The 50,337-nt window shown below is 59.6% G+C and carries 41 protein-coding genes and 1 pseudogene; 13 read left to right on the top strand and 29 right to left on the bottom strand.

What is annotated here, in order from left to right; genetic code table 11:
• Positions 1 to 80 precede the first annotated feature (80 nt).
• Entirely contained in the window at positions 81 to 884 is an 804-nt protein-coding gene (locus AC1RQB_RS22380) for a SirB1 family protein (protein ID WP_008070509.1), read from the bottom strand.
• Positions 885 to 1,067: 183 nt separating this feature from the next.
• On the opposite strand from AC1RQB_RS22380, the gene AC1RQB_RS22375 reads away from it, so the two are divergent.
• The 4 genes from AC1RQB_RS22375 (at position 1,068) to AC1RQB_RS22360 (ending at position 5,411) form a co-directional block, all read left to right on the top strand.
• Positions 1,068 to 2,087 carry a Glu/Leu/Phe/Val dehydrogenase family protein gene (locus AC1RQB_RS22375; protein ID WP_063341516.1) on the top strand — a complete coding sequence of 340 codons (1,020 nt, stop codon included), beginning with the start codon at positions 1,068 to 1,070 and terminating at the stop codon, positions 2,085 to 2,087.
• Positions 2,088 to 2,196: 109 nt separating this feature from the next.
• Positions 2,197 to 3,291 carry a pyruvate dehydrogenase (acetyl-transferring) E1 component subunit alpha gene (gene pdhA / locus AC1RQB_RS22370; protein WP_207267229.1) on the top strand — a complete coding sequence of 365 codons (1,095 nt, stop codon included), beginning with the start codon at positions 2,197 to 2,199 and terminating at the stop codon, positions 3,289 to 3,291.
• Entirely contained in the window at positions 3,284 to 4,273 is a 990-nt protein-coding gene (locus AC1RQB_RS22365) for an alpha-ketoacid dehydrogenase subunit beta (RefSeq protein ID WP_063341515.1), read from the top strand. The genes pdhA and AC1RQB_RS22365 overlap by 8 nt, the downstream gene beginning before the upstream one ends.
• Positions 4,274 to 4,301: 28 nt before the next feature.
• Positions 4,302 to 5,411, top strand: a complete 1,110-nt coding sequence (locus AC1RQB_RS22360) for a dihydrolipoamide acetyltransferase family protein (protein ID WP_063341514.1) — start codon at positions 4,302 to 4,304, stop codon at positions 5,409 to 5,411.
• 177 nt (positions 5,412 to 5,588) lie between these two features.
• Here AC1RQB_RS22360 and AC1RQB_RS22355 read toward each other — a convergent pair.
• Positions 5,589 to 5,843 (bottom strand): annotated as a pseudogene (locus AC1RQB_RS22355) (YebG family protein); the annotation flags it as partial.
• A gap of 359 nt (positions 5,844 to 6,202) precedes the next feature.
• On the opposite strand from AC1RQB_RS22355, the gene AC1RQB_RS22350 reads away from it, so the two are divergent.
• Positions 6,203 to 6,703, top strand: a complete 501-nt coding sequence (locus AC1RQB_RS22350) for a phosphate-starvation-inducible protein PsiE (protein WP_007903272.1) — start codon at positions 6,203 to 6,205, stop codon at positions 6,701 to 6,703.
• Here the strand turns inward: AC1RQB_RS22350 and AC1RQB_RS22345 are convergent.
• The 3 genes from AC1RQB_RS22345 to AC1RQB_RS22335 all read right to left on the bottom strand — a co-directional run bounded on the left by AC1RQB_RS22345 (position 6,700) and on the right by AC1RQB_RS22335 (position 9,991).
• On the bottom strand, positions 6,700 to 7,014 hold the full coding sequence (locus AC1RQB_RS22345) for a DUF3509 domain-containing protein (protein ID WP_008070494.1): 315 nt from the start codon (positions 7,012 to 7,014) through the stop codon (positions 6,700 to 6,702). The genes AC1RQB_RS22350 and AC1RQB_RS22345 overlap by 4 nt on opposite strands.
• A gap of 235 nt (positions 7,015 to 7,249) precedes the next feature.
• The gene (locus AC1RQB_RS22340) at positions 7,250 to 8,551 is read right to left on the bottom strand and encodes a serine/threonine transporter (RefSeq protein ID WP_063341513.1); all 1,302 of its coding nucleotides are present in this window, start codon (positions 8,549 to 8,551) and stop codon (positions 7,250 to 7,252) included.
• A 63-nt stretch (positions 8,552 to 8,614) separates the two neighbouring features.
• Positions 8,615 to 9,991 carry an L-serine ammonia-lyase gene (locus AC1RQB_RS22335; RefSeq protein ID WP_063341512.1) on the bottom strand — a complete coding sequence of 459 codons (1,377 nt, stop codon included), beginning with the start codon at positions 9,989 to 9,991 and terminating at the stop codon, positions 8,615 to 8,617.
• A gap of 135 nt (positions 9,992 to 10,126) precedes the next feature.
• On the opposite strand from AC1RQB_RS22335, the gene AC1RQB_RS22330 reads away from it, so the two are divergent.
• Both AC1RQB_RS22330 and AC1RQB_RS22325 read left to right on the top strand, forming a co-directional pair.
• The gene (locus AC1RQB_RS22330; RefSeq protein ID WP_008070487.1) at positions 10,127 to 11,074 is read left to right on the top strand and encodes a LysR substrate-binding domain-containing protein; all 948 of its coding nucleotides are present in this window, start codon (positions 10,127 to 10,129) and stop codon (positions 11,072 to 11,074) included.
• A 216-nt stretch (positions 11,075 to 11,290) separates the two neighbouring features.
• Positions 11,291 to 11,698, top strand: a complete 408-nt coding sequence (locus AC1RQB_RS22325; protein WP_008070486.1) for an HPF/RaiA family ribosome-associated protein — start codon at positions 11,291 to 11,293, stop codon at positions 11,696 to 11,698.
• A gap of 143 nt (positions 11,699 to 11,841) precedes the next feature.
• Here the strand turns inward: AC1RQB_RS22325 and fecA are convergent, their stop codons facing one another.
• The 4 genes from fecA to AC1RQB_RS22305 all read right to left on the bottom strand — a co-directional run bounded on the left by fecA (position 11,842) and on the right by AC1RQB_RS22305 (position 16,840).
• Complete coding sequence (gene fecA, locus AC1RQB_RS22320) at positions 11,842 to 14,175, bottom strand: TonB-dependent Fe(3+) dicitrate receptor FecA (RefSeq protein ID WP_063341511.1); 2,334 nt, start codon at positions 14,173 to 14,175, stop codon at positions 11,842 to 11,844.
• 196 nt (positions 14,176 to 14,371) lie between these two features.
• On the bottom strand, positions 14,372 to 15,310 hold the full coding sequence (locus tag AC1RQB_RS22315; RefSeq protein WP_063341510.1) for a FecR domain-containing protein: 939 nt from the start codon (positions 15,308 to 15,310) through the stop codon (positions 14,372 to 14,374).
• Entirely contained in the window at positions 15,307 to 15,795 is a 489-nt protein-coding gene (locus AC1RQB_RS22310; RefSeq protein ID WP_063341509.1) for a sigma-70 family RNA polymerase sigma factor, read from the bottom strand. Before AC1RQB_RS22310 ends, AC1RQB_RS22315 begins: the two co-directional genes overlap by 4 nt.
• Before the next feature lie 169 nt (positions 15,796 to 15,964).
• Complete coding sequence (locus AC1RQB_RS22305) at positions 15,965 to 16,840, bottom strand: helix-turn-helix transcriptional regulator (RefSeq protein ID WP_063341508.1); 876 nt, start codon at positions 16,838 to 16,840, stop codon at positions 15,965 to 15,967.
• A gap of 283 nt (positions 16,841 to 17,123) precedes the next feature.
• Between AC1RQB_RS22305 and AC1RQB_RS22300 the strand changes: the two genes are divergently transcribed.
• Positions 17,124 to 18,026, top strand: coding sequence for a DMT family transporter (locus AC1RQB_RS22300; RefSeq protein ID WP_063341507.1), 903 nt, complete (start codon positions 17,124 to 17,126; stop codon positions 18,024 to 18,026).
• A 21-nt stretch (positions 18,027 to 18,047) separates the two neighbouring features.
• Here the strand turns inward: AC1RQB_RS22300 and AC1RQB_RS22295 are convergent, their stop codons facing one another.
• From AC1RQB_RS22295 to AC1RQB_RS22280, 4 genes are all read right to left on the bottom strand, one after another.
• Complete coding sequence (locus AC1RQB_RS22295; RefSeq protein ID WP_063341506.1) at positions 18,048 to 18,557, bottom strand: DUF2165 family protein; 510 nt, start codon at positions 18,555 to 18,557, stop codon at positions 18,048 to 18,050.
• A 192-nt stretch (positions 18,558 to 18,749) separates the two neighbouring features.
• Positions 18,750 to 19,724, bottom strand: a complete 975-nt coding sequence (locus tag AC1RQB_RS22290) for a 2-hydroxyacid dehydrogenase (RefSeq protein WP_063341505.1) — start codon at positions 19,722 to 19,724, stop codon at positions 18,750 to 18,752.
• 239 nt (positions 19,725 to 19,963) lie between these two features.
• On the bottom strand, positions 19,964 to 20,212 hold the full coding sequence (locus AC1RQB_RS22285; protein ID WP_492570883.1) for a DUF6124 family protein: 249 nt from the start codon (positions 20,210 to 20,212) through the stop codon (positions 19,964 to 19,966).
• A gap of 332 nt (positions 20,213 to 20,544) precedes the next feature.
• Complete coding sequence (locus AC1RQB_RS22280) at positions 20,545 to 21,513, bottom strand: LysR family transcriptional regulator (protein WP_008070477.1); 969 nt, start codon at positions 21,511 to 21,513, stop codon at positions 20,545 to 20,547.
• A 286-nt stretch (positions 21,514 to 21,799) separates the two neighbouring features.
• On the opposite strand from AC1RQB_RS22280, the gene AC1RQB_RS22275 reads away from it, so the two are divergent.
• The 4 genes from AC1RQB_RS22275 to AC1RQB_RS22260 all read left to right on the top strand — a co-directional run bounded on the left by AC1RQB_RS22275 (position 21,800) and on the right by AC1RQB_RS22260 (position 26,723).
• Positions 21,800 to 23,299 carry an efflux transporter outer membrane subunit gene (locus AC1RQB_RS22275; RefSeq protein WP_063341504.1) on the top strand — a complete coding sequence of 500 codons (1,500 nt, stop codon included), beginning with the start codon at positions 21,800 to 21,802 and terminating at the stop codon, positions 23,297 to 23,299.
• A gap of 140 nt (positions 23,300 to 23,439) precedes the next feature.
• Positions 23,440 to 25,644 carry an FUSC family protein gene (locus AC1RQB_RS22270; protein ID WP_063343892.1) on the top strand — a complete coding sequence of 735 codons (2,205 nt, stop codon included), beginning with the start codon at positions 23,440 to 23,442 and terminating at the stop codon, positions 25,642 to 25,644.
• Positions 25,634 to 25,834 carry a DUF1656 domain-containing protein gene (locus tag AC1RQB_RS22265; RefSeq protein WP_007896379.1) on the top strand — a complete coding sequence of 67 codons (201 nt, stop codon included), beginning with the start codon at positions 25,634 to 25,636 and terminating at the stop codon, positions 25,832 to 25,834. The genes AC1RQB_RS22270 and AC1RQB_RS22265 overlap by 11 nt, the downstream gene beginning before the upstream one ends.
• A 25-nt stretch (positions 25,835 to 25,859) precedes the next feature.
• Positions 25,860 to 26,723 (top strand): efflux RND transporter periplasmic adaptor subunit, encoded by an 864-nt coding sequence (locus AC1RQB_RS22260; protein ID WP_063341503.1) that lies wholly within the window; start codon positions 25,860 to 25,862, stop codon positions 26,721 to 26,723.
• A gap of 151 nt (positions 26,724 to 26,874) precedes the next feature.
• On the opposite strand, the gene AC1RQB_RS22255 is transcribed toward AC1RQB_RS22260, so the two are convergent.
• The 3 genes from AC1RQB_RS22255 to AC1RQB_RS22245 all read right to left on the bottom strand — a co-directional run bounded on the left by AC1RQB_RS22255 (position 26,875) and on the right by AC1RQB_RS22245 (position 28,753).
• Positions 26,875 to 27,273, bottom strand: a complete 399-nt coding sequence (locus tag AC1RQB_RS22255) for a DUF4440 domain-containing protein (protein WP_008070471.1) — start codon at positions 27,271 to 27,273, stop codon at positions 26,875 to 26,877.
• A 160-nt stretch (positions 27,274 to 27,433) separates the two neighbouring features.
• Positions 27,434 to 28,258 carry an SDR family oxidoreductase gene (locus AC1RQB_RS22250; RefSeq protein WP_063341502.1) on the bottom strand — a complete coding sequence of 275 codons (825 nt, stop codon included), beginning with the start codon at positions 28,256 to 28,258 and terminating at the stop codon, positions 27,434 to 27,436.
• A 30-nt stretch (positions 28,259 to 28,288) separates the two neighbouring features.
• Positions 28,289 to 28,753, bottom strand: a complete 465-nt coding sequence (locus AC1RQB_RS22245) for a hypothetical protein (protein WP_008070465.1) — start codon at positions 28,751 to 28,753, stop codon at positions 28,289 to 28,291.
• Positions 28,754 to 28,943: 190 nt separating this feature from the next.
• On the opposite strand from AC1RQB_RS22245, the gene AC1RQB_RS22240 reads away from it, so the two are divergent.
• Positions 28,944 to 31,766: an RHS repeat-associated core domain-containing protein gene (locus AC1RQB_RS22240; protein WP_241824460.1), complete on the top strand. Its 2,823-nt coding sequence runs from the start codon at positions 28,944 to 28,946 to the stop codon at positions 31,764 to 31,766.
• Between the two features lie 93 nt (positions 31,767 to 31,859).
• Here AC1RQB_RS22240 and AC1RQB_RS22235 read toward each other — a convergent pair whose 3' ends face one another.
• The 13 genes from AC1RQB_RS22235 to yaaA all read right to left on the bottom strand — a co-directional run bounded on the left by AC1RQB_RS22235 (position 31,860) and on the right by yaaA (position 50,169).
• Positions 31,860 to 33,311, bottom strand: a complete 1,452-nt coding sequence (locus AC1RQB_RS22235) for a mannose-1-phosphate guanylyltransferase/mannose-6-phosphate isomerase (protein WP_008070455.1) — start codon at positions 33,309 to 33,311, stop codon at positions 31,860 to 31,862.
• A 209-nt stretch (positions 33,312 to 33,520) separates the two neighbouring features.
• Complete coding sequence (locus tag AC1RQB_RS22230; protein ID WP_008070454.1) at positions 33,521 to 34,186, bottom strand: alginate O-acetyltransferase AlgF; 666 nt, start codon at positions 34,184 to 34,186, stop codon at positions 33,521 to 33,523.
• Positions 34,187 to 34,201: 15 nt separating this feature from the next.
• Entirely contained in the window at positions 34,202 to 35,377 is a 1,176-nt protein-coding gene (locus tag AC1RQB_RS22225; protein WP_008070452.1) for an alginate O-acetyltransferase, read from the bottom strand.
• Positions 35,378 to 35,388: 11 nt separating this feature from the next.
• Positions 35,389 to 36,954, bottom strand: a complete 1,566-nt coding sequence (locus AC1RQB_RS22220) for an MBOAT family O-acyltransferase (RefSeq protein ID WP_008070451.1) — start codon at positions 36,952 to 36,954, stop codon at positions 35,389 to 35,391.
• Between the two features lie 191 nt (positions 36,955 to 37,145).
• Positions 37,146 to 38,279 carry a mannuronate-specific alginate lyase gene (locus AC1RQB_RS22215; protein ID WP_198537198.1) on the bottom strand — a complete coding sequence of 378 codons (1,134 nt, stop codon included), beginning with the start codon at positions 38,277 to 38,279 and terminating at the stop codon, positions 37,146 to 37,148.
• 11 nt (positions 38,280 to 38,290) lie between these two features.
• Positions 38,291 to 39,751: an alginate O-acetyltransferase gene (locus tag AC1RQB_RS22210; RefSeq protein WP_063341501.1), complete on the bottom strand. Its 1,461-nt coding sequence runs from the start codon at positions 39,749 to 39,751 to the stop codon at positions 38,291 to 38,293.
• 10 nt (positions 39,752 to 39,761) lie between these two features.
• A complete protein-coding gene (gene algG / locus AC1RQB_RS22205; protein ID WP_063341500.1) occupies positions 39,762 to 41,351 on the bottom strand; it encodes a mannuronan 5-epimerase AlgG in 1,590 nt (529 codons plus the stop codon).
• Positions 41,352 to 41,377: 26 nt separating this feature from the next.
• Positions 41,378 to 42,865: an alginate export family protein gene (locus tag AC1RQB_RS22200; protein WP_007896392.1), complete on the bottom strand. Its 1,488-nt coding sequence runs from the start codon at positions 42,863 to 42,865 to the stop codon at positions 41,378 to 41,380.
• On the bottom strand, positions 42,862 to 44,373 hold the full coding sequence (gene algK / locus AC1RQB_RS22195) for an alginate biosynthesis TPR repeat lipoprotein AlgK (protein ID WP_198537197.1): 1,512 nt from the start codon (positions 44,371 to 44,373) through the stop codon (positions 42,862 to 42,864). Before algK ends, AC1RQB_RS22200 begins: the two co-directional genes overlap by 4 nt.
• A 9-nt stretch (positions 44,374 to 44,382) precedes the next feature.
• A complete protein-coding gene (locus AC1RQB_RS22190) occupies positions 44,383 to 45,552 on the bottom strand; it encodes an alginate biosynthesis protein Alg44 (protein WP_008070442.1) in 1,170 nt (389 codons plus the stop codon).
• A gap of 35 nt (positions 45,553 to 45,587) precedes the next feature.
• Complete coding sequence (gene alg8 / locus AC1RQB_RS22185) at positions 45,588 to 47,069, bottom strand: mannuronan synthase (RefSeq protein ID WP_404942999.1); 1,482 nt, start codon at positions 47,067 to 47,069, stop codon at positions 45,588 to 45,590.
• A 183-nt stretch (positions 47,070 to 47,252) separates the two neighbouring features.
• A complete protein-coding gene (locus AC1RQB_RS22180) occupies positions 47,253 to 48,569 on the bottom strand; it encodes a nucleotide sugar dehydrogenase (RefSeq protein WP_063341498.1) in 1,317 nt (438 codons plus the stop codon).
• An 820-nt stretch (positions 48,570 to 49,389) separates the two neighbouring features.
• Positions 49,390 to 50,169: a peroxide stress protein YaaA gene (gene yaaA, locus AC1RQB_RS22175; RefSeq protein WP_063341497.1), complete on the bottom strand. Its 780-nt coding sequence runs from the start codon at positions 50,167 to 50,169 to the stop codon at positions 49,390 to 49,392.
• Positions 50,170 to 50,337 lie beyond the last annotated feature (168 nt).

The raw sequence follows: 50,337 nt of genomic DNA, 5'->3' as shown, positions 1-50,337 counted from the left end.
CCCCCCCCCCCCCCCCCCCCCCCCCCCCCCCCCCCCCCCCCCCCCCCCCCCCCCCCCCCCCCCCCCGCTCCCACATGAGATCAGTGAACCACTGAGTTAGGCGGTAGATGCCCGAGCCGTTCGGTCAGGCGAATCCGCTGGATCGGGTCGTCACAGAGCAGCAGCGCGTGCTCCAGGTCAAAACGCTCGGCATTCGGGCAGTCCAGTCGTTGGTAGAGACTGGCCCGGGCCAGATAGTCGGAGGCGCTGGCGTTGCCCAATTCAAGCACGCGCTCGGCGTCGATCAGGGCGTCGATGTAGTCATCATTCGTGAGGTACAACTGGCGCAGGTTGCGCGACAGCCGCTGCAGCATCTGCACCGGTTCGGCTGTCAGTAAATGCTCGGCGCCGAGCTGCATGTTCGGGCCGTACTGGCGTTGCAGTAACTCCCGGCAGTCGTTGGGGTACAGCCGTCGCCCGCCGCAAGGGTCGAGCAGATGATCGGCGCCTTGCACCCGCAGCAGGAAATGCCCGGGGAAGTTGACCCCGACCATGGGAATCTCCAGCCTTCTGGCCAGTTCCAGCGCAATCAGGCCCAGCACCAGCGGTTGGCCCCGCCGACGCTCCAGCACCTTATTGAGTAACGCCACTTGCGGACGCAAGGGCGTGGAGTCGTCCTGAGCGAACCCCAGGTCATTCATTCGACGCAACAACGGTTGGGCCAATTCACTCACCGGCAGCATCGGCAACCCGTAGCTGACCCGCTGTTGCAGGTCCTTGAAATCCGCCAGCACCGTCTCGGGATTCAGTTCCTTATCGTGTTCGACGGCCATCCACAGCGCCGCCTCGAACAGCGCGGGCGGTGATCGTTGCAGACAGTCGAAAAAACGTTGGCGCGGGGTCATCAAAATCTCCGGGGAATGCCTCGTTTTAGCCCCGTCTCAGGCTTTCGTCCAGTATCGGGCACAGGCGCTGGCAGGTTATGTCCGAAAGCCTGTAAAGCGGCGCCGCTTATTCCGGGGCGTTTCTGCAATTTTTGTGCACAAGCTTATACTGGCGACTACAAGAAGTGATTCGGGAGCCCTACGATGTTCGCTCTCATGCAAAGCACTCGCCTTGAATCGCTGCACCTGAGCGTCGATCCGGTCACCGGGTTGAAGGCGGTGATTGCCATCCACAACAGCCGTCTGGGACCTGCCCTGGGCGGGTGTCGTTACCTTGCTTACCCCAGCGATGAATCCGCGATCGAGGATGCTGTGCGCCTTGCCCAAGGCATGAGTTACAAGGCGGCCCTGGCTGGCCTGGCTCAGGGTGGTGGCGTAGCGGTGATTGTTCGCCCGGCCCATGTGGAAAACCGCGCCGCAGTATTCGAAGCGTTCGGGCGCTGGATCAATCAGCTCGACGGTCGCTACATCACCGCCATCGACGCCGGCACCTCGGTGGCGGACATGGATTGCATCGCTCAACACACGCAATTTGTCACCAGCACCACCGCCGCGGGCGACCCTGCACCGCACGCCGCCATGGGCGTATTCGCTGGCATTCGCAGCACCGCCATGGCCCGTTTGGGCAGCGATAATCTCGAAGGACTGCGCATAGCCATTCAAGGCCTGGGCAATGTCGGTTATGCCCTGGCCGAACAGCTACACGCCGCCGGTGCCGAGCTGCTGGTCAGCGACATCGATCATGGCAAGGTGCAACTGGCCATGGAGCAGTTGGGCGCTCATCCCATCGCCAATGATGCACTGCTCAGCACGCCGTGCGACATACTCGCGCCCTGCGGCCTGGGCGGTGTGCTTAACAGCAACAGTGTGTCGCAACTGCGCTGCGCGGCGGTCGCCGGTTCGGCAAACAACCAATTGATCCATCTCGAGATCGCCGATCAGTTGGAACGCCGGGGCATTCTGTATGCGCCCGATTACGTGATCAATGCCGGTGGGCTGATCTACGTGTCGCTCAAGCATCGCGGGGAAGAGCTGACAACCATCACCGCGCACCTGTCGAAAATCAGTTCACGGCTGACCGAAGTCTTCGCCCATGCCCAGGCGGAAAAGCGCTCTCCGGCCCGGGTGGCGGATGAGTTGGCGGAGAAAGTGTTGTACCGGTGAAAAGTTTGAAAGGAGTGAGAGCCTATCCGGCCGTTGCTCCCCAAGCCCTGCGTCACAAGCGCCGGGCCTGACAGATGCACGCCGGTTCCCGCGTGCCAGGAGCCCTGTGATGCTTCACAAGGTTGAGCTGCCTTACACCCGATTTTTATCCCCCGATGGCCAGCCGCTCGGCAATCTTCCCGCCTGGGCCGACGATTTCAATCTGTTGACGCGTCTGTATCGGCAGATGGTCCTGACCCGCCTTTTCGATCAGAAAGCTGTCGCCTTGCAACGCACCGGGCGCATCGGCACCTACGCGCCGACCTTGGGCCAGGAAGCCATTGGTGTCGCGGTCGGCAGCCTGATGCACGCCGAAGACGTACTGATCCCGTATTACCGCGACACCGCTGTGCAATTGATGCGCGGTGTGCGCATGGAAGAAATCCTGCTGTATTGGGGCGGCGATGAGCGAGGTAGCGACTTTGCCGACCCGGCGGTGGCCCAGGATTTCCCGATCTGCGTGCCGATCGCCACCCAGGCCCTGCATGCCTGTGGCGTCGCCAGCGCCTTCAAAATCCGCGGCGAGCATCGGGTCGCTGTCACAACGTGCGGCGACGGCGGAACCAGCAAAGGTGATTTCCTCGAGGCCCTCAACGTTGCTGGCGCCTGGCAGTTGCCGGTGGTGTTCATGGTCAACAACAACCAATGGGCGATCTCGGTGCCGCGACGAATCCAGTGCGGTGCTCCGACTCTGGCGCAGAAAGCCATTGGCGCCGGGTTCCACGGGGAGCAAGTCGACGGCAATGACATGCTCGCCGTTTACGACCGCGTGCAAGCCGCCCTCGAACGGACGCGTCACGGTAAAGGCCCGGTGTTGCTCGAATGCCTGAGCTATCGGCTCGGCGATCACACCACCGCCGACGATGCCACGCGCTACCGGTCAGCGGACGAGGTCAAGCAGGCCTGGCTCGAAGAACCGATCAAACGCCTGCAACGGTTTATGGCCGGGCAGGGTGTGTGGGACGAGGGCCGCGAACAGGCGCTAATCAGCGAATGCCAGGGTTTGGTGCAGCGTGCTGTGGATAACTTCGAAGCGGCGGGCCTGCAGGCGCCGGAATCGGTGATGGATCATGTCTACGCCCAATGGCCGCAAGCCCTGGCCGAGCAACGTGAAGATTTCCTTGAACGCGTGGCGCGCCGGACAGGGGGTTCGAGCGATGAGTAACGGCAAAGTGACGCTGCTGGAAGCGGTGAATCTGGCGTTGCATCGGGCCATGAGCGAGGACGAGAACGTCATCGTCCTCGGTGAAGACGTCGGGGTAAACGGAGGCGTGTTCCGCGCCACGCTGGGCCTGCGCGACACCTTCGGTTTCAAGCGGGTGATCGACTCGCCGCTGGCCGAAACCATGCTCGGCGGGCTGGTGGTGGGCATGGCGGCCCAAGGCCTGAAACCGGTGGTGGAAATCCAGTTCATGGGCTTCATCTACGCCACCATGGAGCACCTGGTGTCCCACGCCAGCCGCATGCGCAATCGCACGCGCGGGCGGATCACCTGCCCGATGGTGATGCGCTCGCCCATGGGCGCAGGGATTCGCGCGCCGGAACATCACAGCGAAAGCACCGAAGCGCTGTTCGCGCACATTCCGGGGCTGCGGGTGGTGATCCCGTCCTCGCCGGCCCGGGCCTATGGTTTGTTGCTCGCGGCCATCGACGACCCGGATCCAGTGATATTTCTCGAACCGACCCGACTCTATCGAATGAACCCGCAACCGCTGCTGGATGACGGTAAACGCTTGCCACTGGACAGCTGTTTCACCCTGCGTGAAGGCAGCGACATTACCTTGATCAGTTGGGGCGCCAGCGTGATGGAAACCCTGCAAGCCGCCACGAAACTGGCCGAGCAGGGCGTCTCGGCGGAAGTGATCGATGTCGCCAGTATCAAACCGCTGGACCTCGACACGATGGAAGCCTCGGTGCGCAAGACCGGTCGTTGCGTGATCGTGCATGAAGCGCCGCGCTCCTGCGGAGTCGGCGCGGAAATCGCCGCCAGTCTCTACGAACGGGTGTTTCTGGAGTTGCAGGCACCGATCCAGCGAGTCACCGCGCCAGACATTCCGCCGCCGCTGTATCGACTGGAATCGCTGTACATGCCCGGCATCGAAGACATTCTTCATGCCTGCAACACCGTCATGCAGCACTACCCCTGAACAGACGCCAGAGGCCGAGGAGGTTGCGATGAAATATTTCAAACTGCCGGATCTGGGCGAAGGCTTGCAGGAAGCGGAAATCGTCCGTTGGCACGTCAAGGTCGGCGATACCGTCACAGCCGACCAACTGCTGGTGTCGGTGGAAACCGCCAAGGCGCTGGTGGACATTCCCGCGCCCTACGACGGCGTGGTGGCGAAAACCTTTGGTGGCGAGGGCGACATTCTTCACGTTGGCGAACCTCTGCTCGGTTACGAAGGCGAAGCGGATGCGGGCACTGTGGTCGGGCGGCTTGAGGACGGTGGCACGAATCAGGAGGATGCATTTTTCATCGGCGCTGCGCCTTCGACTCGTGAGCATCTGGCGAACCGTGCCACGCCGGCGGTGCGTCAACTGGCGCGGCAGCTCGGCGTTGAACTGAGCGGCTTGACGGGCTCCGGCCAGGACGGCCAGATCACCCGTAGTGATGTGGAAAACGCAGCCCAGACGGAACGCGAACGCTTCGGCGGCGAGAAGCTGCGCGGTGTACGACGCAGCATGGCGCTGAACATGGCCAGGTCCCATGCCGAAGTGGTGCCGGTGACGATTTTCGGTGATGCCGATCTGCATCGTTGGGGGCAGGCGCGAGAACCATTGATTCGTCTGGCCAAGGCGATGGCGGCGGCCTGCGCCGTAGAACCGGTGCTCAACAGCGCCTTCGATGGCAAAACCCAGGCGCTCAAGCAACATGAACGACTCGATCTGGGCATTGCCGTGGATACGCCGGACGGCTTGTTCGTGCCGGTGCTGCGCGATGTCGGTCAGCGCACGGCGGCGGATTTGAAAGAAGGTGTGATGCGTCTGCGGGCCGATGTGCAGGCGCGCTCGATCCCGCCCCAGGAAATGATGGGTGCGACCCTGACCCTGTCGAACTTCGGCACCTTGTTCGGCCGCTACGCCAACCCGGTGGTGGTGCCGCCGCAAGTGGCGATCCTCGCCGCCGGGGCGATCCGCGAAGAACCGGTGGCGGTCGAGGGTGCGGTGGTGGTGCATCCGATCCTGCCGCTGTCCCTGACTTTCGATCACCGTGTGGTCACCGGTGGTGAGGCGGCGCGGTTCTTCAAAGCGTTGGTCGAGGCGCTGGAACAACCCGAGGTCTAGGTTTCCCGCAGGCATGAAAAAGGCCCTGAGCCATTTGACTCAGGGCCTATTCAATTCGGGCATTGCTTACTTTGGCGTCTTGGCGGCCTTGGCTGGCTTGGTCGGCTCAGCGCTCGCTACTTCAACTGGTGCAGCTACTTCAACAGGTTCAGTGGCTTTAACAGGTTCAATGGCTTCGGCGGGTGCATTCAGCAGTTCGGACAGAGCGTCCGGCTGGCTCTTGAATGCCTTGGCGAATACATCACGGTTCTTCGCCATGTAGATCCCGGCTTCTTCCACTTGCTGTTCAGTCAGGGACGGAACGGCTTTTTGCAACACTTCGGCCAGCAATTCGGCCAGTTCGAGCATTTTGTCATGACGGTCAGCTTCGGCTTTATCCATGAACAAGCGCTCCAGATCTCGGCTGCTGCGGTATACCACTTCGACGGCCATTCACCACCTCACATGCCTTCACATTAGTTGTCTGTTTCGACTACTGTATCTATATACAGCGAAAAGGATAAGCGAATCCCTGCGCTTTGGGTAGTGGCTTTTTAATGTAGACCGAATTCAGGGTTTGTCAGGTGAACCGTGTCGCTCCATTCGCGAGCAAGCCCGCTCCCACAAGGATCACCGCTGAACCCTGTGGGAGCGGGCTTGCCCGCGATGGCGTCCGTCCAACCACCGCCAACGTGTCTCATGTCACGCAGCCATCATCTCACCCAACAGCCTCTGGCCTTTTTTCTGCATGCAGAACAACCGTCACGTCCAACCCGCATCATCCGCTCGAACCGAGCTAAGGAACAATCAAAGTGAAAATCAACTGGGCCGAGAACCTGCGGCAGAACGTGCACCAACTGGCCGAGTCCCTGGGCAACCTGTTCGTCGAGACCTTCCACTACCTGGCGCTGTTCGCCATCGGTGCGGTGACCGCGTGGGCGGCGGTGATGGAATTCCTCGGAATGCTCGAACAGGGGCACATCAAGATCGATGACATCTTGCTGCTGTTCATCTACCTGGAACTAGGGGCGATGGTCGGGATTTATTTCAAGACCAACCACATGCCGGTGCGTTTCCTGATCTATGTGGCGATCACCGCTCTGACGCGGCTGCTGATCTCCAACGTCTCGCACCACAATCCGCCGGACCTGGGGATCATCTATCTGTGCGGCGGTATTCTGCTGCTGGCGTTTGCGATTCTGGTGGTGCGTTACGCCTCGTCGCAGTTCCCTTCGGTGAAGATCGAACACCCGCAACGCAAGATCGGTGCGGGTTCCGGTGAGCATCCCGAAGTGGAGAAGGGCGAGATTTAAAGCCCCATTGAAGGTCGGGGCCGGGATTTGACCTGTGGCGGCGGGTTGCGATTGTCGCCGTCGGTCATGGCTTCGAGGATGGCCACGGCGCTGTGGCCTTGTTCGATGGCGATGCCGAATTGAATGCTTTGCACCAGGCGTTTGAGGCGCTTGGGGTCATTGCGCTGTTCGGTGCTGATCATCCGTTTGGCCACCACGCGACCACTTTTGGAGAGGGTCAGCATGATGCTGCCGTCCAGCCCCTGAATGCTCAGGTTGACTTGATAATCCGGTGCAAAGGCATCGGTAATGAGTTGAAAGGGGTTGTCCATGATGCGTCACCGCCTGATTGAACGTGCAGTTGTTGACCGGCCATGATCGGGATTAGTTCGCTACACCAGACCATCGGCCATTCCCTAGCCATATCGCCATCATCGCTTTTGTAGGAGCTGCCGAAGGCAGCGCCTACAGGGGCAAAGCAAGGGACATGCCGGAAAAATTGTCGAACAATGAACACGGCAAAAAAGTGGCGGGCACTTTGGCCCGCCTTCTTTTTGCCTGCCCGTTTCAGGGCATGAACGAGTAGATGATCGCAGACAGTGCAATCAAACCGATCAACACCACAAACACGTTCGAGGCCTGATTCGAGTACTGGCGCAAGGCCGGCACGCGGCGGATGGCGTACATCGGCATCAGGAACAACAGGCACGCGATGATCGGCCCGCCAAGGGTTTCGATCATGCCCAGGATGCTCGGGTTGAAGGTCGCGACGGCCCAGCAGCTGAGGATCATGAACAGCGCAGTGATGCGGTTCAGCCAACTGGCGGACATGACGCGACCACGGCCACGCAGGCTTTTCACGATCAGGCCCTGAAAGCCTTCGCTGGCGCCGATGTAATGGCCGAGGAAGGATTTGGTGATCGCCACCAACGCAATCAACGGCGCGGCATAAGCGATGACCGGTGTCTGGAAGTGGTTGGCCAGGTACGACAGGATCGAAATGTTCTGCGCCTTCGCAGCGGCCAAATCAGCCGGGGACAGCGCCAGCACGCAGCTGAAGCAAAAGAACATCACGGTGACGACCATCATGAGGTGAGCGATCGCGAGAATGCCGCTGCTTTTGCGTTCGGCTTGTTCGCCGTAACGCTGTTTCTGATCGACGGCGAAGGCCGAGATGATCGGCGAATGGTTGAACGAGAACACCATCACCGGAATCGCCAGCCATAAGGTCTTGAAGAACAATGGCAGCGGCATGCCTTCACTGGCGGTGGCAAAGAACGCGCCGTTCCAGTTCGGGATCAGGCTGACGCCGAGTAGCAGCAGCGCCGCGACGAACGGATAAACCAGCACGCTCATGCATTTGACGATGACGCCCTGACCACAACGCACGATCGCCATCAGGCCGAGAATCAGCCCCAGCGACAGAATCGCCCGAGGCGGCGGCGTCATGTGCAACTGGTGCTCCATGAGGCTGCTCAGGGTGTTGGTCAGCGCCACGCTGTACACCAGCAGAATCGGGAAGATCGCAAAGAAATACAGCAGCGTGATCAGCTTGCCGGCGCCGATGCCGAAGTGTTCTTCCACCACTTCGGTAATGTCCCCGGAACGCCCGGACAACACGAAGCGCGTCAGGCCACGGTGGGCGAAGAAGGTCATCGGAAAGGCCAGTACCGCCAGGAGCAACAGCGGCCAGAAACCACCGACGCCGGCGTTGATCGGCAGGAACAATGTGCCGGCGCCAATCGCCGTGCCATAGAGGCCAAGCATCCAGGTGGTGTCGTGTTTGCTCCAGCCTTTGTGGGTTATTTCTCTATTACGTGTCAGATCTACAGCAGGATTATCGGCAGCAGGTGTACGTACATCGGTCATCGTTTTTGCCTCGTTATTATTCTTGCTCGGGCTCACGTATTGCAGACGGTCAGGGAGTGCTCCTCAGCACTCCACCCAGCTCACCGCCAGGCCGCCCCGTGAAGTTTCTTTGTATTTGTCGTGCATGTCGGCGCCGGTATCGCGCATGGTGCGGATCACCCGGTCCAGGGAAATAAAGTGTTTGCCGTCACCGCGCAGGGCCATTTGCGTGGCGTTGATCGCCTTCACGGCAGCAATTGCGTTGCGCTCGATGCATGGCACCTGCACCAGACCTCCGACCGGATCGCAGGTCAGGCCGAGGTTGTGTTCCAGGCCGATTTCGGCGGCGTTTTCCAGTTGCTCGGGAGTCGCTCCGAGTATGTCGGCCAGGCCGGCGGCAGCCATGGCGCAGGCGGAGCCGACTTCACCTTGGCAGCCGACTTCGGCGCCGGAGATCGAGGCGTTTTTCTTGCAGAGAATGCCTACAGCGGCAGCGCCCAAAAAGAACGCCACGACGTCATCGTCCGACGCGTCCGGGTTGAATTTCATGTAGTAGTGCAGCACGGCGGGAATGATCCCCGCCGCCCCGTTTGTAGGCGCGGTCACCATGCGTCCGCCAGCCGCATTCTCTTCGTTTACGGCGAGGGCGAACAGGTTGACCCACTCCATGGCTGACAGGGTGGAACTGATGACATTCGGTTTGCCGATTTCCAACAGGCTGCGGTGCAATTTCGCGGCACGGCGCGGAACATTCAGACCGCCGGGCAGGATGCCTTCGTGACGCAAACCTTGCTCGACGCACTCGCGCATCACCGACCAGATATGCAGCAAGCCCTGACGGATCTCGGCGTCGCTGCGCCAGGCCCGTTCGTTGGCCATCATCAGCTCGGAAACCCGCAGACCGTGCTGGTTGCAGAGCTTGAGCAACTCGGCGGCACTGGAGAAATCGTAGGGCAGGACCACATCGCTGGCTGGCGCAATGCCGGACTCGGCTTCTGCTGCTTCGATGATGAAACCACCACCCACCGAGTAGTACGTCTGCTCGAACAGCTCACCGGTTTCGCCGAAGGCTGTCAGAGACATCGCGTTGGGGTGGTAGGGCAAGCTTTCGTCCAGCAGCAGGAGATCGCGCTGCCAGTTGAAGGCAATAGTCGACTTGCCGGCCAGACTCAGTTCGCCGGTTTCACGCAAGGTTTGGATTCGGCTGTCGATTGAATTCGGATCAATGCTGTCTGGCCATTCGCCCATCAGGCCCATGACGCAGGCACGGTCGGTCGCGTGGCCGACGCCAGTGGCCGAAAGGGAGCCGTAGAGGCGGATTTCTACCCGCCGTACGTCGGCCAGTAAATGTTGGTCAATCAGTGCCTGGGCGAAGGTTGCGGCGGCGCGCATGGGGCCGACGGTATGGGAACTGGACGGACCGATGCCGACTTTGAAGAGATCGAAAACACTGATAGCCATGCTAAAGCCTATACAAGCAATGGAAGAGAAATCGCCGCCATTTTTGTAGGCCAAGCGCAAGGTGGGCGATACTGCCAACCTCGGTCCTACGTGACCAACGAAACTTCCTAAGACAGCCTTTAGCAGGACTAAACAATGAGTCGCCAATTGCACGCCCAGACCTACGTCTGGCTGCACGTGTTTTCGTGTGCCGCGCGGCACTTGTCCTTCACCCGTTGCGCCGAAGAACTGCACATCACGCCGGGGGCGGTCAGTCAGCAAATTCGCCAACTGGAAGAGCGGCTAGGTTTTCGCCTGTTTCATCGTCGCGCCCGGGGTGTGGAGTTGAGCGCTGAAGGCCAGCGATTGGCTATCACCGTCAACGAAGCCTACGGCAGCATCGATGCGGAATTGCGACGACTGGACGCGGGAATGATCAGCGGGATTTTGCGGTTGCGCTCGATTCCATCGTTCCTGAGCAAGTGGTTGACCCCCAGATTGCCGCGTTTGCAGCAGCGTTTTCCGGACATTCAACTGCGCCTGGTGGCAGAAGACAGCAGCGTGCCATTGCATGAGGGCGACTTCGATTTGGCCATCGACCTCAATGACGGCAGTTATCCGGGATTGTTATCCACAACCTTGTTGGATGAGCAGATATTTCCGGTGTGCGCCCCGAGCCTTTTGCGCGCAAGGCCGCCGCTGCACGGCCCGGCGGATCTGGTGCATTTTCCGTTGCTGCACGACATCACCGCCTGGCGTGGCAGTTACGAATACGCGGAATGGGAGTTCTACCTCAACGCCATCGGCTTCGAGGGCGCGGATGTGCGGCGCGGGCATACCTTCAATCGCAATCACCTGACTATTGAAGCGGCGATTGCCGGGATGGGCGTGGCGATTGCGCGGCGAACGCTGCTCAACGATGAACTGGAGCGCGGGACGTTGATCGTGCCGTTTGGCCTGGCGGTGCCCAATCACAAGCGTTACGTGCTGCTTTATGCGCCGGGCGCGCTGAGCCATCCGGGCGTGCGCGCGGTGCATGACTGGCTGGTGGAAGAAGCGGGGATATTTCGTAGCTTGCACCCGCTGGCGGAGCGGCAGATGTGACAGCTGCTGGGGACATCAGCCTGGGGCGACCCAACTCCCGACATTAACAGCGCTTTTACCCGTTGTCCGGCTTTTTTTGCGAATGAATATTTATCTTTTTTTAGGGGTTGAAATGTTCTGCGCACACACCGATTGTGTAACCAAGAGGTCACGGTGATGAAGCCCAAGGGCCAGCCGAAGGGCCTCTCGCGAGCTAGCTGAAATAAGGGATGAACTATGCAAATCCAAGTCAATAGCGATAACCATATTCAAAGCAGCATCCGACTGGAGGAGTGGGTACGTACTACCATTGAGAGCACGCTCGAACGTTATGAAGAGGACCTGACCCGCGTCGAGGTCCACCTGCGGGACGAGAACGGCGACAAGCCCGGTCCCCACGATATGCGCTGTCAGCTGGAAGCGCGGCCAAAAGGCCATCAACCGATTTCTGTTACCCATAAAGCCGCTAACCTGGAACTGGCGATCGACGGTGCGGCTGAAAAACTCGAACATGCGCTTGAACATCTGTTCGGCAAACTGCGGGGCAAACCACGTGCCGCTGTGGTGCCGTTCGAAAGGCCTACGGCCGATGCGCTGCTGGAAGACGAGTTTCTCGAGAACGAACAGGCTGCACAAAACGGCTGAGGCCTGATTTACTTTTACCTTCCCACTTTCTCTCCACCTGAAAAACGGGCCTGCTTATGCAGGCCCGTTCTTGTTTATGGTATTCGCCGGCTCCTTTGGCTCCCTCGCCACAAAGTGTCCGACCTCTGCCCCGGGGTCAGTAATCAAAACGCGACTGAAGTCTGCACATACACCGTCCGCGGTTCTCCCACGTACTTGCCCTTGTTGTTGTCATCAAACGAGCGGGTGAAGTACTGGTGGTTGAAGATGTTTTTCACCCCTACCGCCACATTCAGGTCCGACAGTTTCGGCCCGAAGTCATATGCGGCGCGGCTGCTGAATAACATGTATCCCGGAATCTTGCCGGTGCTGCCATCGGCGCTTTCGGCCGAGGTGTTGGCGTTGTCAGCGAACTGGTCACTCTGGTAGCTGCTGTCCAGGTTCAGTTTCCACGCGCCTTCGGTATAACCGACGCCGACCGTGCCTTTGTGTTTCGAAGAGAACGGCACGCGATTGCCCTTGTTCGGCCCGTCCTCGCGGATGGTCGCGTCAACATAGGCGTAAGTCGCGTACACATCGAAACCGGCCAGCGCCGGGCTCACATCGTCGAGGGCGTAGTTGATGCTGGTTTCGATGCCTTGATGGCGGGTTTCGCCACGGGCGATCACCGAGTCATTGGTTTGATTGCTTTCATACTGATTGTCGAAATTGATCAGGAATGCGCCAATCTCGGCACGCAACGCGCCATTGTCGTAGCGGGTACCCAGCTCCCAGGTGCGCGCCTTTTCCGGTTTGACTTCGCCGCTGGTCACCCGGTTAGGCATCTGGCTGTACTGCACGCTGCCGAATGACCCTTCGGTATTGGCGTAGAGGTTCCAGCTGTCGGTCAGGTGATAGAGCACATTCAACGCCGGCAGGGCGGTGTTGTAGTCGCCTTTGTATTTCACGTTGGTCAGGTTGTTGGTCTGCTGCGACTCGATCATCTCGTAGCGGATGCCTGGCGTGATCGTCCACTTGCCGATGTCGATCCGGTCATCGACGAAGAACGCATTGGCCTCGGTGCCACCCCGCGTATCGCGGTCGTTGCGACTGCTGGTGGTCGGGAGTTCGTTGCTGGCAATCGGTGTACGGTAGCGCAGTTCGTGGCCGGCCTCGTTGATGTAGCGATAGCCGACGCCGACTTCATGGCTGGTTTGGCCGAGGTCGAAGCCTTGGGCGAAACGGGTTTCCAGGCCACGTACCCAATACTCGCGTGGCGACAGCGAGAGGAACGTGCCCTGGTCCAGATAACCGCTACGCAGGGTTTTGGTGAAGAAGGTATTGGCGGTGAACTCGCGGCGATCTTCCTGATAGCGATAGCCGAAATTGAACATCGTGCGGCGGCCCCAGAACTGGTCTTTCGGGCGGGTCGACTGGTACGGGTCAGCGTCGTAATCGGCGACGTTCAGCCCGCCGGGCATGTCTGCCTTGCCTTCGTAGTATTGGGCCATGGCGTTGAAGCTGTTGGCCTCGTCGAGCTGGTACTTGCCCTTGAGGATCAGGTCGTCGATTTCGGTGTCGCTGTGTTCGCGCCAGTCGCCACCACGGGTGCCCGAGTAGAGAATCGCGCCACCCAGACCGTTATCGGCCGTGCCGCCGGCCAGCAAATTGCCGGTGGTTTTGAAGCCATCATGGCTGGATGATGGACTGGTTTCGGTCTGAAAGCCGCCCTTGACCGTCGGTTCATCGGGAATGGCGCGAGTCACAAAGTTGACCACACCGCCGACGTTCTGCGGCCCGTAGCGCACCGCACCGCCGCCGCGCACCACGTCGACCGCGTCCATGTTGCCCATGCTGATCGGCGCAAACGAGAGCTGCGGTTGACCATAAGGTGCGAAGGGCACCGGAATGCCGTCCATCAATACCGTGGAGCGCGACGCCAGCCGAGGGTTGAGCCCGCGAATGCCGAAGTTCAGGGCCATGTCATGGCTGCCGGTGCCGTTGTTGTCTGGCGCATTGACCCCCGGAATGCGATTGAGCACATCCCTGGCCTGAGTCGCGCCCTGGCGTTCGAATTCTTCGCGGCGGATTACATCGCGAGCGCCAGGATGTTCGAAGACGTTGGTTTGCGCCGCATCGCCGAGCCAGTCGCCAACCACTTTCGAGGTGTCCAGCTCCAGCGCCGCATCACCCGCCGGTTGCAGACTGAAGGCATTGTCGCCCTCGGCGCGGGCTTGCAGGCCGGTACCTTCGAGCAATGCGTTCAAGCCTTGCGAAGGGGTGTAGTTGCCTTCCAGGCCGCGACTTTGCACACCGTTGGTGACTTGCGAGCCAAAGGAGATCAGCACGCCGGCTTCACGACCAAACTGGTTGAGGGCGTTCTCCAGCGAGGATGGCGCGATGTGGTACGGCTTGGTGTCGGCGGCATGCACCAGAGGCAATGCGCCGAAGCTCAGGCTGGCGCCCAGCAAGAGTTGGCGCAAGGTTCGAGCCATAGGTGTGAGACGGGTGGGTTGCATGGAGGGCGATCCTGAGAAGGTTGAATCAAGGGAGCTTTCCTTCTCTGTCACGCCAGATCTGAAAAACGGCTCATGTTTTTGAAGATCGTTCCCACGCTCTGCGTGGGAATGCCTCAACGGACGCTCCGCGTTCGGCTCTGGAAGTGACGCGGAGCGTCACGGGCTGCATTCCCACGCAGAGCATGGGAACGATCATTTACGCGCGCGCCTCGACCGTCACCCAATACCGGGTAAAACGCCTCACCTTCACCGGCAAACTGATTTCCAGCAGATCAAGAATCCGCTCGCTGTCGTCCAGTGGATAAGTCCCGGAGATCAGCAGGTCGGCAACATTCGCCGCGCAATTAAGCTGCCCCCGTCGATAGCGACCGAGTTCATCGAGGAAATCCCCCAGGCGCATGTGCGCGGCCACCAGCATGCCGTCGGCCCAGGCGCCGCTGTTGGCGTCCAGTGGCAGGGGAGCGCCGATGCCGCGTGCGCCGAATCTCAACTGCCGGGCGGTTTGCAGCATCAGCGGTGCGCCGCCATCGGGCGTCAATTCGACGCTGCCTTGGAACACCGCCACCTGAGTGTGATCGGCAAACTGCCGCACATTCAGCCGCCCACCTTGGGTTTTCAACAAGCCTTGTGCGGTCTGTACTTGAAACGCTTGGGCGGCGGTCAGCAGCATCTCGCCTTCTAGCAAGCGGATCAGCCGTTGCTGACCGTCGACTCGCACATCGACCGAACTGGCGGTATTGAGCTGCACTTGGCTGCCATCGCCGAGCGGCACTTTACGTCGCTGGCCGATCGGGCTGCGGTAGTCGGCCAGCAACGACGTCAGCGGAGTGTGCTCGCGCATGCCCCAAGTGACTGCCGAACCCGCGCCGAGAATCAGCAATAGCTTCAATGCCTGACGGCGCCCGGCGGATTTCGGTGCGTTGAGGGCGGCATGGGCCAGCGGTGAAGACAAACCGCGCAAACGTTGATTGACCCGCTGAATGTGCTCCCAGGCCCGTCGATGTTCGCCGTGCGCATCGAGCCATTGCTGCCAGGCGATTTGCTGACGTGGGTTCAACGGCCCTTGCTGGACTTGCATCCACCAGTGCACGGCCTGCTCAGCCACCTTGGAGGAAAAATCCGCAGGGCTGTTCATCGTGCGAAATAGCAGCGCATCGCCGCTTTGTTCAGGTGCCGTTTGACCGTGGCAATGGAAATGCCCAGTTCGGCGGCGATCTGTGGATAAGTCAAACCATCGAGCTGAGCCAGCAAAAAGGCGCGCTTGACTAGGCGCGGCAAACCGTCGAGCAGCTGGTCGAGTTCCATCAGCGTTTGCAGGATGATCGCCCGATCCTCCTCCGACGGCGCGACGATTTCCGGCATCTGCGCCAGCGCATCGAGGTAGGCGCGCTCCAGATCCTGGCGGCGATAATGATTGAACAGCACACGCTTGGCGATGGTGGTGAGGAACGCCCGCGGTTCGATGATTTGGGGCGTTTCCCGTGCCGTCAGCACTCGAATGAACGTGTCCTGGGCCAGATCCGCGGCGCTGTCAGGGCAGCCGAGTTTGCGCCGCAGCCAACCGGTGAGCCAGTTGTGATGGGCGTGATAAAGGACTTCGACGGTAGTGGCTGACGACAACGGCACCGCTCCGGACGCATTTTGATACGTTAGAGAACAAGAATTGTTCGCATTGTAGGGGCGGGGCCTGCATCCGGCAATCGGCTCCTCGCCGGTTTCTCTAATCTGGAGACCGTGTCATCGTTCTTCGGCGGCCGCACAGGCACCGAAAATCGACTGGATTGCATCGCTAGCGCAAAAACGCCTGCCGATACTCCCCAGGCGTACCACCCAGCGCCTGGCGAAACCGATTGGTGAAATGACTCGCACTGGCAAACCCACAGGCCAACGCAATATCCCCCAACGGCTGCGACGTTGTGCGCAACAATTCCCGCGCGTGGCTCAGTCGCCGAGCCAACACATACTGATGCGGCGGCAGACCGAAGCTCACTCGAAACATTCGCGCAAAGTGATATTCGGACAGCGCACATAACCCCGCCAATTGCCCAAGGCTGATGGCTTCGGCCATTTGATGGTCGATGAACTCCACCAACTGCCGCCGCTGATGCGCCGCCAACCCACCCTTGAGGCGCAAGCCCTCACGCACGCCGACCTGGCTGAGCAGGGCATGGCTGAGCATTTCATGAGCCAGGCTGCTGGTGAGAAGGCGTTCGCCGGGTTCATCCCAGTTGAGAGCGATCAACTGCCGAAAGCGCCGGGCTTGCGGCGGGTCTTCAAGAAACGTGCGCTCGCGCAACTGCAATTCCCGAGGTTCGCGATCCAGCAGCGTGACGCAACCAAGGGCAAATTGTTCGGGGCTGAAATAGAGGTGGGCCAGGCGAATATCGCCGTTGATCACCCAGCCTGACTGATGGTCGGCCGGCAGAATGCACAACTTGTCCGGGCCGCCCTTGGTGCCGGGCTGGTCGCGGCGAAAAGTACCGGTGCCGCCAGCGATGTAGCAAGACAAAGTGTGATGGCTCGGCGCTTCGTAGTCCTGGGCATCGTGGTGGTTGTTCCACAAAGCTGCGGCCATGCCGTCACCGAGCTCGGCGCTGTGCTCCAGACGAGCATTGGGCGAGCGGTTAAGCGCTTGAAAGACTTGCAAGGATTCCAGTGCGGCCATGATCGGTTCTCTCCAACGCCTTGCATCCTACTCCGTAGAGGTTGGCCTGCCAGCCCGCCGGCCGACAAAAGCGCAAGTTTATGCAAGTGCGCCCACGATTGGCGCAGCACACTGGCCCCCTATTCAGGCAATGCACTGTGGCGAGGGAGCTTGCTCCCGCTTGAGTGCGCAGCGCTCACAAAACTGGCGAAATTTGCCAGGACTTGGGGCCGCTACGCAGCCCAGCGCGAGCAAGCTCGCTCGCCACAAAGTGAACAGCATTGCCCATCCCGGAGCTGTCGCCATGAACATTTCGTTGTATCTACTGACCGTGCTGATCTGGGGCACCACCTGGATTGCCTTGAAATGGCAACTGGGCGTGGTGGCGATTCCAGTGTCGATCGTTTATCGCTTCGGCCTTGCCGCATTGGTGTTGTTCGTGATGTTGCTGCTCAGCCGCCGTCTGCAAGTAATGAACCGTCGCGGGCATCTGATCTGCCTGGCGCAGGGCTTGTGCCTGTTCTGCATCAATTTCATGTGCTTTCTTACCGCCAGCCAATGGATTCCCAGCGGTCTGGTCGCCGTGGTGTTTTCCACCGCGACCTTGTGGAACGCCTTCAATGCGCGGGTGTTCTTCGGCCAGAAAATTGCCCGTAACGTGCTGATGGGCGGCGCGTTGGGCTTGCTCGGGCTTGGCCTGCTGTTCTGGCCGGAGCTGGCCGGTCATACCTCCAGCCCGCAAACCATGCTCGGGTTGGGCTTGGCGCTGCTCGGAACCTTATGCTTCTCGGCCGGCAACATGCTGTCGAGTCTGCAACAGAAGGCCGGCCTGAAACCCCTGACCACCAATGCCTGGGGCATGGCTTACGGTGCGGCGATGTTGACGGTGTGGTGTCTGGTCAAAGGCATCCCGTTCGACATGGAATGGAATGCCCGCTATATCGGCTCGTTGTTGTACCTGGTGATTCCAGGATCGGTGATCGGCTTCACCGCCTACCTGACGCTGGTCGGGCGCATGGGCCCGGAGCGGGCAGCGTACTGCACCGTTCTCTTTCCGGTGGTGGCGCTGAATGTGTCGGCGTTTGTCGAAGGCTATCAATGGACGGCACCGGCGTTGGTGGGGCTGGTGCTGGTGATGCTGGGGAATGTGCTGGTGTTCCGTAAACCCAAGGCAGCGATGGTGCAGGGGAACGGCAAGTTGGCTTGAAAAGGTCGGGCGCGTTAATACTCAGCGTTCGATCTTCAATGCCACATAAACCAATAAAGGCAAGATGAAGTCGGTGATATGTCGAGCCCAGTCCTTGGCATTCCACTCTTTTGATTCGTCCATGTTGAACCATTCAACGCCGACAACTTGCAAGCAGACGTAATAGATGAAAAAGGCGATCATTAATCCGATGAGGGCGAATTTTTTTGCTTCATGGAACTCTTGGGCGCTGCTGTTTATGTTTCGGTAAAGATGATAAGTGCCCACCAGGCAGAAAACGGTAAAAAGAACTTCAAGTGTAATGATTAGCCAATAAATCCGGTGGTGAAGCATGGGCGAGGTAATGGCTCGATAGCTGTACTTCGGGTTGTTGCTGGTGGTGTCCATGCTCAGGACGTGAGCGACGTACTCATAGTTTGAGGGGTAGTCGGTAAAGTTGCTATACATCACCAGCAGGCCAAAGAAACTTATAAATAGCATCAGTGTGGCTTTACTGAATCTGATGATTTGATCGGTTGTCAGATGATTCAAGGTGGTTATTCTCCAAAGCTGATTCCCGTCAGGGGCGGGTAAGTGAGGAGAGTTTATAGTGTGGTTTGTTTGTTTGGTGATGGACTGAATTGCAAGGTGTGTATTAATTGCGAGGTTAGTTATGGTTTTCTGTTGTCAGGACGTTCTATTGCAGTATCAACGGGCAGGCGTTTGAACGCCTGCCCGTTTTCGTCAGCCTTTCCAGACTTGCGGGTTGACCAGATCCTGCGGTCGCTCACCCAACAGGGCACTGCGCAAGTTGGCCAAGGCGCGGTTGGCCATGGCTTCACGGGTTTCGTGGGTGGCCGAGCCGATGTGCGGCAAGGTTACGGCATTTTTCAGCTGAAACAGCGGCGACTCGGCCAGCGGCTCTTTCTCGTAGACGTCCAGCCCGGCGCCGCGAATCCGGTTGTTTTGCAGCGCTTCGATCAGCGCCGGTTCGTCCACTACGGGGCCGCGGGCGATGTTCACCAGAATGGCGCTCGGTTTCATCAGCGCCAGTTCACGGTGGCTGATCAGGTGTCTGGTTTTTTCGCTGAGCGGCACCACCAGGCAGACGAAATCGGCTTCGGCCAGCAACTGGTCGAGGCTGCGAAACTGCGCACCGAGCTCCTGTTCCAGTTCGGTCTTGCGGCTGTTGCCGCTGTAGATAATCGGCATGTTGAAGCCCAGCCGACCGCGACGGGCGATGGCCGCGCCGATGTTGCCCATGCCGACAATCCCTAAGGTTTTGCCATGCACATCGCTACCGAACAGCGGCGCACCGACGGTGGCTTGCCATTGACCGGCCTTGGTCCAGGCGTCCAGCTCGGCAACGCGGCGGGCGCTGCTCATAAGCAGGGCGAAGGCCAGGTCGGCGGTGCTTTCGGTGAGGACGTCGGGGGTGTTGGTGAGCATGATCCCGCGTTCGTTGAAGTAGGCGAGGTCGTAGTTGTCGTAGCCAACGGAGACGCTGGAGACCACTTCCAGTTTGCTGGCGTTTTCCAGTTGCGCGCGACCGAGTTTGCGGCCGACGCCGATCAGGCCGTGGGCGTGGGGCAGGGCTTCATTGAATTGGGCATTGATGTCGCCGTTTTTCGGGTTCGGCACGATCACGTCGAAGTCTTGTTGCAGACGTTCGATCATCGGTGGGGTGATACGGCTGAAGGCGAGGACGGTTTTTTTCATTGGAGGCGGCTCGTCGGGCTTGGAGAATGCCAAGCACGCTAACATTCTTTTTCGCTGTTGTGCGTAGGAGCTGGCCGAAGGCTGCGATCTTTTGATCTGGATTTTCAAGATCAAAAGATCGCAGCCTTCGGCAGCTCCTACATGAAGCGAGGCTTGCTCGCGATTGCGATGGGACAGCCAGCATCAATGTTGAATGTTGAACCGTCATCGCGAGCAAGCTCGACTCCTGCAGGTACGGGTCAGTCTTGTGGGTCGACGTTGTCCAGTACTCGATTCACCGCCAGTTCGCCCAGCATGATGACCTGCTGGATGCCCAGCATGGTATTGCGATGAGTGCCTTCGAGAAAACCGGCGAAGTCACTGGCCATGACGCTGGCCGAGGCGAGGGATTCGCAGGCGTAGACCAATAAGGTTTCGGTGGTGGCGTCGGGGGCAACCTGGAACAAGTGGCTGGGGGGGTGAGGGGGATTCGGTGTTGGCTTGAACATAAGGGCGTTACTCCATGCTGAGCTTAATGGAGCCGCCACTTTCGTTTTCCAGACGAAAGGTGGCAGCCGTGCGCGGACTGGAAAAACCGGTAACGCCCAACAAAACCCGGCAGACCCGAAGGTCTCCCGCGCACAGCCGCCATAACATTGCGAGCAGAAAAAGCGCCGCAGTATGCCATGTGCAGAGGTTAAACGTTGATTCGGGTTTCCAGGCCCGATCGCTGATGCATCAGCGACCCACAAAGCCTACCCATCTCCCGTCCCACACACCAACCGTCAAAACGCGTCGGAAACGTCCCTGAATCTCGGCGATTTGTAGGACCGTCTGTAGCTCAATTCGCCAACCGCGCCCCGCCCAAACTCCCACTCAACTCATACGCCGCCAATTCCGCCTGATGCGCCGCCAATATCTCCGGCAACGACCCACGCAAGTACTCGACCCAGGTTTTGATCTTCGCATCCAGATACTGCCGCGACGGGTAGATCGCATACAGATTCAATTCCTGTGAACGATAGTTCGGCATCACCCGCACCAACGTGCCGTTGCGCAGCCCTTCAATCGCCGCGTACACCGGTAAAACGCCAACCCCCATGCCGCTGGTGATTGCAGTCTTCATCGCATCAGCGGAGTTCACCAAAAACGGTGAGCTGTTGATGGTGACCATTTCCTGGCCATCAGGGCCATCGAAGGCCCATTTCTCCAGCGGGATGACCGGGCTCACCAGGCGCAGGCAGGCGTGGTTGAGCAAATCGCTGGGTTTGTGCGCGCAGCCGTTGGCTTTTACATAGGCGGGCGATGCGCAAACGATGCTGTAGGTGATGCCCAAACGCTGGGAGACGAAGCCCGAGTCGGGCAGTTCGCTGGCGAGCACGATGGACACGTCGTAGCCCTCGTCGAGCAGATCCGGCACGCGGTTGGCCATGGTCAGGTCGAAGGTCACGTCCGGGTGGGTTTTGCGGTAACGGGCGATGGCGTCGATCACGAAGTGCTGACCGATGCCGGTCATGGTATGCACCTTGAGTTGCCCGGCCGGGCGCGCGTGGGCGTCGCTGGCCTCGGCTTCGGCTTCTTCGACGTAGGCCAGGATCTGCTCGCAACGCAATAGATAGCGCTTGCCGGCCTCGGTCAGGGCGATGCGGCGGGTGGTGCGGTTGAGCAGGCGGGTTTGCAGGTGGGCTTCCAGGTTGGAGACCGCGCGCGAGACGTTGGCCGTGGTGGTGTCGAGTTGCACGGCGGCGGCGGTGAAGCTGCCGGCCTCGGCCACGTAACTGAAGGCGCGCATGTTTTGCAAAGTGTCCATGGGGTGCTCTCTTGGCGAATGGCAAATTGTGACACGAAGTTGCTGATTCTTTACAGACGACTAAAGGCGCGACCAAGGGATTATCGCGTTAACGGTAACAAAGATTCACAAGAATCCCGGCTTATCGCCAACAAGGCCCACCCCTAGAATTGCGCCGGTCCCATGTAGGAGCGAGGCTTGCCCGCGAAGGCGTCCTCACAGGCACCATGGCCGTCGCTTGATAAGACGCCTTCGCGGGCAAGCCTCGCTCCTACAGGATCTCCCCCTATTTCAGGAATTTGCAGCAGTGCCGCGTCGCATCAACAGAGCGCTCAAGACGCTCAGTGTTTTGGCTTTAACCCTGGCAATCAGCGGCTGCATCGGCACCGCAGGTATTGCCCCGCAAGACAAGGCACTGGAGGCCAATTCATTGGCCACCGACGATGCCATTCAGAGCGCCGAGCAAGACGCTCATTGGCCCACCGCTCAATGGTGGCAAGCCTACGGCGACCCGCAATTGAACCGCTGGATCGACCTCGCCCTGCAAGGCAGCCCGAGCATGGCCATGGCCGCTGCGCGAGTGCGTCAGGCGCGGTCGATGGCCGGCCTTGCCGAGTCCGCCGAGTCGTTGCAGATCAATGGCCAATCCACCCTCAAGCGCCACAACTGGCCCACCGATCAGTTCTACGGCCCCGGCGAGTTGGCCAACACCACCACTTGGGACAACAACGCCGCGCTGGGTTTCAGCTATGCCCTCGACCTCTGGGGGCGCGAAAGCAACGCCACCGAGCGCGCCGTGGACATGGCTCACATGAGCGCCGCCGAAGCACGGCAGGCCCAGCTTGAATTGCAGAACAACATCGTGCGCGCCTACATCGAGCTCTCGTTGCATTATGCGCAACGGGACATCGCAGCCGCGACTTTGAAGCAGCAACAGCAAATTCTCGACCTGGCACAGAAACGTCTGGACGGCGGCATCGGCACCCATTTCGAAGTCAGCCAGGCCGAAACACCCTTGCCGGAAACCCATCGGCAAATCGATGCCCTGGACGAGGAAATTGCCCTAAGCCGCAACCAACTCGCCGCGCTGGCCGGTAAGGGGCCGGGGGAGGGTGCGCAGTTGCAACGGCCGACACTGTCGTTGGGCGCGGCATTGAAACTGCCGTCCTCCTTGCCGGCGCAATTGCTCGGTCAACGCCCGGACGTGGTTGCCAGTCGCTGGCAAGTGGCGGCGCAGGCGCGGGGCATCGATGTCGCTCACGCGGGCTTCTACCCCAACGTCGATCTGGTCGGCAGTCTCGGCTACATGGCCACCGGCGGTGGTGCGCTGGAGTTTTTGACTGGCAAGAAGCTCAACTACAGCGTCGGCCCGGCGATTTCGTTGCCGATCTTCGACGGTGGGCGCTTGCGTGCGGAGTTGGGCGAAGCCTCGGCGGGTTATGACATCGCGGTGGCCAGGTACAACCAGACGCTGGTCAATGCACTGAAGAACATCTCCGACCAGTTGATTCGCCGCGAGTCGATGGACAAGCAACAGGCCTTCGCCGCCGAGTCGGTGGCCACGGCGCAGAAGACCTACGACATCGCGATGATCGCCTATCAGCGCGGGCTAACCGATTACCTCAACGTGCTCAATGCGCAGACTTTGTTGTTCAAGCAGCAACAAGTGCGGCAGCAGGTTCAGGCTGCGCGGTTGAGTGCTCATGCCGAGCTGGTGACGGCGCTTGGCGGTGGACTCGGTGCGGGCAATGACGTCCCGAACGCCGAGAAAACCCAACCCCCGAAAACCCCGGTTCTTTTGCGTTGAACACAAACCCTGTGGGAGCGGGCTTGCCCGCGATGGCGTCATCACATCCGACATTGATGGCGCCTGACACACCGCCATCGCGGGCAAGCCCGCTCCCACAGGTTCTGCGTCTTGACCGAATCTCAATGAGCAAAAATTTCATGACTCCCTTGCCCGCACCTTTGCGCTGGCTGTATTCCCTTGAATGGCGCCGGGGTTTCTTCGACTGGGCACGCAGCGACGGCGTGACCTGGGTGTACATTTTCAAGGTGCTGTTCGCGGCGTTCCTGACCCTGTGGCTGGCCATGCGCCTTGAGCTGCCGCAACCGCGCACCGCGATGATCACTGTGTTCATCGTTATGCAACCGCAAAGCGGCCAGGTTTTCGCCAAGAGTTTCTATCGCTTCCTCGGCACGTTGGCCGGGTCGGCGGTGATGGTCGCGTTGATTGCCCTGTTTGCGCAGAACACCGAACTGTTCCTCGGCTCGCTGGCGATCTGGGTCGGCCTCTGCTCGGCCGGCGCGGCGCGTTATCGCAACTTCCGCGCCTACGGATTTGTACTCGCCGGTTATACGGCGGCGATGATCGGACTGCCTGCATTGGCGCATCCCGACGGCGCGTTCATGGCAGCAGTCTGGCGTGTGCTGGAAATCTCCCTGGGGATTCTCTGCTCGACGCTGGTGAGCGCCGCGATCCTGCCGCAAACCGCCAGCGCCGCGATGCGCAATGCCTTGTATCAGCGCTTCGGCGTGTTTGCCTTGTTCGTCACCGATGGCTTGCGCGGTCGCAGCCGGCGCGAGGCATTTGAAGCGAACAACGTGCGGTTTATCGCCGAGGCGGTAGGTCTGGAGGGGCTGCGCAGCGTCACGGTGTTCGAAGACCCGCACATGCGTCGGCGCAACGGGCGGCTCAGTCGCTTGAACAGCGAGTTCATGGGCATTACCACGCGCTTCAATGCGCTGCATCAGTTGCTCGAACGCCTGCGCAACAGCGGCACCGATCAGGTTGTCGCGGCGATCAAACCGGGGTTACAGGATCTGGCGGAAGTGCTCGACGGCTTCAGCGGTCGGGCCTTGACCAGCCCCGACGCTGCACGCCTGGCCAGTGCTTTGGCGACCTATAAGGACAACTTGCCGGCGCGGGTCCGCAGCCTGCGGGCGACCTTTCAGGAGAGTGATCCGAGCGACGCCGAGCAGCTGGATTTTCACACCGCCTACGAGCTGCTTTATCGCTATGTCGACGACCTGCACAGTTATGCACAGACCCACGCATCGCTGGCCGATCACAGCCACGAACGGGAACGTTGGGACGAGCCCTTCACCCCGCAAACCAACTGGCTGGCTTCGGCGGCATCGGGCCTTCGCGCAGCATTCATTCTCGTGGTGCTCGGCAGTTATTGGGTGGCCACCGCGTGGCCGAGCGGGGCGACCATGACCCTGATCGCCGCCGCCACCGTCGGCCTTTCAGCAGCGACACCGAACCCCAAACGGATGGCGTTTCAGATGGCCTGCGGGACGTTGCTCGGGGCGCTGATCGGCTTCGTCGAGATGTTCTTCATCTTCCCCTTGATCGACGGGTTTGCGTTGCTCTGCGTGATGCTCGCGCCGGTGATCGTGATCGGGGCGTTCCTGACTTCACGGCCGCAATACGCCGGGGTTGGCCTGGGGTTGCTGATCTTCTTCAGCACCGGTTCGGTGCCGGACAACCTCACGGTTTACAACCCTTACGCCTTCATCAACGACTACCTCGCCATGATTATGGGCATGCTGGTGTGTGCGGCGGCCGGGGCGATCATTTTGCCGCCCAACAGTCGCTGGTTATGGCGGCGCCTGGAGCAGGATTTGCGCGGGCAAGTGGTCTACGCCATCAGCGGCAAACTCAAAGGTTTGGCATCGAGTTTCGAAAGTCGCACTCGCGATCTTTTGCATCAGGCCTATGGCCTCGCAGCAGGACAGCCGCAGGTGCAACGGGACTTGTTGCGCTGGATGTTCGTGGTGCTGGAAGTCGGCCACGCGATCATCGAGTTGCGCAAGGAACAGGCGATTCTGCCGGTGCACCCGGCCTATGCCGAATCCCAGCCGTGGCGTCAGGCGATCCGGGCGATGGGGCGTTCGCTGGTGCGACTGTTTCTGCAGCCGAGCCCGAGCAATCTGGAGCGTGCCCTGGTCGCGGTCGACCACGCGATCAGCCGCGTGCAGGCCACCGATGAGCCCTTCGCGCCGCACTTCGATACCTCGGCGTTGCGTCGGGTGAAGAGCTACCTGCACTTCATCCGCACCTCGCTGCTCGACCCGCAATCGCCACTGGCCGGCTACATAAAAGCTAGTGCTATCACCAAGCCCCAAGGACTTGAACATGCCTCGTGAAATCGCCTTCCACGGCGTGTACATGCCGACCATGACCCTGATGTTTTTCATTGCCGCGGCGTTGGCCTGGGCGCTGGATCGATTCTTGTCCGGGTTCGATCTGTACCGCTTCTTCTGGCACCCGGCGCTATTGCGCCTGAGTCTGTTTACCTGTCTGTTCGGCGCTCTTGCGCTGACTGTTTACCGTTGACTTTCTATCACTGAAGAAGGCCCTGATGAAAAAGCTTTTCAGCCTGCTCGCAACCCTGTTGGTGTTGGCCCTTGCCCTGTGGATCGGCCGGACCCTGTGGGTGCATTACATGAACACGCCCTGGACCCGCGACGGCCGGGTGCGCGCCGACATCATCAACGTCGCCGCCGACGTTACCGGTGAAGTGGTGGACGTGCCGGTGCGCGACAATCAGCTAGTGAAGAAGGGCGATTTGCTGATGCGCATCGACCCCGAGCATTACCGCATCGCGGTGAAACAGGCGCAGTCGCTGGTGGCCTCGCGCAAAGCCACGTGGGAGATGCGCAAGGTCAACGCCCATCGCCGCGCCGATCTCGACAACCTGGTGATCTCCAGGGAAAACCGCGACGACGCCACCAACATCGCCGATTCGGCCCTGGCCGATTACCAGCACGCCCAGGCACAACTGGAAGCGGCCGAACTGAACCTCAAACGCACCGAAGTGCGCGCGGCGGTGGACGGCTACGTCACCAACCTCAACGTCCATCGCGGCGACTACGCGCGCATCGGCGAAGCGAAAATGGCCGTGGTCGACATGAATTCGTTCTGGGTTTATGGCTTCTTCGAAGAAACCAAACTGCCGCATGTGCGCGTGGGCGATAAAGCCGATATGCAATTGATGAGCGGCGAAGTGCTCAAGGGGCATGTGGAAAGCATCTCTCGCGGCATCTATGACCGGGATAATCCCGAAAGCCGCGAGCTGATCGCCGATGTGAACCCGACCTTTAACTGGGTGCGCCTGGCGCAGCGGGTGCCGGTGCGGATTCACATTGATGAAGTGCCGGAGGGTGTGCTGTTGGCGGCGGGGATTACTTGCACCGTTGTGGTGAAACAGGCTGTCGAGGGGTAACTGACAGGCCGAGTCGTCTGCTTCGCGAGCAAGCCCGCTCCCACACTTGATCTACTTTGTGCACATATTTTGTGTTCACTGAAGATCAAATGTGGGAGCGGGCTTGCTCGCGAATGAGGCAACTCGGTCCCTCAGGTAGATGTTCGACAGTTCACTCCTTGCAAAACGTCTCATGCAAATGCCGCCAAACCACCTTGCCATCGGCCTGTTTCTCGAACACCACCGAAGACCGTCGATCAGAATGCAGCCCTGTCGCATCGGTCTGCTGCTCGCGGTAACTCACCACCGCGCCACCGTCGTACAGCGCTACACCTCGCAACTCGCTGAGCTCAATCCTGAACCCGAGCTTTTTCCCGCCCGCCAGCAGAAACAATTCCTTCAACGCCTCGAAATCCAGCACCCGGCCCAACGGCGAGATCATGGAAAACCGGGGTGAAAAACGCATGAGTAATTGTTCAAGCTCGGATTCGTCCCGCTCCTCGGCCAGCCATTGTTCAATGGCTATGTGAGCCTGGATCACTTCGTCAAAGTATTCGGTGTAGTTGGTCATGCTGTTTCCTGAAATTTTGCAGCGTCTGTCCTGACGTCTTCGCGGGCAAGCCCGCTCCCACAGTGATCTTTGGTGTGAATGCTATCTATGCCACCCAGCAGAACTGTGTGGGAGCGGCGGTGCGACGATTCGACTTGCCCGCGATGATGTCGACTCGGTCTTAGAGTTGCCCCTTCAACCCGAACCGCTTCATCAACCCCGACTCCAGCAACCCCTTGGGCAACAACCCCGCCATCAACGGCAACGCCCGGCTACCATTACCCAAACGCACCAGACGCGGGGGTTTATTCTGCTGCACGGCCTTCAATAAACCGGCGGCAAATTCACTGGCCGGCGTCGGCTTGTCCTGAGACGCCTTGGCCCGCGCGCGAATACCTTCACGCAGCGGCCACCATGGCGATTGCTCGGTGATCAGTTGCTCAGCCTCTTGGCCGGCATTCCTGGCGAAGCTGGAGGCGATGGCCCCTGGCTGAACTTCCATGACCCGCACACCGAACGGTGCCAATTCCATGCGCAGCGCATCGCTCAAGGCATGCACCGCGGCTTTCGAGGCGCAGTAGGCGCCAGCAAATGGCGTGATCAAAACCCCGGAAACGCTGCCGATGTTCACCACCAGGCCCCTGGCGCGACGCAGCACCGGGAACATCGCGCGAGTCACGCCAACGATCGCAAACACGTTGGTTTCGAATTGCCGCTGCATGGCCGGCACACCGCCGTCGAGCAGCGGCCCCATGGCGCCATAGCCGGCGTTGTTGATCAGCACATCAAGGCCGCCGCGTTGCTGATTGATCCGCTCGCTCAGTTGTTCGAGGGCCGGGCCATCGTTCACGTCCAGTTGCACGGCGGTGAACCCGGCGGCGGTTAGAGCGGCTACGTCTTCGGCTTTGCGGGCGCTGGCCCAGACTTCGTACCCGGCACTTTTGAAAGCGTCGGCGAGGGCGCGGCCAATGCCGCTGGAACAACCGGTAATCAACGCAACGGGCATGGCGCGGTCCTTGTGCAAAAAGAAAAGGGATCAGTCGGAGAAACTACCCTGCAAACGCTCGGCGCGAAACTCCAGGGTTTGCGGGCGATAACCGGGGCGCAACGGCGGCATAGGCAAACAGTCTTCCCAATTACCACCGGCCTGCAGTTCGCCAGGGCCGCGATAGCGCGGTGCGGCGTATTGATTGTCAGCCAGATTGACCGTATCGCCCGGTGCATAAGCGGCGATTCGCCAGCGCAGTTCGGTCAGCGGAACGTCGTTGCCGTTGTTCATCGTCAGCTTCAAGGGGCGATCCGCCGGGCAGTGCTCGGGCGCGTAGGTGATGCGCAACTCCAGGCGCGCCAGTTGCTTGACCTCGCGGGTGTCCAGCCAGAACACCCACACCGCCACCAGGCCCAACCCGACAGCGGCGGCCATGGACACCGGCACGGCCTTGGACGGGTAGCGCAGCAGCAGGATCAGCCAGGTGATGACCAGCAGGACGCCGATGAACATGTGTGAACGCTCCTTGAACTCATAAACACCATCCTACCGAAGGGGCGCGGGAATGGACATTCGTGGAGCAAGATCGATGGCCGTTGGTCGGTACTGTCATTTCTGATAGTAGGCGGTAGTGCTCTCGATACGTTAGAAGACATTGCTCAATAGGGTTGTATTTCGGCGGGCGGTGGCAATGGGAATGGGAATGGGAATGCACCACAAAACACCAAAATTATCCGCCGTCGACCCGCGCGGCTTGACCATCCGTACGGTGGATTATTGGCGCGCCGTTGAAAACCTGCCCACTGAAGCACGCATCAATCGCACGGCCCATGATGCTGCGGGCCACCCGATAAAACAGTGGGATCCGCGGCTTTGGGCATTGCAGGCTGAAGATCCTCTGACTCCCGCCAATTCAACGACCGTGCATTCGCTGTCCGGCCATGCGCTGTGTACCGTCAGCGTCGATGCTGGATTGCAGCTGAACCTGCCCGGTCTGGGCGACGAGATTTTGCTGGCGTGGGACAGCCGAGGTACACAACGTGAGGTTGAATACGACGACCTGCTTCGTCCTGTGGCAGTGTTCGAGCAGGGCGAAACTGAGCCGCGAAGGTGCGTTGAACGCATGACCTATGGCGGGCCCGATCAGGGCGACCAGAATCAATGCGGGCAGTTGATCCGTCATGACGATCCGGCCGGGACGGTGCTGTTCGAGGCATTTTCGATCACCGGCCAATGCGTGAAGCAAGTCCGTCACTTCACCCTGGACCCTGTTGCCCCCGACTGGCCGGAGCTGGAAGCCGATCGCGAGCGGCTGCTTGAGCCCGGTGACGGTGCGTCGTCGACATGGCGTTTCGGTCCACAGGGGCATGTGCTGGAACAGACCGATGCCAAGGAGAATCGTCAGGCCTTCCACCTGACGCTTGATGGACAATTGCGTGAGGCGCGACTGCAACTCCATGGGCTGACAACCTGGCAAACGCTGGTGCGCGATATTCGGTACAGCGCGCAGGGTCAGGTCGAACACGAAACCGCTGGTAACAACGTACAGACGACCCTCGTTTACCGCCCCGAAGACGGTCTGCTGATGGAGCGCCGGGCACAGGATGCCAGTGCCGGACTGTTGCAACACCTGATCTACGATTATGACCGGATGGGCAATGTCCTGAGCATCGAGGACAGGGCACTGCGGGTGCGTTACTTCAACAACCAGCGCATCGATCCCATCAGTCGCTTTATCTACGACAGCCTGTATCAATTGATCCAAGCCGACGGCTGGGAGGAGGGCACTCTTCCGCAGGGGCCGGCGTCGGTAGGGCGGGTCGATCCGTCGGCGGTCAGCAACTATCGCCAGACCTACCGCTATGACGAGGGGGGGAATCTGCTGACGCTGACGCACGTCGGCGCGCAGAGTCGGGGGCGCGAACTGAAAGCGGCCCGCTACAGCAATCGTTGTCTGCCCTGGCGCAACGGCGTGCCGCCGACCGAAGAGGACATCGCCGCGGCGTTCGACGCCAAGGGCAATTTGCTGGAGCTGGATCAGGGGCGGATCCTGAATTGGGATCTGCGTAATCAGTTGCAGTCGGTCAGCCCGGTGGAACGCGTTTCCGGGCTCAATGACAGGGAGTCCTATGTCTACGATGGCGGTGGGCAGCGGGTACGCAAAATCCGCTCATTGCAGACCAATGCCCGGACCGTGGTGGCTGAAGTGCGTTATCTTCCGGGGCTTGAAATGCGCAGCGATAACGGCACGGGAGAAGTATTGCAGGTGATCACCGCCCAAGCGGGACTCAATAGCGTACGAGTGCTGCATTGGGAAACAGCGCCACCGTCCGGTATCGCCAACGATCAATACCGCTACAGCCTGGTCGATCACCTGAAATCCTGCACGCTGGAACTGGCCGACGACGCGCGAATCATCAGTCAGGAAACTTACTATCCCTTTGGCGAAACGGCTTGGTTTGCCGGGGCGGGCGTCGTTGAGGCGAGTTACAAAACGATTCGCTATTCGGGCAAGGAACGGGATGCGACGGGGCTTTATTACTATGGGTTTCGGTATTACATACCGTGGTTGCAGCGCTGGCTCCATACGGATCCTGCAGGCGCGGTGGATGGCTTGAACCTGTATCGGATGGTTAGAAATAACCCCGTCACGTTGATCGATGTCGATGGACGGGCGCCTAATGTACCGAGCGCACCCCCCGTGCCTCCACAACCACCTTCGCCACCGGGATCGGCAGCACTGCCACCTCCACCGCCGTCTGGCTTCGGCCCCGTGCCGCCACGGCCAGCACTGCCTGGGCAAGTCGCGCAGACTCAGAAGCTTTTTGAGCCTATTGTGTTGGCGCGCCCACAAATGCCGGCGAATCAGGCCTCAAAGCCATGGCAAACAAAAGACTATGTCGACACGGATCAGCTTGCCAAAACAATCAATCAACTATTTGGCGTATCGGTTAACACTATAAAAGTAGTGGATGTAACGCACGAACAGCTTTTTGAAAAAATCAGGTCTATTCCTGGCAATGAAACGATGCAGTTTAATAAGGACGATCTTCGTGCCAATCCTGCCGCCTGGACGTCGCCAGACGGAACAATTTACATGGGGATAACCGCACCGGATTATTCTGAAAATGGTCAGCTTGATAGAGATAAAATCCGCTCGACGATTGTTCACGAAGCCTTGCATTCTTCTTCGCACGGGCATGTGGGCTTTCAACAGGAGACGGATACGTCTGTAAGTAACAGTAATTATGACGAACACATTACCGACTACTTTGCCAATCAGGTCTTTAATGCAATGTATTCCGGGGCGGTATACAAAACGGGTTATTTCACAACGAGCGTAGGTGGAGAGGCTCAACATTGGGGTGGGAACATGGCTAAATTCATGATCGATTCAGGCCATGTGACAAGGAGTGAATTACAAAGTGGTTATTTTAAAACAGGAAAATTGAATCCGTTGCCTAGCCAGTTGTTAGACAAATGGAAAACATTTGCAAAGCAAAATAGAAATCCATTGAAAATGTGATTTGGCATGACGTCGGCAAAAAAAGCCCCCACCCAACCCACTGCGGATAGGGAACGCAGCGGGCTGGACGGGGGCTTCTTGTTTTACTGAGCGTTACTGCGCGATGGTTTTCACCGACACGCCACGCTCGATCGGGTTGGAGCGACCGTAGATATCTTCAAACCGCTCGATATCGTCTTCGCCCAGGTAGCTGCCCGATTGCACTTCGATGATCTCGAGTGGAATCTTGCCCGGGTTGCGCAGACGGTGAACCGAGGCGATCGGAATGTAGGTCGACTGGTTTTCAGTCAGCAGGAACACGTTTTCGTCGCAGGTCACTTCAGCAGTGCCGCTGACCACGATCCAGTGTTCGGCGCGGTGGTGGTGCATTTGCAGCGACAGGCACGCGCCCGGCTTGACCGAGATGCGCTTGACCTGGAAGCGGCCGCCCATGTCGACCGAGTCGTAGGAGCCCCACGGACGATAGACTTCGCAGTGGGTCTGGGTTTCGCTGCGGCCCTGAGCGTTGAGGGTGTTGACCATCTGTTTCACGCCTTGGACCTTGTCCTTGTGGGCGATCATCATGGCGTCCTTGGTTTCGACGACCACGATGTTTTCCAGGCCGATCACCGACACCAGTTTGCCGTTGCCGTGGATCATGCAGTTCTTGCTGTCCTGGATGACCACGTCGCCTTTGGTGACGTTACCGTTGGCATCTTTTTCATTGACTTCCCACAGCGACGACCAGCAACCGACGTCGCTCCAGCCGGCGGTCAGGGGCACGACGCAGGCGCGCTGGGTTTTTTCCATCACCGAGTAGTCAATGGAGTTGTCCGGGCAGCAGGCGAAGGTGGCGGGGTCGATGTCGACGGTGTCGGCATCCTGTGCGCTACGTTCCAGCGTCAGTACGCAGGTGTCGTAGATGTCCGGATCATGCTTTTTCAGCTCTTCGAGGAAACGGCTGGCGCGGAACAGGAACATGCCGCTGTTCCAGAAGTAACCACCGGACTGGACGAATTCGGTGGCGCGTTTCACGTCCGGTTTTTCGACGAAGTGCGAGACACGGCTGACGCCTTCCGGCAGCAGCGCATCGTTGGTGGACTTGATGTAGCCGTAACCGGTTTCCGGTTTGGTCGCCGGCACGCCGAACAGCACCATCTCGCCACGCTCGGCGGCCACGGTGGCCAGGGCCAGGGCGCGTTGCAGGGCTTTCTGGTCTTCCAGCACGTGGTCGGCCGGCAGCACCAGCATCAACTCGTCGCGACCTTCATTGACCAGCATCATCGCGGTCAGGGCTACGGCCGGCGACGTGTTGCGGCCAAAGGGTTCCATCAGCACGCGCTGCACGTCCAGGTTGCGGGCGCTCAACTGCTCGTTGACGATGAAACGGTGTTCCTTGTTGCAGACCACGATCGGGGTATCCATGCCTTCGAACACCAGGCGTTCCAGGGTTTGCTGGAACAGCGTGTGTTCGCCGGTCAGGGCGAGGAATTGCTTGGGGAATTGCTTACGCGAAAGCGGCCAAAGACGTGAGCCGCTACCACCTGACAAGATCACCGGAATCATGTTGTTACTCCTTCAAAATCGATTGGGTTAGAGCTACTGCGTTCTGTCGTTTCACTCTTGTTCTTGTTCCGTGTCCGAATTGACACCTCGGTCCTCTGTGGGAGCTGGCTTGCCTGCGATGGCATCACCTCGGAGTATCTGTTGCACCGAGTTGTCTGCATCGCGGGCAAGCCCGCTCCCACAAGGGGAGCGTCAATTCAGAGAATTAATCAGCGCGTCGACACCGGGCGCTTGACCCACACTGGCGACAGGCTGCTGCCGCTGCCGGTGACGTACAGCACCGCGGCTTCGCCTCGTTCCAGGGCAACCGGTTTCACGTCGCCGACTTTGGTGGCGCCGTCGTACAGTGCCAGGCTGACTTTCACCGGGTTGATTTCACGCTCGCCACGGCCCTTGGCTGCCACGGACGGGACCACTTCGGTCTTGCCGTCGGCGGTTTTCAGGGTCAGGGCCTTGTCGCTGAGGTTCTGTACGCGAACCAGGGATTTCTGCTTGTTCTTGAACGGCGGCTCTTCGATCAGTTGTGGTGCGCCGCTGGCGTTGTTGACCAGGGTGTAATAGTGGTCGCCGGCCAATTTCACTGGCAGGGTCTGGCTGCCGACCTTGGCGCTGTAATCGCCGCCCGGCATGAAGCTGAAGTCGGTGCTGGACAGCGGCGCGACTTCGCTCAGGTTGGTGCTGCCAACAGTGGCGCTGACTTCAGCGTTGGCGGCGTTGTAGACCCGCACGAAGCTGGAGCCTTTCGGTGCGGTCGGGCCGTAAAGCGCGGCGTCACCGGCGAAGGCCTGCATCGACAGCACGCTCATGCCGGCGACGAGGGCAACTGCTTTTAGGGAGCGAGCGGCGAGACGGCGAGGAGTAGTAGTGAAAGTCATGGAAGTACCTCTCTTTCAGTTTTGCGCCCGGTCGGGCGTCTCGGATTTAGTGTTTGCAGCTACGTTTTGTTGGCGTGCGCCGGCTTGTTTAAGCTCTGCGACCCACTGCGGGTCGGCGTCACCGATTTCGTTATTCACAGGCAGATATCGTTCAGGGAACTCCCAGATCAGCACTTGTGGCGGGCTGTTCTTGAAAGCATCGCTTTTCAGGTAGCTGAGCATCGGCAGAATCGGGCCATGGCCGTCTTCGGCGTAATTGACCACGTCGCTGTGCAACGCTTCTTTCAGCGCACCGACGAAGTTCCAGTTCGGGTTGGCGCTGTAGCTGGTGCCAATCAGGGCCACCGGCACTTCAGTGTTGGCGAACAGGGCGTCATCACCGGCAGGCTGATCCTGGGCCGCCACGGTGTTGCGCTTCTGCAAAGGCTCTTGCGCCGGCATCAGGTTTTCGAACAGAGGGTCCAGCGGCAGGAACAAACGCAGGTCACCCTTGTGCGTCACCTTCTCCGCAGGTTCGGTGACGAAGTTTTGCGGTTCGCCGCTGAGCGGAGCCTTGTCGGCAATGGTTTTGGCCAGAGTCTGGGCAGCGACTTGCGCGCCTTCCGGGGTCCAGTGGGTGTCGGTGCGCAGGAACACTTGCTGACCGTCTTGCTTGGCCTTTTGCATCGGGCCTAGCAGGTCGGGGGCGAGGATCTTGTCGGCCGCCACACGAGCGTGGAAGTCCTGGTACAGATTGGCGTGGATACTTGCCGGCTTCTCTTCACCCAGGTGTTCCGGGTACAGACGCGTCTTGGCCGGGACAATCGCCATCACCAGTTGTACACCTTGTTTTTTCAAGGTCTGGCGCACGCCTTCGACCAGCGCGTAGTTGCCCTGCAGGTTCAACTCTTCGTTGACGATCGGGTGGAACTCTTCATCGCTGTAGAGCCACTGATCGCGACCGAGCACCACGCCCGGACGACCTTCGTTGAACAGTTTGAAATCCAGCGCGGCCCAAAGGTTGGTGCCCAGGCGCTTGATCGGGAACTCGTCGTCGTAGTGCGTCTCGACGGCTTTGCTCCAGCGACCGTTGAGCACGGTCGCATCGGCGTTGGTACTGAAGCCGAAGAAGCTGCGTACCGACCACACGCCCAGGACCAGCAAGGTCACCAGGAACAGGGCGATGTAGAAGATGCGTAATGAGCGGGTCATAGTCAGATCCCTCAGAACTGGAAGTAAAGGAACGGCGAGAAGCTTTGCGCCGAGAGTTTGAGAATCGAGGCGATGAACAGCAGCAGTACCAGAGCGCGCATCACGTAACGGGACCAGTCAGCGGTCCAGTAGGCCGGTTGCACAGTCGCTTCAACGCCGACGGTGTAACCTGGTTCATGGATGCTGGCCGGGTTGTCACCCGGTACGGCTTTGATCATTCCAGGCGTAGCCGCGGCAGGGCCGTCGGTTTCGGTGTTCACCGCAGGCTTGGTCTTGACCGGTGGCCGGTTGGTGTAGAAATCACGGATGCCGAAGAACGCCAGGGTGACGTAGGCCACCACCAGGGTTGCCACTTGCAGACCGGTGAGGCTGGCCTGGTTGAGTTCCGACAACGACCATTCGCCGAAGCTGAACATCGCACCGTACATGCGACCGGCGACGTGCAGGTTTTCTGCGCGGAAAATCACCCAGCCCATGACCACAAGCAGGAAGGTCAGCGCCCAACGGATCGGGTTGATGCTGCGCGGCGAAGTGTTCAGGCCAAGGGCTTTTTCGATCGCCAGCCACATGCCGTGCCAGGCACCCCAGACGATGTAGGTGATGTTCGCGCCGTGCCACAGACCACCGAGCAGCATGGTCAGGAACAGGTTGCGATAAGTCATCAGCGTGCCTTTACGGTTACCGCCGAGGGTGATGTACAGATAGTCACGCAACCAGGTCGACAGGCTGATGTGCCAGCGACGCCAGAACTCGGTGATCGACTGGCTGATGTACGGCTGTTTGAAGTTTTCCATGAAGCGGAAACCCATCATCAAGCCCAGACCAATTGCCATGTCGCTGTAGCCGGAGAAGTCGAAGTACAGCTGCGCGGTGTAGGCCAGGGCGCCGAGCCAGGCATCGCCCGTGGTCGGGTTCTGCAAGGCGAAGCAATGGTCGGCCACCACCGCCAGGGTGTCGGCGATGAAGACCTTCTTGATGAAGCCCTGCATGAACCGCGTGGCACCTTCGGAAAACTTGTCGAGGGTGTGGGTGCGGTTGTTGAACTGGTCGGCCAGGTCGCGGAAACGCAACACGGGGCCGGCGATCAAGTGCGGGAAGATCGCCACGAATGCGGCAAAGTCGATCAGGTTGCGGGTCGCCGGGGTATCACCACGGTAGACGTCGATGATGTAGCTGATGGACTCGAAGATGTAGAACGAGATCCCGATCGGCAACAGCACGTGGGTCAGGATGAACGGCGACAGACCGACCGAGGTCATCATCGCGTTGATGCTGTCCACGCCGAAGTTGGCGTACTTGAAGTAGCCGAGGATGCACAGGTCGACACCCACGCCCAGGAGCAGCCAGCGCTGGGCCGGTTTGGTCCGAACGCCTGCCGCACCAACCTTCAGGCCGATCCAGTAGTTCCACAGCGTGACGGCTGCGAACAGCGCAAGGAAGTCCACACGCCACCAGGCGTAGAACACGTAGCTAGCGATCAGCAGCAGCAAGTTGCGATAGCGTGTTCCGCTCAAGTAGTACATGCCGAGAAAGATCGGCAAGAACAGAAACAGGAACACGTTGGATGAAAATACCATCCCGATCTCTCCATGTTTAACCAACAGTCAAGGGCCAAGGCCCCCCCAAACCCCCCATCAAAATCTGGAGAGTTACGATCGTTCCCACGCTCTGCGTGGGAATGCCTCACTGGACACTCTGCGTCCGCTTCGGCATGTGACGCGGAGCGTCACGGGCTGCATTCCCACGCGGAGCGTGGGAACGATCAACCCTAAGAACCTTTGTTGCCTTTCTCGCTGGCCGGGTCGTAGACCTTGGTCAAATCCCCACCGAGGCGGAAGGTCTTGAACGGCTGCATCTTGTGTTTCTGCGCCAGCACATCCGGCGTGCAGGTGTAGAGCGAGCAGAACGGTTCGAGCCAGGCGAATTTCGAATCGACCTTGAGGTCGGTCATGTCCTGCTTTTTACCGTTCTTCTCCTCGAACTCATCCGGGTCTTCCACGCCTGCAAGCACGCGATCACCCAGGCGTTTCAAGGCTCCGTTGTTTTCCTGACGCAAATCGACACCGTTGACCTGAGCGAAACTGGCGATCATCGCCAGTGGCGGCAGGGCGTAGTTGTGATAGGCGAGGGCGCGTTGCTGGCGCTTGAGCTCGTTGGGCAGGAAGCCTTGGGCGTCGACCTGATTGACGCCGACCTTGTATTCCTTGACGGCCCAATCGAACAGATCGCGGCGGTTGGTGGCGACCGACGTGGCCATCACCGACCAGGCGGCCCAGTACGAGTGGTTGTTGGTTTGCTCGAGCGGCAGGTTGTCCCAATCGCTGACCACCTGATCAGCCATTTTGCTGAACCAGGCTTCAATCACTTGCGCTTCTTCCTGGTGGGTAGCCAGTGGATGCGAGTCAGAGAATTTCAGGCGGACATAGGACGAAGCCATGCTGCCCAAGGCCCATTTGCGCATGGACTTGCCGGTGTGGTTGAAGTCCTTGGACATCAGTGCATCGGCCTTGGCCCAGGCGGTCAACCAATTCAGGGTGCATTCCAGTTGTGCAGGGTTACCGTCACGCATGAACTTCATCACCTGCTTGCTGGTGCTGCGTTCGATCTTGGTGATGTCGGCGGTGCTGTCGCGGAAGGCTTTTTCCGATGCCTCGTTCAGGGTCGAACGGGCCTTGTCGGAACCTTCGTATTTGCTGCGAAATTGCAGGGCGCCGGTGTAAGGCGTCGGCATCGCGTCGCAGCCTTCACTCTTGTCGCCGGTTTTGACTTTTTCAATGGGCGCGAAGTAACCCTGGGGCGGACGAAGTGGCGCGGCAGCCTGGGTGGCGCCGGCGAACATCGCCAGCGTCAGCAGGGAGGGCGCGAGTATCTTTTTCAGCGTTCGGGTTTGCATGCAGTTCATAAGAGGTAGCCTCATTGCCCGGCTTGAGCGGTACGCTGCTCGGCGCCGGAGAACACGTTGCGTTTGCAGATTTTCGCTTCGACTTTCTGAGGCGTGGTACCTGGTTTTTCAGGTCCCTGGACTTCGACGGCCAGCAGATTCTGCGAGGCCCAGTCTTCGTCCGTGCGCAACTCGAAGGCGAAACGCCCGTCGGTTTCGGAGGTTTCCGGTTTGTCGATCTTGATGTCCTCGTGGCGCCCGTTCATGTACCAGAGGGTGGCTTGCAAGGTTTTCACCGAGGTGTCGGCGAAGCGGATATCGACCTGGTGGCTGCTGTTGCGCAGGTCCAGGTTCTTGCTGTTGACCATCAATTCGTTTTTGCCCGGTTTCAGCGTGGCGCTGGCGCTCATCTGCGCGTCTTTGCCTTCGCAACCGTTGTCCAGTAGCGCCATCATCTGGCGGTAGATGGTTTCCTGGTCCAGGCGATAAAGCGGCGAGAACTCCCAGATGAGGATTTTCGGCGGTTTGGTCTGGAACTCTTCGCTGCCCAGGTACTGCAGCATCGAACCTTCGAAGCCACCACCGGGGAACGCCACGTTGAGGATGTCGGCGCCGATGGCCTCTTCGAGGAAACCGGCGAAGTTGTAGTTCTTGCCACTGTGGCTGGTGCCGACCAGGGTAATTTCCGGATTGCCGGAATCACTGAACAGATCGCCATCGCCCGCTTCGCCTTTCGGCTCGGTGGTGAACTGATCCATGTACTGGATCGCGTAGCTGGTGCCACAGAGTTGACCAGCCATGTTGTGTAACGTTCCGGTCTTGCCCATGCGACCCGACTTATGGGTCTCGAATTCACGCTTGGGAACGTCAGCGAAGGCCGGCAATTGCTTGACCTTCTCGGCGACGATTTTCGCTGTGCGCTGGGCGCCATACGGCGTCCAGTGTTGGTCGCCGCGGAAGTAGAAGTCGTGGGCTGGCAAGGTGTCGGGCAGCGATTCGTTGGTCAGTGGCGACAGGTCCGGGACCACGTAGCCCATCTGCGCGAAACGCCCGAGCATGGTTTTGTAATTCCTCAGCGCCTTGTCGAAATCGTAGCTCGCCTTCTCTGCCGGGTTCAGCTTGTTGCGGTTCACCAGGCCGCGGGTCGGCTGGTAAACGATGACCAGTTCCACGCCTTTGCTCTTGAACGCATCGTGCAGTTGTTTCATGCGTTTGTAGCCAGCGGGTGTGGTGTCGAACTCGGTGCGCAAGTCTTCTTGCGTACGGAACAGCCAATCGCCCTGCGCCTGCACCAGTGTGGTGAAGTTCTGCTGATAGCGGGTGGTGTAGTTCTTCGGGTCGTGGGCTTCGGGGCAGAGATTGCAGCAATCATCGGCCTTGAATTTCGGTGCGCTTACGCTGGCGGCGTTATCGGCGCGAACACCGCCGCTGGCCGCAAGAATGCCAGCGGTCAGGGCCGACAGGCTGAGTAATTTGATCAAGTGTGGGTGCATAAAATTATCCTCAGTCCCGCATTTCGGTCTGGCGTTCGACAGGGTCGATCAGCACGGCTTTCTGCTGGCGCACCAGCAGGTCGAGAATTTCATCCTGGCGCTCGCCAAGAATCCCCGAGAAGCTGATGCCGCTGGATTTGGTCGGGGCGAGCATCGACACGCGATACAACTCCACGCTCAGCGGCGAGTCGATCGACAGTGGTCCGCTGCCATTGGCCGCCAGTTCACCGCCGACGACGATCAGCGACACTTGGGCGTCGAACGGGTCGAGCTTGATGTCCCGGTCGGTGTCGGTCAGGTCTTTGATGTGCCCGTAGACACCGGTCAGGCCGTTGGCCATCGAGATGTTTTCGTACAGGCGAATGTTCACGCTGTTACGAATACGGATGCCGTGGCGCTTGTTGCTGATCACCTTGTTGCCCCACAGCAGGTTGTCAGCACTCTCATAGAGGGTGATGCCGTCGGTGTGGTTTTTGTAGATCTCGTTGTAGGCGATCAGGTTGTTTACGCTGTTACGGTCGATCACCAGGCCCGACAACTTGTTGTCGTAGCTGCGGTTGTTGAAGATGAAGCTGTCGTTGACCTCACGGGAAATAATGATCCCGTGCTTCTTCTTGGTCCCGTACACCGTGTTGTCGGCGATGATCAGACCGTGGGAACGGTCATGGGGGTCGATGCCGTAGACGATGTTGTCTTTGTAGGTGTTGCCCTTGACCACGAAGTCGCGGGTTTCGTAGCAGTAGAAGCCGTACCACATGTCCGAGAACTCGGAGCCGACGATCCAGCCGGACGGTTCAGGGCGCTTGAGCACCTTGGCCATGTTCGGCGTGTATTGGGAAATACTCACGCCATAGGACTTACTGTTGGCGTAGCCGAAACTGGCGATCTTGCTGTTGGCGATGTAGGTTTCGGTGCCACCCCAGGACAGCAGGAACGGACGGAACTCCTTGGGCGACTTGAAGGCCGCCGGGCCGTTTGCTTTCTCGCTCCAGCCGGTGATTTTGGTATCACGCACGAACAGCTGGCCGTCGTTGACCAGGAAAGAACCGGCCTCTTGGGACAGGCGCAGTTCCTGGGTCTGCTTGTCGATTTCCAGGATGCCTTTCTCACCCACCACGATCGGCAGCTTCGCCAGGAACACACCCGGTGAAGTTTCGCTGAAGTACTGCTTGGGTACTTTCTTGGCCAGATCCTTGAGGTTCATGTAGCCGTCGTCGACGAAGATCGCCTGCGGGATGCCATGCTGACGCACCACCCACTCGGCCATCTTGTTGTCGCCGCCGATGAAGTCCTTCAGGGCGTTTTCCTGCATCATCCGGCGCACGCTGATCTTGCCGGGCTTGGTGCGCACGATTTTCGCGGCGATGGCTTCGGCGGTGTAGCCAGAGGTGTCCGGCAGTTTCGGCTTGGCCAAGTCCAGCGGCGCGGTTGGCGCGCTGCTGACGGTGTAGGTCTTGGCCTGTTGCAGTCCCTTGGCCATGGTCGTCGATTTTCCCGCTTGCACAGGCTGGGCCGGTTCGACGGTGGCGAAGGCGGCTGCGCTGGCGAGCAGCAGCGCGCCGGCCAGCAGGCTGATCGAGCCTTTCTTGGCACTGTTCATGTCGGGCACTCCCTTCGCGGTTTGCATCAGAAGCGCCAGACCACGTCGACAAACGCGCGGTGCATGTACGAGTCGACTTCTTTGCCATACGCATCACCAGGCTTGAACACACCACCACGGAACCGCACCAGAGCCGAAGGCTCATCGATCGACTGGCTCAACGCCGCCGGCAACAGGCCTTGCTTGAAGTACTTGGTGACCACCAGGTCCATTTCCTGACCAAGGTCTTTGTTGCCATCTTCCAGCGGCAGCGAGGTGCTGGAGAGGATTGCGCCGGTCACGTCGTCGGTGTTGTTTTCGACGGCATTGATGCCGTTGCTGCCGACCGGCTTGTTGCCGTCCACACGCCAGAACTTGTGGTAGATCAGGCTGGCGTCGTATTCGTCGTTGAGCATCCAGGAGCCGAACAGGGTAGCGGTCTGCATGTTGTTCATTTCGCCACGGAAGGCTTCGCCGAAACGGTGAACCCGCGAGCGTGTACCGGTGTAGTTCGAGCGATTGCTTTCCAGGCCGGTCTGTTCGTACTCGGCGCTGGCACGGGCATACGCCGCACCGACTTGCCACTGCGGATCAAGGCGCAGACGCAGACCAATATCGGTGGCCCAGCCATTGAGGTCTTCACCGCGTTTGGCTTCGGTCGGACGCGTGCCATCGGCGTTCAGCGGGTTGACCGTGTCGGTGTCGCCGCTCATGCCGGTGATGCTGCCCCAGTAGTTGACAGTGTTGGTGTTGCGCCAGTTGTAGGCGTCGCTGTCGGCGGTGAGGCCGAGCCAGCTGATATCGCCGTTCTGTTTTTTATCCAGCGAATCACCGGCCACGCCCGGCTCCGGGTAGTCGAGCTTGCCGTCATCGTGGGTGTGATGACCGCGAATGCCGACCCAGTTACCCGGCGACCATTGAGTGGCAACGTCGCCGAAAACGTGCAGACGATCCTCATCCTTGGGTGCCAGCTCTTTCAAGTCGGTGCGGTATTCGCTGAAGCGTTCGGCGATACCGACGTTGGCGCGCAACAGGGTGGTGTCGAAGGTCCAGTTCAGGGCTTCGATGTTGGTGTCGCGCCATTGGCCGTCGTCGTTGCGCAGGCGTTGGCGTCCGAGCTTGAGGATCTCGCCAGGGTAGGGCGTGAGGCCGCTGTAACCGACCCAGAACTCGCGCATCGCCAGGTAGTTCTTCTTGGTTTTGCGATCACCGTTGTCGGTGGTCTGGGTACCGTCGCTGTCGGACTGTTGCAGGGTGTCCGTTTCGATGATGTCGGTGGACGTCACGGCCTGGCCCATGGCGTAGGCACTCCACGCGCCGCTTTCGCCGTACACCCATGGACGCAGGTCGAGGCCGACGCCAGAAACGTCGCCGCCGCTGGCAGTGCCCAGGTCACGGTCGTCTTCGGACTGGCCGGTAATTTTGACTTCGAGGCCGAAGTTCTTGTCTTCGGTCAGGGCCGCCAGGGTTGGGCACGACCACAGCAGGGCGAATGTCAGGCCAATACCGGCCTTCACGAATGGATTGAGCTTCATAGGGATTCCTCGCCGTCTTCTTCTTGCAGGGCGTGCAGTTCCAGCGTGTCCGGACTCACGGCACTACGAATGGCCTGTTCTTGTTTCAACAGGCGTTGGGCCTCGGCCAGCCGGTCAGGCGGCAGTTGCGCTTCGATGGTTTGCGCAAGCTCATTGGCTTGTGGGGTGTTTTGAGCCTTCGCCAATTGGCTGAAGACATAAGCGTTGACCGGGTCGGGTCGGGTGCCCTTGCCTTGGGAGAACAGTTGGGCAATGGCGAAATCGGCGCTGTTCTGGCCGTTACGCGCAGCGGTCAGCAGGTGATCCAGGGCTTTTTGCGGATAGACCTTGCCCAGGTAACCACGACGGTAAATCTGGCCGAGGTAGTAATCGGCGGCGACTTCCCGGCCGACGGCTTTCTTGAAGTGCTCTTCGGCGACCTTGGCGTCGGCCGGCACCATTTTTCCTTCGAAGTAGAGCTTGCCCAGCAACAGTTCGGCACGCGGCTGATCAGCGGCGCGGCCGTTGTCCAGGTACTTCATCATGGCGTCGACATCACCCAGTTCCGGGAAGTCGTAGAGCAATTGCGCCAGGCTGACCCAGGACGCCGGGTAGCCAGGTGCGATGCCTTCGAGCAGCGACTGAGCGGTTTTTTCGTCGGTCTTGCCCAGGCTCGCATCGCCCAGCACACGGGCCACACTGTCCACACGTTGCGCAGAAACGACGCCACGGCTGTGACCCGCCTGCATCTGCTTGATCAGTTCAGCCTGTTGCTCTGGCTGGCCGCGTTTCTGATAGACCGTGGCCAGTTCGACGTAGCAGATGTCGGTGGTGTTCAACGCCGCTTTGCAGATTTTTTCCACGTCATCCAGATGCTGGTCGTAAGTGCCCTGGGTGCGATAGAGCAGCACTTGCGCCAGACCGGCTTCCGGTTTGCCTTCGGCGCGCCATTGGCTGATCTGCTGCTGTGCGTTGACGTTCGGGAAACTGTGCGGGTATTGCAGGTACAGCATCGCCAGCGGGATCAGGGTGTTGCCTTCGCCATTGGCCGAGGCTTTCTTCAACAGCGCTTCGGCTTCGTGATGTTCGGCTTCGGTGGCACCGGGTTTGGCCACCAGCAGACGACCCAGGCGAGCCTGAGCCCGCGGCGAGACGCTGGCCGCGGCACGGTAAGTCGCCTCGGCCTTTTTGATTTGCGCCGGGTCACGGCTGTCGACCTGCAGATCGGCCAGGCCGACCTGAGCTTCGCTGTAACCCAGGTCTGCAAGCTGCTGGTAGTTCTGCGCCGCCAGCGCGGTATCGCCGCGCTTGAGGGCTTCATTGGCCAGGCGCTGGTCGGGCAGGCCGGCGCAGCCGGCCAGGCTCACGGCCAGTGCGAGTGAGCACACCACATAACCACTGTGGGAGCGGGCTTGCCCGCGATTCAGGCGACTCGGTACTTCAGAAAGACCGCGCTGATCTAATCGCGGGCAAGCCCGCTCCCACAGGGTTCGCGGTGTTTTCAGGAGACTGAATAGGGTCACGGGCATGTCCTCTGTTTAAAGACCGGCGGCCATGGCTTTGTTGATCAGCCAGCTCAGGTTCGGGCCACGAGTGCTGTTCACTTCCACCGGGCGACCGGCGAAGGCGCTGTCCAGCGGCTCATCTGGTTTGATCTGCACGCGGATGTCGGATGACAGGTCGGCGCTTTTCAGGCTGGTGCTGCTGACGATCTTGCCGGTACGGGTTTGGTCTTCGCCGGCGATCTGGAAGCTGACGGTGGTGCCAGGACGCACGTCGCCGAACTGGCGATAGGAGAAGCGTGCTTCAACGTTGGCTTCGGTGTTGCGCGGCACCAGTTGGAAGATCACGTCGCCTTTGCTGGCGTACTGACCGTTAGCCACCAATTGCTGAGCCACGGTGCAATCGCACGGCGACGTCAGGGTGCCGGTCATTTGCTTGCCGAACAGTTCTTCAACCTTGGACGGTTGCAGTTGACCTTCGTCCAGATGGCCCTTGAGTACGTCGAGCATGCTGGTGCTGAAGGTCGCCAGCGGTGCGCCTTTGGCGGCAACGCCATCAGCCTTGATCAGGCTCTGCACGGTGCCATCGCGCGGCATGGTGATGTTCATCCCCTGCACGCTGACCAGACCGGCCTGGGCGTGGCTGACGAAGTACATGCCGTACACCGATTTGAAAATGAAACCGAACGCCACCAGGCCGACCACGAAGATACCGGCGCTGAAAGTCACCGCTTTCAGACGGCCCAGAGGGGTCATGCCGTGGCCGCCATCCTTGGTCTTGCGCGCCTTGGTGAAGTTGTCGCGCTGCAAGGTCGCCAGCATTTCACCTACGCTGACGATGTCGCCGGCCAGGTGCGAAGTGATCAGGTGGCGCAGGGTGGAAATGTCACGGGGTTCCAGGTTCTGGAACTGGCAACCGATACGACCGGTCTGGCGATCGACGGAGCGGATTTGCAATTCCACGTCCATGGCCAAACCGAGGTTATCGATCACGAACTGCAGGCGAGCCTTGTGCACATCGCCGACTTTCAGCGGCAGCTGACCGGCGTTGAACGCCAGGCCGCCAGCGGAAAGGTCGATGACTCGGGCTTCAACCGGAGTCCGGTCAGGGCCGAAGAAACGCAGCTTGGCCGGAATTTTCACGCGAGCGTGTTGGCGCTGGGCTTCGGATTCGTGCACTACGTTGGAGTTGACGGCGGTATTCATATGGGCGATTTCCTAGTTAATTCAGGCGAGTTCGGTCAGACCATCAGCAGCAGCACGGCGACAAAAATGCTGCCGGCGGAGAAGGTCATGGTCCGAGACGACCAAGTGTTGAACCAACCTTGAAAGCTGGCGAGATCACGGGTCAGGGAAGTGGGCTGGCGACTCCAGGACTGTCGGTCGAGGCGGAAGAACACGTAGATCTTCACCAGCGCGCCGACGATCTGGTTGTAATAGAGAATCGCCGGGTAGGCCGGGCCGATCCGGTGACCGGAACAGGACAGCAGCACTGTAAGGATCAGGCGGGTGATGCCGATCCACAGCAGGTAAACCAGGATGAACGCGCTGCCGTACTTGAAGGTGGCGAGGAGTGCCACGGTCAGGCCCAGCAAGGACGTCCACATCGATACACGCTGATCGAACAGCACCACCGAAGTGAACAGGCCGAGGCGTTTCATCCCCAGACCCAGAGCGCGAGAGTTCTGCCGCAGGTTGTTGCCGTACCAGCGGAACATCAGTTTGCGACTGGCCTTGATGAAGCTCTTTTCCGGCGGGTGTTCCACGGTATGGATCGCGGCATCTGGCACGTAAAACGTGTCGTAGCCCAAACGCATCAAGCTGAACCAGCTCGACTTGTCGTCACCGGTCAGGAACTTGAAGCGGCCCAGGCGCCAGTGTTGCAGCGAGTCGCTTTCCACATCGGCGATGAAGTCCGGGTTGGTGACCACGGTGGCGCGGAATACCGACATCCGGCCGGTCATGGTCAACACGCGCTTGGACAGGGCCATGGAGCACATGTTGATGTGGCGCTGGGCGAATCGCAGTTTGTGCCATTCGCTCATGATGTAGCCGCCGCGCACTTCACAGAACTCGTTGGTGGTCAGGCCGCCGACATTGCCGAACAGCTGGAACCACGGCACGGTCTTGAGCACGACGCCTTCGGCCAATACGGTGTCGCCATCGATCACGGCAACCACGGCGCGGTCGTCCGGCAGGTGGCGCGAGATGGCGCGGAAACCGTAGGCAAGGCCATCGCGTTTGCCAGTACCGGGAATGCGCACGAAGTCGAGCTTGACCCGTGGCGGTGGGTTCATGCGTTTCCAGAGGCTCTTGACCAGCAGCTCATCGGACATTTCCACGATGGAGCACACCACGGTGGTCGGCAGGCCGCAGTCGATGGCCTCGCGGATTACCGAGCTGTAGACCTGAGCGGTGGTCAGCGCGTCGATACGGAAGCTGGTGACCATCAGAAATACATGGGACGGGTCTGCCTCTTTGCCCAGCTTGCGCACTTTGCGCCGCAGGTGCGGGTAGACCACGTACAGAAACAGCATGCCGCGCAGAAAGTGCGTGGCACCCATCGAGTAGCGCCAGATACCGACGATACCGATCAGGAAGATAAAGTCCTTCGACTCGGAGTCGAACGTGGACGTAGGCAGCGCCATGGCGATGCCCATCAGTAAACTTAGGTAAAACAGCCAACCGGCGGCCTGAAGTAGGCCGTGCTTTAGCCTGTGCATAATCTGCATCCGTCTCGATCTCGGGCGAGCCTGTGGGGTGGCCCGATGGGGTTAAGGCAGGCGTAGAAAGCCAAGTCGATCTCATCAGACCTGTAGGAGCGAGGCTTGCCCGCGAAGGCGGCGTACCTGACACATCACGTCGCCTGGTTCGCCGGCAAGCCTGGTTCCTACGAGGAAGGTGTGTTACCAGCAGATGCCTTCAGTCCGGCCGCTCACGCTGGTGGCTTTGGACATGAAGCCAACCAGGTCGACCACTTGCTTGCCGTGTGGAGCTTCCAGCGCCAGGGCGCGGAATTTCTCGTCACGGTTGCCGAGGATGATCACGTCGGAGTTTGCGATCACGTCGTCGAAGTCAGCGTTGAGCAAGGACGAGACGTGAGGGATCTTCGACTCGATGTAATCCTTGTTCGCACCGTGGACACGGGCGTATTCGACGTTGCTGTCGTAGATGCTCAGGTCGTAGCCCTTGCCGATCAGCATTTCCGCCAGATCAACCAATGGGCTTTCGCGCAGGTCGTCGGTGCCGGCCTTGAAGCTCAGACCCAGCAGGGCGACTTTGCGCTTGTCGTGGCTGGAGACGATGTCGAACGCGTTCTGCACCTGGGACTCGTTACTGCGCATCAGCGAGTTGAGCAGCGGTGCTTCCACGTCCAGGGAACCGGCGCGGTAGGTCAGGGCGCGGACGTCTTTAGGCAGGCAGGAGCCGCCGAACGCGAAACCAGGGCGCATGTAGTACTGGGACAGGTTCAGTGTCTTGTCCTGGCAGACCACTTCCATCACTTCGCGACCGTCAACACCGACGGCCTTGGCGATGTTGCCGATCTCGTTGGCGAAGGTCACCTTGGTGGCGTGCCACACGTTGCAGGTGTACTTGATCATCTCGGCAACGGCGATGTCCTTGCGGATGATCGGTGCGTCGAGTTCTTCGTACAGCGATTGCAGAACGTCACCCGAAGCCTTATCGAACTCGCCGATAACGGTCATTGGCGGCAGGTCGTAATCGGCAATCGCGGTGCTTTCACGCAGGAACTCAGGGTTAACCGCTACGCCGAAATCGACGCCGGCTTTTTTGCCGGAGCAGTCTTCGAGGATCGGGATCACCACGTTTGCCACGGTGCCCGGCAGGACGGTGCTGCGAACCACGATGGTGTGGCGGGTGGTCTTGTCACGCAGGACAAAACCGATCTCGCGGCAAACGGCTTCGATGTAGTTCAGTTCCAGGTCGCCGTTCTTCTTGCTCGGCGTACCGACGCAGATCATCGACAGGTCGGTGTCGCGAATCGCCTCGGCGAAGTTGGTCGTGCCGCGCAATTTGCCCGTCTCGATACCCTGCTTCAGAAGTTCGCCCAGACCCGGTTCAACGATCGGCGAACGGCCTGCGTTGATCATATCGATTTTGTCTTTGGCAACATCGACGCCAACGACGTCATGGCCCCGTGCAGACAGGCAACCGGCACATACTGCGCCGACGTAACCCAAACCAAATATGCTGATGCGCATCGCAATTACCTCTGTGTTTATCAAGCCATTACATGGCCGGAGTTAATGGTGTTCAGCGGTCATAGTGCACTCGCAAGTGCGACTTAAAGGCGCCACAATGCCGTGTGCAGGCATACTAAGTTCCGAGTGTCTAAATAAGTGCACTCAAGATGTGCGCAGCCAGGTCTTATTGTTATGACGTGCCCTGTTATGCAGCCGATCCTCTTTTCTGAAGACTTCCGTGCAAAGGTCTTGCGCGCTCAATGCCAGGCCCGAAAGCCCGTAAATCAAGCGGTTGGGTGCTCAGGTGAGCACGTTTATAGGGGCGCAGCCGTGGCCTTGTAGGGGATAGTAATGGTGCGTTATCTCCTGTCCTTCATGTGTTGCCCAAATAAGTGATCAGTAAGCCAAAGTAAGTGTGACAACTTCGCTATATCGATCTCTTGTCTGTGTAAGTTATCTCGCACAATCACCGAGAGAATCGTTACCGGTGGTATGAGCGGCGCATTTGGACATAGTTCCTGTCCGCCCATCGCGAATTCTGAAATTTCTTGAAATATTGAAAAAGATGGCACTGCTTTCATATTGATAGCACTTGCCGTTTGGCCCTTTATATATGGGGTGATTATTGTCGTGGATGTTTTTTTGCCACTACGAGCAAAAAAAATCTGTGCCACTACGGAAAAAAATGATCGATGTCGAGTGAAACTAAAGTTAGAAAAGAGAGTGCTTGTTTTTTGGCGCCAATAAAGCGGCGAAAAGAAGGGGATTGTTCGATGTTCAAAGGGCGACGCACGATCAAGTAACCGATGTCGTGCGTCGACTTGGGGCGGGGTTTGATTTACTCAGGTGCGTGATCGCGCAGGAACACCAGATTGTCCGGTTTAGACTGTTCGGCGCTGTAGCGATAACCCTGAACGTCGAACTGCTTGAGGGCGACCGGGTCATTGATGCGTTCTTCAATGACGAAGCGACTCATCATCCCGCGGGCCTTTTTCGCGTAGAAGCTGATGATTTTGTACTGGCCGTTCTTCAGATCCTTGAACTCGGTATTGATGATGCGCGCGTTCAAAGCACTGCGTTTGACTGCCGAGAAGTACTCGTTGGAGGCCAGGTTCAGCAGCACGTCATCGCCTTGATCGGCCAAGGCTTCGTTCAGCCATTCGCTGATCCGGGTACCCCAGAAGGCGTAAAGGTCTTTGCCACGGGCATTGGCCAGTTTGGTGCCCATCTCCAGCCGATAGGGCTGCATCAAGTCCAAGGGGCGCAACAGGCCATACAGGCCGGAGAGCATGCGCAAGTGCTGCTGGGCGTAATCGAAATCGGCTTCGCTGAAAGTTTGTGCATTCAGGCCGGTGTACACATCGCCCTTGAATGCCAGCAACGCCTGCTTGGCGTTGGCAGGGGTGAAGGCCGGGGTCCAGCTACCGAAACGCGCGGCATTGAGCCCGCCGATCTTGTCGGAGACGTGCATCAATTCGCTGATCTGCGTTGGCGTCAGGTCGCGCAGTTGCAGGATCAGTTCCTGGGAATGGTCGAGGTATTGCGGCTGAGTGAAGCGCTGGGTCGCCGGCGGTGTTTCGTAATCGAGAGTCTTGGCGGGGGAAATCACCATCAGCATGAAGTCGTCTCCTTTAATCGTGGCGGCGATTCTAGGGGGTTGTCCTTGTTGACTCCAGCTATGGGTGTCATAGGTGATCGGTGGTGTCATGGAGCAAGATCGCAGCCTCGCTTCGCTCGACAGCTCCTACAAGGGAACGCATTCCAACCTGTAGGAGCTGTCGAGCGA

This window comes from Pseudomonas sp. GW822-FHT02E03 (assembly GCF_058802325.1).
The sequence above is the reverse complement of the archived record's forward strand: the minus strand, read 5'-3'. Positions and strand labels throughout refer to the sequence as shown.

What these genes read in the sequence shown, in the direction of transcription:
- AC1RQB_RS22230 (WP_008070454.1), bottom strand. Translation starts at nt 34,186, where the DNA reads ATGACTTTCACTACTACTCCTCGCCGTCTCGCCGCTCGCTCCCTAAAA.
- AC1RQB_RS22365 (WP_063341515.1), top strand. Translation starts at nt 3,284, where the DNA reads ATGAGTAACGGCAAAGTGACGCTGCTGGAAGCGGTGAATCTGGCGTTG.
- algK (WP_198537197.1), bottom strand. Translation starts at nt 44,373, where the DNA reads ATGCCCGTGACCCTATTCAGTCTCCTGAAAACACCGCGAACCCTGTGG.
- AC1RQB_RS22330 (WP_008070487.1), top strand. Translation starts at nt 10,127, where the DNA reads ATGAGTCGCCAATTGCACGCCCAGACCTACGTCTGGCTGCACGTGTTT.
- AC1RQB_RS22280 (WP_008070477.1), bottom strand. Translation starts at nt 21,513, where the DNA reads ATGGACACTTTGCAAAACATGCGCGCCTTCAGTTACGTGGCCGAGGCC.
- pdhA (WP_207267229.1), top strand. Translation starts at nt 2,197, where the DNA reads ATGCTTCACAAGGTTGAGCTGCCTTACACCCGATTTTTATCCCCCGAT.
- AC1RQB_RS22335 (WP_063341512.1), bottom strand. Translation starts at nt 9,991, where the DNA reads ATGGCTATCAGTGTTTTCGATCTCTTCAAAGTCGGCATCGGTCCGTCC.
- AC1RQB_RS22260 (WP_063341503.1), top strand. Translation starts at nt 25,860, where the DNA reads ATGAAAAAGCTTTTCAGCCTGCTCGCAACCCTGTTGGTGTTGGCCCTT.
- AC1RQB_RS22255 (WP_008070471.1), bottom strand. Translation starts at nt 27,273, where the DNA reads ATGACCAACTACACCGAATACTTTGACGAAGTGATCCAGGCTCACATA.
- AC1RQB_RS22290 (WP_063341505.1), bottom strand. Translation starts at nt 19,724, where the DNA reads ATGAAAAAAACCGTCCTCGCCTTCAGCCGTATCACCCCACCGATGATC.
- AC1RQB_RS22345 (WP_008070494.1), bottom strand. Translation starts at nt 7,014, where the DNA reads ATGGACAACCCCTTTCAACTCATTACCGATGCCTTTGCACCGGATTAT.
- AC1RQB_RS22200 (WP_007896392.1), bottom strand. Translation starts at nt 42,865, where the DNA reads ATGAAGCTCAATCCATTCGTGAAGGCCGGTATTGGCCTGACATTCGCC.
- AC1RQB_RS22245 (WP_008070465.1), bottom strand. Translation starts at nt 28,753, where the DNA reads ATGTTCATCGGCGTCCTGCTGGTCATCACCTGGCTGATCCTGCTGCTG.
- AC1RQB_RS22305 (WP_063341508.1), bottom strand. Translation starts at nt 16,840, where the DNA reads ATGGCCGCACTGGAATCCTTGCAAGTCTTTCAAGCGCTTAACCGCTCG.
- AC1RQB_RS22265 (WP_007896379.1), top strand. Translation starts at nt 25,634, where the DNA reads ATGCCTCGTGAAATCGCCTTCCACGGCGTGTACATGCCGACCATGACC.
- AC1RQB_RS22180 (WP_063341498.1), bottom strand. Translation starts at nt 48,569, where the DNA reads ATGCGCATCAGCATATTTGGTTTGGGTTACGTCGGCGCAGTATGTGCC.
- alg8 (WP_404942999.1), bottom strand. Translation starts at nt 47,069, where the DNA reads ATGCACAGGCTAAAGCACGGCCTACTTCAGGCCGCCGGTTGGCTGTTT.
- AC1RQB_RS22215 (WP_198537198.1), bottom strand. Translation starts at nt 38,279, where the DNA reads ATGAACTGCATGCAAACCCGAACGCTGAAAAAGATACTCGCGCCCTCC.
- AC1RQB_RS22250 (WP_063341502.1), bottom strand. Translation starts at nt 28,258, where the DNA reads ATGCCCGTTGCGTTGATTACCGGTTGTTCCAGCGGCATTGGCCGCGCC.
- AC1RQB_RS22220 (WP_008070451.1), bottom strand. Translation starts at nt 36,954, where the DNA reads ATGGTATTTTCATCCAACGTGTTCCTGTTTCTGTTCTTGCCGATCTTT.
- algG (WP_063341500.1), bottom strand. Translation starts at nt 41,351, where the DNA reads ATGAACAGTGCCAAGAAAGGCTCGATCAGCCTGCTGGCCGGCGCGCTG.
- AC1RQB_RS22235 (WP_008070455.1), bottom strand. Translation starts at nt 33,311, where the DNA reads ATGATTCCGGTGATCTTGTCAGGTGGTAGCGGCTCACGTCTTTGGCCG.
- AC1RQB_RS22325 (WP_008070486.1), top strand. Translation starts at nt 11,291, where the DNA reads ATGCAAATCCAAGTCAATAGCGATAACCATATTCAAAGCAGCATCCGA.
- AC1RQB_RS22285 (WP_492570883.1), bottom strand. Translation starts at nt 20,212, where the DNA reads ATGTTCAAGCCAACACCGAATCCCCCTCACCCCCCCAGCCACTTGTTC.
- AC1RQB_RS22360 (WP_063341514.1), top strand. Translation starts at nt 4,302, where the DNA reads ATGAAATATTTCAAACTGCCGGATCTGGGCGAAGGCTTGCAGGAAGCG.
- fecA (WP_063341511.1), bottom strand. Translation starts at nt 14,175, where the DNA reads ATGCAACCCACCCGTCTCACACCTATGGCTCGAACCTTGCGCCAACTC.
- AC1RQB_RS22225 (WP_008070452.1), bottom strand. Translation starts at nt 35,377, where the DNA reads ATGACCCGCTCATTACGCATCTTCTACATCGCCCTGTTCCTGGTGACC.
- AC1RQB_RS22300 (WP_063341507.1), top strand. Translation starts at nt 17,124, where the DNA reads ATGAACATTTCGTTGTATCTACTGACCGTGCTGATCTGGGGCACCACC.
- AC1RQB_RS22315 (WP_063341510.1), bottom strand. Translation starts at nt 15,310, where the DNA reads ATGAACAGCCCTGCGGATTTTTCCTCCAAGGTGGCTGAGCAGGCCGTG.
- AC1RQB_RS22190 (WP_008070442.1), bottom strand. Translation starts at nt 45,552, where the DNA reads ATGAATACCGCCGTCAACTCCAACGTAGTGCACGAATCCGAAGCCCAG.
- yaaA (WP_063341497.1), bottom strand. Translation starts at nt 50,169, where the DNA reads ATGCTGATGGTGATTTCCCCCGCCAAGACTCTCGATTACGAAACACCG.
- AC1RQB_RS22340 (WP_063341513.1), bottom strand. Translation starts at nt 8,551, where the DNA reads ATGACCGATGTACGTACACCTGCTGCCGATAATCCTGCTGTAGATCTG.
- AC1RQB_RS22380 (WP_008070509.1), bottom strand. Translation starts at nt 884, where the DNA reads ATGACCCCGCGCCAACGTTTTTTCGACTGTCTGCAACGATCACCGCCC.
- AC1RQB_RS22375 (WP_063341516.1), top strand. Translation starts at nt 1,068, where the DNA reads ATGTTCGCTCTCATGCAAAGCACTCGCCTTGAATCGCTGCACCTGAGC.
- AC1RQB_RS22270 (WP_063343892.1), top strand. Translation starts at nt 23,440, where the DNA reads ATGACTCCCTTGCCCGCACCTTTGCGCTGGCTGTATTCCCTTGAATGG.
- AC1RQB_RS22240 (WP_241824460.1), top strand. Translation starts at nt 28,944, where the DNA reads ATGGGAATGCACCACAAAACACCAAAATTATCCGCCGTCGACCCGCGC.
- AC1RQB_RS22210 (WP_063341501.1), bottom strand. Translation starts at nt 39,751, where the DNA reads ATGCACCCACACTTGATCAAATTACTCAGCCTGTCGGCCCTGACCGCT.